The sequence below is a fragment of the Hubeiibacter jixunmingi genome (assembly GCF_041928215.1).
Lineage (GTDB): Bacteria > Pseudomonadota > Gammaproteobacteria > Pseudomonadales > Moraxellaceae > Acinetobacter.
This window is the reverse complement of record NZ_JBHFHK010000009.1, coordinates 1-51,356: the sequence shown is the minus strand read 5'-3', so window position 1 is coordinate 51,356 and position 51,356 is coordinate 1. Positions and strand designations below refer to the sequence as shown.

The 51,356-nt window shown below is 39.3% G+C and carries 46 protein-coding genes, 1 other RNA gene and 1 pseudogene; 26 read left to right on the top strand and 22 right to left on the bottom strand.

The genetic code is table 11. The features are described from left to right. The first annotated feature begins 150 nt into the window (after positions 1-150). Positions 151-567, top strand: coding sequence for a hypothetical protein (locus ACEYX7_RS02655; RefSeq protein WP_374802218.1), 417 nt, complete (start codon positions 151-153; stop codon positions 565-567). Positions 568-690: 123 nt separating this feature from the next. On the opposite strand, the gene ACEYX7_RS02650 is transcribed toward ACEYX7_RS02655, so the two are convergent. Together ACEYX7_RS02650 and ACEYX7_RS02645 are read right to left on the bottom strand one after the other, a co-directional pair. Beyond that, entirely contained in the window at positions 691-1,218 is a 528-nt protein-coding gene (locus tag ACEYX7_RS02650) for a YecA/YgfB family protein (protein WP_374802216.1), read from the bottom strand. Positions 1,219-1,309: 91 nt separating this feature from the next. Beyond that, a complete protein-coding gene (locus tag ACEYX7_RS02645; RefSeq protein ID WP_374802215.1) occupies positions 1,310-1,519 on the bottom strand; it encodes a PA3496 family putative envelope integrity protein in 210 nt (69 codons plus the stop codon). Between the two features lie 344 nt (positions 1,520-1,863). Here ACEYX7_RS02645 and rpoD point away from each other — a divergent pair, with 344 nt between their 5' ends. The 7 genes from rpoD to glnG all read left to right on the top strand — a co-directional run bounded on the left by rpoD (position 1,864) and on the right by glnG (position 9,779). Then, positions 1,864-3,747, top strand: coding sequence for an RNA polymerase sigma factor RpoD (gene rpoD / locus ACEYX7_RS02640; protein WP_374802214.1), 1,884 nt, complete (start codon positions 1,864-1,866; stop codon positions 3,745-3,747). Positions 3,748-3,861: 114 nt separating this feature from the next. After that, positions 3,862-4,149: a YbeD family protein gene (locus ACEYX7_RS02635; RefSeq protein ID WP_374802260.1), complete on the top strand. Its 288-nt coding sequence runs from the start codon at positions 3,862-3,864 to the stop codon at positions 4,147-4,149. An 88-nt stretch (positions 4,150-4,237) separates the two neighbouring features. Beyond that, entirely contained in the window at positions 4,238-4,915 is a 678-nt protein-coding gene (lipB, locus tag ACEYX7_RS02630) for a lipoyl(octanoyl) transferase LipB (protein WP_374802213.1), read from the top strand. A 204-nt stretch (positions 4,916-5,119) separates the two neighbouring features. Then, entirely contained in the window at positions 5,120-5,668 is a 549-nt protein-coding gene (locus tag ACEYX7_RS02625) for a hypothetical protein (RefSeq protein ID WP_374802211.1), read from the top strand. A gap of 19 nt (positions 5,669-5,687) precedes the next feature. Continuing rightward, positions 5,688-6,872, top strand: a complete 1,185-nt coding sequence (locus tag ACEYX7_RS02620) for an iron-containing alcohol dehydrogenase (protein ID WP_374900183.1) — start codon at positions 5,688-5,690, stop codon at positions 6,870-6,872. A gap of 217 nt (positions 6,873-7,089) precedes the next feature. Next, positions 7,090-8,205, top strand: a complete 1,116-nt coding sequence (gene glnL / locus ACEYX7_RS02615; protein ID WP_374802207.1) for a nitrogen regulation protein NR(II) — start codon at positions 7,090-7,092, stop codon at positions 8,203-8,205. Beyond that, positions 8,205-9,779 (top strand): nitrogen regulation protein NR(I), encoded by a 1,575-nt coding sequence (gene glnG, locus ACEYX7_RS02610; RefSeq protein ID WP_374802258.1) that lies wholly within the window; start codon positions 8,205-8,207, stop codon positions 9,777-9,779. Before glnL ends, glnG begins: the two co-directional genes overlap by 1 nt. A 106-nt stretch (positions 9,780-9,885) precedes the next feature. Here the strand turns inward: glnG and csrA are convergent, their stop codons facing one another. From csrA to alaS, 4 genes are all read right to left on the bottom strand, one after another. Beyond that, on the bottom strand, positions 9,886-10,131 hold the full coding sequence (gene csrA, locus ACEYX7_RS02605; protein WP_374802205.1) for a carbon storage regulator CsrA: 246 nt from the start codon (positions 10,129-10,131) through the stop codon (positions 9,886-9,888). 194 nt (positions 10,132-10,325) lie between these two features. Further along, positions 10,326-11,606, bottom strand: a complete 1,281-nt coding sequence (locus tag ACEYX7_RS02600; RefSeq protein ID WP_374802203.1) for an aspartate kinase — start codon at positions 11,604-11,606, stop codon at positions 10,326-10,328. Positions 11,607-11,668: 62 nt separating this feature from the next. After that, complete coding sequence (locus ACEYX7_RS02595; RefSeq protein WP_374900181.1) at positions 11,669-12,055, bottom strand: hypothetical protein; 387 nt, start codon at positions 12,053-12,055, stop codon at positions 11,669-11,671. Positions 12,056-12,315: 260 nt separating this feature from the next. Further along, positions 12,316-14,970 carry an alanine--tRNA ligase gene (alaS, locus tag ACEYX7_RS02590; protein ID WP_374806524.1) on the bottom strand — a complete coding sequence of 885 codons (2,655 nt, stop codon included), beginning with the start codon at positions 14,968-14,970 and terminating at the stop codon, positions 12,316-12,318. A 260-nt stretch (positions 14,971-15,230) separates the two neighbouring features. Here alaS and ACEYX7_RS02585 point away from each other — a divergent pair, with 260 nt between their 5' ends. The 3 genes from ACEYX7_RS02585 to ACEYX7_RS02575 are packed head-to-tail and all read left to right on the top strand — an operon-like array spanning position 15,231 to position 21,401. Beyond that, complete coding sequence (locus ACEYX7_RS02585; protein WP_374802197.1) at positions 15,231-16,340, top strand: type I glyceraldehyde-3-phosphate dehydrogenase; 1,110 nt, start codon at positions 15,231-15,233, stop codon at positions 16,338-16,340. Between the two features lie 10 nt (positions 16,341-16,350). Further along, a complete protein-coding gene (locus tag ACEYX7_RS02580) occupies positions 16,351-17,667 on the top strand; it encodes an exonuclease SbcCD subunit D (RefSeq protein ID WP_374802195.1) in 1,317 nt (438 codons plus the stop codon). A 17-nt stretch (positions 17,668-17,684) separates the two neighbouring features. Further along, entirely contained in the window at positions 17,685-21,401 is a 3,717-nt protein-coding gene (locus ACEYX7_RS02575) for an AAA family ATPase (protein WP_374900180.1), read from the top strand. On the opposite strand, the gene ACEYX7_RS02570 is transcribed toward ACEYX7_RS02575, so the two are convergent. Then, positions 21,402-22,091: a YggS family pyridoxal phosphate-dependent enzyme gene (locus tag ACEYX7_RS02570; RefSeq protein ID WP_374802191.1), complete on the bottom strand. Its 690-nt coding sequence runs from the start codon at positions 22,089-22,091 to the stop codon at positions 21,402-21,404. Positions 22,092-22,283: 192 nt separating this feature from the next. On the opposite strand from ACEYX7_RS02570, the gene ACEYX7_RS02565 reads away from it, so the two are divergent. From ACEYX7_RS02565 to ACEYX7_RS02555, 3 genes are all read left to right on the top strand, one after another. Next, positions 22,284-23,321, top strand: a complete 1,038-nt coding sequence (locus ACEYX7_RS02565) for a type IV pilus twitching motility protein PilT (protein ID WP_374900179.1) — start codon at positions 22,284-22,286, stop codon at positions 23,319-23,321. Positions 23,322-23,436: 115 nt separating this feature from the next. Next, entirely contained in the window at positions 23,437-24,555 is a 1,119-nt protein-coding gene (locus ACEYX7_RS02560; RefSeq protein ID WP_374806527.1) for a PilT/PilU family type 4a pilus ATPase, read from the top strand. Between the two features lie 107 nt (positions 24,556-24,662). Next, positions 24,663-24,836 (top strand): hypothetical protein, encoded by a 174-nt coding sequence (locus tag ACEYX7_RS02555; RefSeq protein ID WP_374802185.1) that lies wholly within the window; start codon positions 24,663-24,665, stop codon positions 24,834-24,836. Between the two features lie 78 nt (positions 24,837-24,914). Here ACEYX7_RS02555 and ACEYX7_RS02550 read toward each other — a convergent pair whose 3' ends face one another. Next, entirely contained in the window at positions 24,915-25,700 is a 786-nt protein-coding gene (locus ACEYX7_RS02550; protein ID WP_374900177.1) for a histidine phosphatase family protein, read from the bottom strand. A 236-nt stretch (positions 25,701-25,936) separates the two neighbouring features. Here ACEYX7_RS02550 and ACEYX7_RS02545 point away from each other — a divergent pair, with 236 nt between their 5' ends. Genes ACEYX7_RS02545 through ACEYX7_RS02515 form a run of 7 tightly spaced genes read left to right on the top strand, consistent with a single transcriptional unit; the run spans position 25,937 to position 33,385 of the window. Then, a complete protein-coding gene (locus tag ACEYX7_RS02545) occupies positions 25,937-26,929 on the top strand; it encodes a 3-oxoacyl-[acyl-carrier-protein] synthase III C-terminal domain-containing protein (RefSeq protein WP_374900176.1) in 993 nt (330 codons plus the stop codon). Next, entirely contained in the window at positions 26,917-27,924 is a 1,008-nt protein-coding gene (locus ACEYX7_RS02540) for an NAD-dependent epimerase/dehydratase family protein (RefSeq protein ID WP_374802179.1), read from the top strand. The genes ACEYX7_RS02545 and ACEYX7_RS02540 overlap by 13 nt, the downstream gene beginning before the upstream one ends. Before the next feature lie 16 nt (positions 27,925-27,940). After that, on the top strand, positions 27,941-28,810 hold the full coding sequence (locus ACEYX7_RS02535) for an MBL fold metallo-hydrolase (protein ID WP_374802177.1): 870 nt from the start codon (positions 27,941-27,943) through the stop codon (positions 28,808-28,810). Next, a complete protein-coding gene (locus ACEYX7_RS02530; protein WP_374802175.1) occupies positions 28,807-30,075 on the top strand; it encodes a F390 synthetase-related protein in 1,269 nt (422 codons plus the stop codon). Before ACEYX7_RS02535 ends, ACEYX7_RS02530 begins: the two co-directional genes overlap by 4 nt. After that, a complete protein-coding gene (locus ACEYX7_RS02525; RefSeq protein ID WP_374806528.1) occupies positions 30,072-31,265 on the top strand; it encodes an ATP-grasp domain-containing protein in 1,194 nt (397 codons plus the stop codon). The genes ACEYX7_RS02530 and ACEYX7_RS02525 overlap by 4 nt, the downstream gene beginning before the upstream one ends. Beyond that, positions 31,246-32,382 carry a hypothetical protein gene (locus ACEYX7_RS02520; protein WP_374802171.1) on the top strand — a complete coding sequence of 379 codons (1,137 nt, stop codon included), beginning with the start codon at positions 31,246-31,248 and terminating at the stop codon, positions 32,380-32,382. The genes ACEYX7_RS02525 and ACEYX7_RS02520 overlap by 20 nt, the downstream gene beginning before the upstream one ends. Before the next feature lie 22 nt (positions 32,383-32,404). Beyond that, positions 32,405-33,385: a Rieske 2Fe-2S domain-containing protein gene (locus ACEYX7_RS02515; protein WP_374802169.1), complete on the top strand. Its 981-nt coding sequence runs from the start codon at positions 32,405-32,407 to the stop codon at positions 33,383-33,385. 42 nt (positions 33,386-33,427) lie between these two features. Here ACEYX7_RS02515 and ACEYX7_RS02510 read toward each other — a convergent pair whose 3' ends face one another. Beyond that, positions 33,428-34,309 (bottom strand): 3'(2'),5'-bisphosphate nucleotidase CysQ family protein, encoded by an 882-nt coding sequence (locus tag ACEYX7_RS02510; protein ID WP_374802167.1) that lies wholly within the window; start codon positions 34,307-34,309, stop codon positions 33,428-33,430. A 65-nt stretch (positions 34,310-34,374) separates the two neighbouring features. Here ACEYX7_RS02510 and ACEYX7_RS02505 point away from each other — a divergent pair, with 65 nt between their 5' ends. The 4 genes from ACEYX7_RS02505 (at position 34,375) to ACEYX7_RS02490 (ending at position 37,435) form a co-directional block, all read left to right on the top strand. Beyond that, entirely contained in the window at positions 34,375-35,085 is a 711-nt protein-coding gene (locus tag ACEYX7_RS02505; protein ID WP_374802165.1) for an NIF family HAD-type phosphatase, read from the top strand. A gap of 60 nt (positions 35,086-35,145) precedes the next feature. Then, positions 35,146-35,577, top strand: a complete 432-nt coding sequence (locus tag ACEYX7_RS02500) for an RNA-binding S4 domain-containing protein (protein WP_374802163.1) — start codon at positions 35,146-35,148, stop codon at positions 35,575-35,577. 173 nt (positions 35,578-35,750) lie between these two features. Continuing rightward, complete coding sequence (recA, locus tag ACEYX7_RS02495) at positions 35,751-36,821, top strand: recombinase RecA (protein ID WP_374802161.1); 1,071 nt, start codon at positions 35,751-35,753, stop codon at positions 36,819-36,821. 101 nt (positions 36,822-36,922) lie between these two features. Then, positions 36,923-37,435, top strand: coding sequence for a regulatory protein RecX (locus tag ACEYX7_RS02490; protein ID WP_374802159.1), 513 nt, complete (start codon positions 36,923-36,925; stop codon positions 37,433-37,435). A gap of 34 nt (positions 37,436-37,469) precedes the next feature. Here the strand turns inward: ACEYX7_RS02490 and ACEYX7_RS02485 are convergent, their stop codons facing one another. Further along, positions 37,470-38,525, bottom strand: coding sequence for an SMI1/KNR4 family protein (locus ACEYX7_RS02485; protein WP_374802157.1), 1,056 nt, complete (start codon positions 38,523-38,525; stop codon positions 37,470-37,472). Positions 38,526-38,645: 120 nt separating this feature from the next. After that, positions 38,646-38,742: signal recognition particle sRNA small type (gene ffs / locus ACEYX7_RS02480), an RNA gene on the bottom strand. Between the two features lie 207 nt (positions 38,743-38,949). Between ffs and ACEYX7_RS02475 the strand changes: the two genes are divergently transcribed. Next, entirely contained in the window at positions 38,950-39,939 is a 990-nt protein-coding gene (locus ACEYX7_RS02475; protein ID WP_374802155.1) for a tetratricopeptide repeat protein, read from the top strand. Positions 39,940-40,005: 66 nt separating this feature from the next. On the opposite strand, the gene lpxA is transcribed toward ACEYX7_RS02475, so the two are convergent. The 11 genes and pseudogenes from lpxA to pyrH all read right to left on the bottom strand — a co-directional run bounded on the left by lpxA (position 40,006) and on the right by pyrH (position 51,192). Beyond that, entirely contained in the window at positions 40,006-40,791 is a 786-nt protein-coding gene (lpxA, locus tag ACEYX7_RS02470) for an acyl-ACP--UDP-N-acetylglucosamine O-acyltransferase (RefSeq protein WP_374802153.1), read from the bottom strand. A gap of 12 nt (positions 40,792-40,803) precedes the next feature. Continuing rightward, on the bottom strand, positions 40,804-41,274 hold the full coding sequence (fabZ, locus tag ACEYX7_RS02465; RefSeq protein WP_374802256.1) for a 3-hydroxyacyl-ACP dehydratase FabZ: 471 nt from the start codon (positions 41,272-41,274) through the stop codon (positions 40,804-40,806). 49 nt (positions 41,275-41,323) lie between these two features. Further along, a complete protein-coding gene (gene lpxD, locus ACEYX7_RS02460) occupies positions 41,324-42,370 on the bottom strand; it encodes a UDP-3-O-(3-hydroxymyristoyl)glucosamine N-acyltransferase (protein ID WP_374802151.1) in 1,047 nt (348 codons plus the stop codon). 16 nt (positions 42,371-42,386) lie between these two features. Further along, a complete protein-coding gene (locus ACEYX7_RS02455; protein ID WP_374806531.1) occupies positions 42,387-42,893 on the bottom strand; it encodes an OmpH/Skp family outer membrane protein in 507 nt (168 codons plus the stop codon). Between the two features lie 64 nt (positions 42,894-42,957). Continuing rightward, positions 42,958-45,441, bottom strand: a complete 2,484-nt coding sequence (gene bamA, locus ACEYX7_RS02450; protein ID WP_374806532.1) for an outer membrane protein assembly factor BamA — start codon at positions 45,439-45,441, stop codon at positions 42,958-42,960. 29 nt (positions 45,442-45,470) lie between these two features. Continuing rightward, entirely contained in the window at positions 45,471-46,814 is a 1,344-nt protein-coding gene (gene rseP / locus ACEYX7_RS02445; RefSeq protein ID WP_374802145.1) for an RIP metalloprotease RseP, read from the bottom strand. A 21-nt stretch (positions 46,815-46,835) separates the two neighbouring features. Beyond that, entirely contained in the window at positions 46,836-48,032 is a 1,197-nt protein-coding gene (gene ispC, locus ACEYX7_RS02440) for a 1-deoxy-D-xylulose-5-phosphate reductoisomerase (RefSeq protein ID WP_374802143.1), read from the bottom strand. Beyond that, positions 48,032-48,931, bottom strand: a complete 900-nt coding sequence (locus ACEYX7_RS02435; protein WP_374802141.1) for a phosphatidate cytidylyltransferase — start codon at positions 48,929-48,931, stop codon at positions 48,032-48,034. Before ACEYX7_RS02435 ends, ispC begins: the two co-directional genes overlap by 1 nt. Before the next feature lie 99 nt (positions 48,932-49,030). After that, a pseudogene (uppS, locus tag ACEYX7_RS02430) lies at positions 49,031-49,780 on the bottom strand (polyprenyl diphosphate synthase); the annotation flags it as partial. A 43-nt stretch (positions 49,781-49,823) separates the two neighbouring features. After that, positions 49,824-50,378, bottom strand: a complete 555-nt coding sequence (gene frr, locus ACEYX7_RS02425) for a ribosome recycling factor (RefSeq protein ID WP_374802139.1) — start codon at positions 50,376-50,378, stop codon at positions 49,824-49,826. 88 nt (positions 50,379-50,466) lie between these two features. Next, on the bottom strand, positions 50,467-51,192 hold the full coding sequence (gene pyrH / locus ACEYX7_RS02420; protein ID WP_374802254.1) for a UMP kinase: 726 nt from the start codon (positions 51,190-51,192) through the stop codon (positions 50,467-50,469). Positions 51,193-51,356: the final 164 nt, after the last annotated feature.

Here is a 51,356-nt window from a genome sequence, read left to right as displayed (position 1 = left end):
CCATTGGGCATCAGTAAGTGTTAGTCTATTCATATAATCAGAATAACTGATTTTCTTTGTATGTCAACACACCCTATTATACAAAAAATAATTTGTGGTCGTACAGCTTCAGATTTAAAATTCTGTTCATCTTTATAGTGTGATCCAATCATGAAAAATTTATTGTTAAATGTTGATGTAAAAAAAGCTGTGTTGCTGGCGATACTGACTAGTGCCGCATTGGTAGGTTGTCAAGCTTTGCCCAAGAATAACTCAGCGATGGCTGATGCACAAAAAGACATTCATGATTGTGTCTCGAATCATGGCGAAACATGGTCTGTAGTTAAAAATCAATGTGTACAACTTTCTCGTGTTGCCGATATCCGTGTTCAAAAGCCTAACGATGCCAGTTCAACAGTTTATGCCATTTTATCTGACGACAAACAACAAGCTGAAATCTTTGGTGCAAATCTGCCCGAAGGTACGATGTTTGACGCTGTAAAAGGTGGCTATATGTCTAAAGATGGACAACTGCGTTTGATGAATACCCCAAGTGGTTGGAAATTATTGTCTTTGTATCGTCCTTAATTTTTAAATAACCTGAGTTTGTTTATGTAAATTATCCTGATTTATTTCAGACATTTAGTTAGCTCGTAAGAAAAAGCCATGACATCAATCATGGCTTTTTTTGCATAAATATTAAAGCAGGCTTTATTCAGCAGGTGCATGATAAAGCAAATAAATTTCCGTCAAGTTATCAGGAATTTCTTCTGCTAATTCATCCATCAATTGCCCATTACGACGGAAGCTTTCCATTTGTGGATCTTCTTCATCAATACCACTAAACACCATAATCGGCAAAGTCAGCTCAACCAAAGGCTCTTCCAATTCAGGCAAAAACCAAGCTTCTTCATTTAAGAACATCGCATCAACAAAGCCAACGCTCCAATCACCTAAGCTTGAATCAACATCCGCCTCTTCAATTTCAAAAGGAAATTCGATTAACTCTTCGTTCGCAAGTGTAGAGCGAATGTCTTCCAGCCATAATTTAACTTGGCTGACAATCTCACTCGGAATGGCTTTAACTTGCCCATCAAACAAATCATTCAACCAATTGTCTTGTTGCGGCCCGACTGCAATCGCACACAAAAAACCGTGTGTCGCTGCAAAATCTAAGCCATGTTGGTTGTTATCACCATCAAGATAGTCACTAAGCTGGTCTAAATTTAACATTGTCATATATTCCAAGTATATACATCGACCCATGTATCAATGGTTGTCAATGCTTTTAAAATAAGAAAGTTTACTACTAAAAAAAGGATTTAATCAATTAGTCGTCGCTATCATCATCAAAATCATCATCAAAATCGTAGTCCAGCTCTTTCAGTTCACGCTGTAAACGACGTTCTGCCAATAGATCATCAATAATACGGCGTTTTTCTAGAGATTCTCTGGCACTAATTTTACTGGCATTTTCATCAAATGGCACGTCGTCATCGACATAACTATCATCTAATTCAAAATCTGGTGAGTTACTCATGGCATACTCTTCATTGAATAAGGTTAAAAATTACAACAATGCTTTTTCAACATCGTCATTGGCTATTTATACAATAAATCAAAATATGTCAAGCTTTTAAGCGTAAATAATCATCTTATGTATTTTTTTTACTCAAAAACTAAATTCAAATATGCCATTGAAATGATTTTTATCAATATTAATTTTATGAACCACGCTTGATTTTTGACAATAAGCACCAAAAATATACAAAATTATATCCACAAAAGTTGGCTTTTTCTACGCCCCTACTGACGTGTAAAATGCTTTTGTGTTATAATGTAAAATTGAATTTAAGTACACCATTGATAACAGAGTGAGTAACCATGAGCGATATCGATTCCCCAACATCACAAATTGCCGTATTAATTGGTCGCGGCAAGGAACAAGGCTATCTCACCTATGCTGAAATCAATGACCACTTACCTGATTCGGTAACTGAAAGCGAACAAATCGAAGACATCATTCAGATGTTGAATGACGTTGGTATTCCAGTGCATGAACAAGCACCAGAAGCCGATGACATGATGATGGAAGATGCACCTGATGCAGGTGACGATGTGGCAGTAGAAGAAGCTGCTGCGGCTTTGGCATCTGTAGAAAGTGAGCCTGGTCGTACTACTGACCCTGTGCGTATGTATATGCGTGAAATGGGTACAGTAGATTTGCTTACGCGTGAAGGCGAAATCGGTATCGCAAAACGTATTGAAGAAGGCACACGCGATGTATTGCATGCGATTGCTTACTGGCCAAATACAGTAGAATTGGTACTCAGTGAATATCAAGAAACTTTGGTAGAAGACCCACAACGTCGTTTAGCAGATATTTTATCGGGCTATTTAGATCCTGAGTCGGAAGACGACATCCCAGAATTATTAGATGATGAAACACTTTTAGACAAAGAAGACAGCGAAAGCAATGTCGATGTCAAACTTGATGACGACGATGACGAAGAAAGCAGTGACAGCAGCGATGATAGCGATGCAGACTCTGGTCCTGATCCTGAATTGGCAAAAATTCGTTTTGCTGAATTAGCACAGATTTGGGAAGAAACCAAAGCAATCGTACAAAAGCATGGTCGTCACAGCGACAAAGGTAAAGAACAACTTGAAGCAATGGCATCTATCTTTATGATGTTCAAGCTTACACCACGTTTGTTTGATTTGGTTGCAGAGATGATTCGTGGTACACACGAACAAATCCGTAATAATGAAAAAGAAATTATGCGTTACAGTGTACGCCGTGGTCGTTTGAGTCGTGATGTATTCCGTACGACTTTCCCAAGCAATGAATCAAATATGTCTTGGATCGAACAACGTATCGCTGAAGCGGATAGTCAAATCAAGCCACACTTAGAAAAAGTGCGTGATGACGTATTGCTATATCAACAACGTATCGCTGATATTGAAAACGAACTTGGTCTGTCTGTTCGTGAAATCAAAGAAATTGCTAAACGTATGGCAGTTGGTGAAGCCAAGACTCGCCGTGCGAAAAAAGAGATGGTTGAGGCAAACTTGCGTTTGGTGATTTCGATTGCGAAAAAATATACCAACCGTGGTTTACAATTCCTTGATTTAATTCAAGAAGGTAATATCGGTTTGATGAAAGCGGTAGATAAGTTTGAATATCGCCGTGGTTATAAATTCTCGACCTATGCAACGTGGTGGATTCGCCAAGCGATTACTCGTTCGATTGCCGACCAAGCACGTACCATTCGTATTCCTGTACATATGATTGAAACCATCAACAAAATCAATCGTGTACAGCGTCAATTATTGCAAGAAATGGGACGTGAACCAACACCTGAAGAATTGGGCGAACGTTTGGATATGGACGAAGTCAAAATCCGTAAAGTGCTAAAAATCGCCAAAGAGCCAATCTCAATGGAAACCCCAATCGGTGATGATGAAGATTCGCATTTGGGGGATTTCATCGAAGACACTAACATCACTTCACCTGTAGATGCTGCCACTGCGGAAGGTTTGCGTGAAGCGACACGTGAAGTGTTGGAAAACTTGACTGAACGTGAAGCCAAAGTATTGAAAATGCGTTTCGGTATTGATATGGCGACCGACCATACTTTGGAAGAAGTTGGTAAGCAATTCGATGTAACACGTGAGCGTATCCGTCAGATTGAAGCGAAAGCATTGCGTAAATTACGCCACCCTTCTCGCTCTGAACATTTACGTTCATTCTTGGAAAATGACTAAGGCGAAAATATTTTTTCCAATTTTCCAATGAATAAGTGATGGATTGTAGGGCATTGAATTTTGATTTGATGCCCTTATTTATATAAAGATTTTGAAATTATGGTAATGAAAATGATGACTGATCGCATGCCTTCTCGTGAATTGCAAGAACACCTGTGGGTTTTCCCGATGGATTATCCAATTAAACTGATTGGCTTAGCTGGTGATGAACTGCGACAAGCTGTAATTGCAATCTTAAAAAAACATTTTGCTGATTTTGATGAAAAGACTTTGACTGTCCGTGCATCAAGCTCGGGTAAATATGACTCGATCACTGCAAAGTTATATTTTACTGAGCTTGAGCAAGTCCATGCCTTATATGCGGACTTAGCGGCTTGTCCTTTGATTAAGACTGCACTCTAATCTGATTAATTAGCCTTAAAAAAGATTTTTAGGGCTTTTTATTATCCACTATTTGTTTCCATCGTCTCTACCTTTTTAACATATCACCATGACTCAAGATCGTAATACTCGCAGCTCGACTCTACCAAATCTCAGCATAAAAAACTTCACAACTACTCAAGACTATGCCGATACTTTTGAGCAAATGAAAAATTTTACGCTCAATCGAGATGGCGACACACAAGATGAGATTTGGATTTTGCAGCATAATGATGTTTTGACACAAGGTATTGCGGGCAAGGCTGAACATATTTTGATGCCAATGAGTGACTTGCCTGTGGTGCAAACTGATCGTGGTGGACAAGTTACATGGCATGGTCGTGGACAGTTGGTAGTATATTTTTTATTGGATTTAAACCGCCTAAAATGGCATGTGCGTGATCTAGTCGATTTTGCTGAAAATATGATGATTTGGTTGTGTCAGCAATATGGCATCGACAGCTATGCCAAAAAAGATGCGCCTGGTATCTATGTCGGTGAACGTAAAATTGGTTCTCTCGGTTTTAAAATCCGTCGTGGTCGCAGTTATCACGGCTTTGCATTGAATGTAAATTGTGAATTAACAGGCTTTCAGACCATTAACCCTTGTGGTTATGCAGGGTTGGAAATGGTACGTCTGTGTGATTTGAATAATGAAAACTTGTCTTTCCAAACACTTGCCGAACAGTGCCAGCAATACATTGCTTCACAAAATATCTATCAACAAGTGCAATTTGAAACCATTTAAATGTCGTTTGTTGTAATTGTATTTAGAATAATCATTTGATTTTATTTAAAATTTAATTTTAGATACACTCGAGAGCAAAATACGCAGTGTTTTTGCTCTCGAACCAATATTTTTTTAAAAAAGCATAAAACACTTACCTAATATTTCGTCGTAAAAATGCTAAGACATCACACTATACAAATCACATGATTGTGTTACAATCCGATGAGTGTTGCCAATCAAGGAAAATTTGTGAATTTTAGCCAATTAAAACCGACTATAGAACGTCAATACGTCACCTTGATGATGGACGTCATCGCACGTGGTTTGGTCACTGCTAGTCAAGTCGATGAAGAAATTCAACAAGAACTAAAAGGCTTTCCCGTAGGCATGGTATTTTGTATGCAGGTCTATCCTTCAACACCAAAATTTATGCTTAAGGTTCTACCAAACCAAAAATTAATTAAATTAAACAATACAGATGTTACAGCAGATTTAACCATCACATTCAAACACTTACAGCATGCATTTTTGGTATTTTCTTTTCAGGAAAGTACAGCCCAAGCCTTCGCCAATGACCGTATGATCGCTGATGGTGATCTCAGCTACGCTATCCGCTGGGTACGTTGTCTAAACAAAATGGAAGCACTGATTTTACCAAAAATGTTGGCAAATCTTGCCATTAAATCTTATCCAACCCAATTAACTTTAAAAGATAAATTGAAGAAATCTTCAAGTATTTATCTAAAAATGGTTCAATCCTATTTCAAATAATTCAGCTTGAGTGTGCATGATGAATAAACCTTATTATGAATTTTTTTGTCCTGTCAAAATTATTGCAGGTGAAGCTGCTCTTGAGCATATTCCTTTTGAATATCAAGCACTCGGAGCTAAGCGTATCTTAATCATTACTGATAAAGGTGTACGCCAAAATCAGCTACTAAAACCTATCGAGCAAGCATTTGCTCAGACTGATGTGGTGGTAGCGGATATTTTTGATGATGTGCCAGCAGACAGTAGTTTAGATACGGTCAAACACGTTGCACAGCGTTATCGTGACGGCAATTGCGATGCGATTTTGGCAGTTGGTGGTGGCTCGGTGATTGACACGGCTAAAGCCAGTAATATTCTCGTTTCAGAAGGTGGTGATGACCTAATGAAATTTGCGGGAGCACATCGCCTATCTCGTGCTTTAAAACCATTATTTGTCGTGCCGACCACGTCAGGTACAGGCTCAGAAGCGACTATGGTTGCGGTGGTGACGGATCGTGAACGTCAAGTAAAGTTGGCTTTTGCATCTTACTTCCTTTTACCTAATGCCGCAATTTTAGATGCACGCATGACGCAAACCTTGCCAAGTCACCTTACTGCTATGACCGCAATGGATGCACTCACGCATGCTATCGAAGCCTATACATGTATGGCAGCCAACCCAATGAGCGATGCCTATGCCACAGCAGCCATCAAAATGGTGAGCGAACATATTTTCTTGGCAATAGAACAACCACAACATCAGCAAGCACGCTTAGCACTGGCTCAAGCAGCGACGATGGCTGGTGCTGCATTTTCCAATTCGATGGTAGGGCTAGTGCATGCATTAGGACACGCATTAGGTGCTGTTGCTCACCTACCACATGGCTTATGTATGAACCTATTCTTGCCATATGTGCTTGATTATAATAAAGATGTCAATGGTGACAAAATTGGTGAATTACTATTGCCTTTAGCAGGTGCTGAAATCTATATGCAAACACCAATGGATAAACGTGCTGAGCGTGTCATTCGCTATATTGAAGAAATGCGTGATCGTTTATATAGCCAATGTCAATTGCCACGAACCTTACAAGAAACAGGAAAAGTAAGCCGTGAGCAGTTTACCGCTATTGTAGAAAGGGCAATTGATGATGGTTCAATTATCTTCAATCCTAAAGAAACTACACGTCAAGATTTAATGCAATTGTTAGAAAAAGCGTGGTAATTTGCCTCGCTTTTCTTAAAATATAGTTTTAAATTTTTGACTGTGGCAAAGCATATTTAAATGTATTTAATATTTATGATACTGATTTATGTCGCTTTGTATTTGCTGATTTTTAATATTAAAATCAAACAAATATATGCTGTACATATTCTACATATACCTTAATGATGTAATACGCTTTGCCTTCTTTATTTACTGATTAAATATTTTTTGTTATATGCCCACGATAAATCAATCCCAAAGTCACTTACTCGATTATTTAAGCACTGCCATTGTGCTACTAGATACTGAATATCACATTGTGGACATGAATGCGTCGAGTGAGTTGTTATTTGAAACTAATTTAGGTCATGTACAAGGGCAACATGTACAGCAGTTAATTCGTTTGCAAGGTAGCGATACGCCACAACATTATTTAAAATTTGAAAAAATCCTTCAAAAAGTTTTACTGACAGGACAAGCTTTTACCCATCGTGAAGCGATTTTAAGTATTGGTTTAAAAGATTGTTATGTAGATTATACAGTCAATTTTATTGAAGATCATGCCAATCAACAGCAATTCTTTTTGATTGAATTGCAACCGATTGACCGCCTAATGAAAATTTCTAAAGAAGAATTACAAGAACAACAACATCAAATCGCACGCCAGTTGGTACGCAGTGTCGCCCACGAAGTTAAAAATCCATTGGCAGGCATTCGTGGGGCAACACAACTGCTGGCACGGCAGGATAATATCGAAAAAATTCAAAAATTTAGTGAGATTATCTTAAGTGAAGTCGATCGCCTGACTTTACTCACCGACACCATGCTCGGCTCAAGACAATTGCCTAATTATAGCCAAATTAATATTCACCAAGCTTTGGAACGTGTGATTGACTTACTGCATAGCCAAAATCCGACCTTGCAGATTAAACGTGATTATGATTTGTCGCTACCTGAAGTGTATGCTGATTTAGACCAACTTATTCAAGTGCTATTAAATATCAGTATGAATGCGGTGCAAGCCTTTCAAGAGCATCAAGATTTTTTTATTCAGCAACAGCAAATGCCATGTCTGACTTTACGCACACGTGTACAACGCTTGGTCACGTTGCAAGGCGTAGGACATCGTAGCGTTTTAAAAATTGAAATCGAAGATAATGGCATTGGGATTCCAAGTCATTTGATTTCTTCTATTTTTTATCCGATGGTGACAGGACGTGCTCAAGGCACAGGCTTGGGATTAAGCATTGCCGAACAAATTATCCGCCAACACGGGGGCATTATTGAGTGCCAGTCTAGTGCAGGTTGTACCTTATTTTCGATTTTTTTACCTTGGGAGCACGTCGCATGATGCAAGATGTTCAGCACAGTAATGCACAAATTTGGGTGATTGATGACGACCGTACCATGCGTTGGGTTTTAGAACAAACATTAAGCGATGCAGGCTATCAGGTCAGCAGTTTTGAAAATGCCCTATTGGCTTGGCAACAGCTGGAACACTTGTTCGCACAGCCAGAAAATAGCCATGACAACAATCATAAAAACAATCATGAACATCAAATCCCTAGGGCAATCATTAGCGATATTCGTATGCCCGAGCTTGATGGTTTAAGCTTTTTAGCCAAATTACAAGCGGAAAAAATTGATATTCCGGTCATTATCATGACTGCTCATTCCGATTTAGATTCTGCTGTATCCAGTTATCAAACTGGTGCATTTGATTATTTGCCAAAACCGTTTGATATTGATGAAGCCTTGAGTTTGGTACAACGTGCCATTTTGTCAAAACAACTGTCAAAGCAACAGTCCCAACCGAATGACACGCCCACCGCCACACAAGCTAAGAAAAATCAAAAAGATAAAGCAACTGATTTACTTCAACATAGTAATATCATTGGCGAATCGCCTGCTATGCAAGATTTGTTTCGTGCGATTGGACGATTATCGCAGTCACATATTACGGTACTGATTAACGGCGAATCAGGAACAGGTAAAGAGCTGGTTGCACAAGCGTTGCATCACCATTCACCACGCAAGAATAATGCTTTTATCGCCCTAAATATGGCAGCGATTCCCAAAGATTTGATTGAAAGTGAACTATTTGGGCATGAAAAAGGAGCATTCACGGGGGCAAATACACAGCGTCAAGGGCGTTTTGAACAGGCTCATGGTGGCACATTATTTTTGGATGAAATCGGCGATATGCCTTTTGAAGCACAGACACGTCTGTTGCGTGTTTTGGCGGCAGGTGAATTTTATCGTGTCGGTGGACATACGCCTGTCAAAGCTAATGTGCGAATTATTGCTGCCACACATCAGGATTTGGAAAAATTAGTTAAAGAAGGCAAATTCCGTGAAGACCTTTATCATCGTCTCAATGTAATACGTCTAGTGATTCCACGTTTGGCTGAGCGTAGCGAAGATATTGCTCAACTGGCACAGTATTTTTTATATCAAGCTGCCAAAGAAATGAATGTTGATGTCAAAATCCTACAGCCTGAAACCATTGCTCATTTACAAACTTTACCTTGGCAAGGCAATGTCAGACAGTTGGAAAATACTTGCCGTTGGCTAACCGTGATGGTGACTGGGCAAGAAATTTATATGCATGATTTACCAGCAGAATTACAGCATGTAGCAATAGCCACTAGCAAGCATGATGCGATAAATCCACCATCTATGCCGATAAAATCAGCAGATTGGCAAACCCAATTACAGACTTGGGCAGTACAACAATTGGCACAAGGCGAACAAGATATTCTCACCACCGCAAGTATTGAGATGGAAAAAGTCTTACTCAATGCAGCGTTGAATCACACGCAAGGGCGTAAGCAACATGCGGCACAACTGTTAGGCTGGGGACGTAACACCTTGGCAAGAAAATTAAAAGAATTGGGGTTGGAGAATGACAATAGTAATGAGTGATTCACGATCGGTAACATTCAAATAAAAAAAGAAAGCACTTTCATGCTTTCTTTCTTGTACAACAAATAAGCTGTACAGATGCTTACTGATGGTTTTTCAATCACAATTAACGGTTAAAGTCGCCGTAATCATCATTGAAATTAGGCATAAAATCGCCATCCATATGTTGTAAATGCTCATGCATCGCACGTTCATGCTGAATGCGTTGATAAATCTCTTCACGATGGACAGAAACTTCTTTAGGTGCATTGACACCAATACGGACTTGATTGCCTTTAACACCAAGTACAGTCACGCTGACTTGATCACCAATCATTAAGGTTTCACCGACACGACGAGTCAAAATTAGCATATTTAGGCCTCCTTGCTAAGATAACTACGCAATAACCAAAAACCTGAGATAACCGACTTGCACAACTGCGATTATCACTGCTTTTGAATCTACTTAATTTGATTATAATACAAGCAACACGTTTCGCAACGTTTTTTTATGTATTACAATCAAATGTTATCGCCATAGCATACACTATTTTTTTGGTCTTGTCTTTATGCTCTCGCACTACTTTCGCCGTGTTCACGGTCTAAGCCAAATGCAGTGTGCAAAGAACGTACAGCAAGCTCTAAATATTTTTCTTCAATCAACACTGAAATTTTGATTTCAGAAGTTGAAATAAGAATGATATTGATGCCTTCATCTGCCAAAGCACGGAACATACGGCTTGCTACGCCTGCATGTGAACGCATACCCACACCAACAATAGAGACTTTGACGATATTATCATTGCTCAAAATATCACGTGCACGGATTTCTTCAGCATTACTTTTAAGGATTTTCTTGGCTTTGCTTAAGTCATTGCGATTGACGGTAAAAGTAAAGTCTGTCGTGCCATCTTCTTCGATATTTTGAATAATCATATCGACTTCGATATTGGCATCACTGATTGGGGTCAAAATTTTTGATGCGACACCTGGTTCATCTGGTACGCCCAAAATAGTCAATTTCGCTTCATCACGTGTAAATGCAATACCTGAGATAATTGGCTGTTCCATACTTTCCTCTTCTTCAATCGTGATTAATGTGCCCACATTTTGTTTAAATTCATCGTCAAATGCACCATCGTTGTCATTGTCAAAACTTGATAATACACGTAAAGGCACTTGATATTTACCCGCAAATTCTACTGAGCGAATTTGCAATACTTTTGAACCCAATGATGCCAATTCCAGCATTTCTTCAAAAGAAATACAGTCGATTTTACGGGCTTTTGGGGCAACACGTGGGTCGGTGGTATATACGCCATCAACATCGGTATAAATTTGACATTCATCGGCTTTGAGTGCCGCCGCCAATGCCACGCCTGTGGTATCCGAGCCACCACGACCCAAAGTTGTAGTATTGCCTTCGCTATCTACACCTTGGAAACCTGCTACCACAATCACACGACCTGCGTTCAAATCGGCACGCATACGGTCGGTATCAATCGCTTCAATACGGGCTTTGGTAAATGCACTATCAGTCTGAATCGCCACTTGACGACCTGTATAAGACTTGGCATCCAAACCAATTGAATCCAATGCCATCGCCAACATGGCAATGGTCACTTGCTCACCTGTCGATACCATTTGATCGAGTTCGCGTGGATTTGGCGTATCGGTAATTGATTTTGCCAAAGCCAACAAACGATTGGTTTCACCACTCATGGCAGAAACCACCACCACCACTTGATGACCATGATCATGCCAACGCTTTACACGACGAGCGACATTCAGAATCCGCTCGGGTGTACCCATTGAAGTACCACCGTACTTTTGAACGATTAGTGCCATTGGTATTCCTTAGCAATAAAAACGACTTAAACGATATTCAACACCTTTTTGAAATTCATCGTTTAAGGTTGAGTTTTGTTTGTATTCAACGTTTGAACACAAACCCGTAAACCTGTGGTCGGTGATGTCAGTTCACCACCTAAAATATAAAATTGTCCTGCGGGCAAGGGCTTAAGCAGATATTGATATTGCCGTGCGGATAACTTATTCGCTGCAATCTCTCGGTGATTGGCAGTAATTTTCATCCCTGTCACAGGGCGAAATATCCGCCAACCCGATTGGCTAAACGTCAATTGCACGGGCTTTTCAACGATAATCCTAACACTTGGATCGGCACGCACCTTATCATCGACAAAATCAAAAGGCATATGACGGCAATAATCATCCGCTTTTTCAGGCACATTTAGAATATAAAATGCCCTGCCTGACTGGTAGTGATAGATGAGCATATTGCCAACATCATGATAAACAACGCAATAAGTCGCTTATTATTTAACATCAGCATACTCCAAGCAAGCCTTTAAGCATAAAATAAAATTATTATAATTTCAATATTTAATAACTTTATTTTTCAAAAAAATTGCACCACAAGTTTAAATTTTAAACTTATGATGCAATCATCATACAACAGTTTTGGCGATAGAATAATGACAGCTTACTGTCTTCTTACAAATGCTTTTACAAGCCTTTTCGCCATGCTTTTGAGAAATTATACTTTGTCAGCCAACCATGCTGTTAAAGCGTCCATATGTTGTGGCAAATCAGCACTATAGCTTGCACCACCTTGGGCTAAATCTGGCTTACCGCCACCTTTACCACCCATCAAGCCTGCAAGATGTTTGATAATATCACCTGCTTTGACCTTGTCATGATGTGCTTTAGCAACCGATGCAATCAAGCTCACTTTATCATCGGCAACACCTGCCAAAACAATCACCGCATCATCAAGTTTTGATTTAACGCTGTCATGCAAATGACGTACACTGTTGGCATCCATATTGTCCACCACAGCAATTAAGGTTTTACGTCCTGCAATCTCTTGTACACTGCTTAACAATTCAGCGGCTTGAACATGTGCCAATTTCTGATTGAGCTGTTCGATTTGTTTTTGTAAAGCCGTCACTTGACTAACATTGGCTTTGACTTTATCCAAAGTTTGGTCTTTTTGGGCTTTCAATAAGTCATTGATATGACGAATGGTTTGCTCTTGTTGCTGTACTAATTGCACCGCACGCATACCTGTCACAGCTTCGACACGACGCACGCCAGCAGCTACACCACCTTCTGAAATAAACTTAAATAAACCAATTGCACCCGTATTTGCCACATGGATACCACCACATAGCTCTACTGAAAATGGGCGTTCGTCTTTGACTGTACCCATGGTCAATACACGGACTTTTTCGCCATATTTCTCACCAAAAAGCATCATCGCACCGCGTGTTTTTGCAGTTTCAATATCAAGCACTTCAGTGGTGACTGCGGTATTGGCAATGATTTCAGCATTCACCAAACGCTCAATTTCATCCAATTGTTCCAAAGTCACGGCTTGGTCATGCGAGAAGTCAAAACGTAACAAATCACTTGCCACTAATGAGCCTTTTTGTTGTACATGTGTACCCAAAATTTGACGCAATGCTGCATGCAATAAATGCGTTGCCGAGTGGTTACGCATGATCGCACTGCGTAACTGTTCTTGTACTTGTGCATCGACATTTTGCTTGGTGCTGACTTTACCGACTGTCACCACGCATTGATGAACAAAAGCTGCACCTGATTTTTGTGTATCGTGTACTTCTAAAATGCCTGTTTCGCTTTTTAAAGTACCTGTATCACCCACCTGACCGCCACTTTCTGCATAGAAAGGTGTTTGATCGAGAATCACTAAGACTTCATCGCCTTCAAAAGCTTCTTCTACTGACTCACCATCACGATACATGGCAACGATATTGCCCTGACGATGCGTAGCACTGTAGCCATTAAAGAACGTGATTTCATCGGTTTTGATGATGCTATTATAATCAACGCTAAATTTACCTGCTTCTCTGGCACGCTGACGCTGAGCATTCATTTCACGCTCAAAGCCCGCTTCATCAATGGTTAATTCACGCTCACGCGCAATATCCGCAGTCAAGTCCGCAGGGAAACCGTAAGTGTCATATAATTTAAACACCACTTCACCAGGGATTTCTTTGCCTTTTAGGTTTGCCAATTCCGCTTCAAGCAACTTCAAACCTTGTTCCAAAGTCTTGGCAAATTGTTCTTCTTCTTTAATCAAAGCTGCTTCGATACGGGCTTTTTGTTCTGCCAATTCTGGATAAGCCTCGCCCATCACTTCAATCAATGGCTGCAACATTTTATAGAAGAAAGTATCATTTGCACCCAATTTGTAGCCATGACGTACCGCACGGCGAATGATACGACGCAACACATAGCCACGTCCTTCATTAGATGGATTCACCCCATCGGCAATCAAGAAACAGCATGAACGAGCATGATCCGCCACCACACGTAAAGACGGTTGGTCAAGGTTATCTGTACCAACAATCTTGGCAGCGGCTTGAATTAAATGTTGAAATAAATCAATTTCATAATTTGAATGAACGTGTTGCAATACTGCAGAGATACGCTCTAAGCCCATGCCTGTATCGACACTCGGTGCAGGCAATGGATGCATTTCACCGTCTGCTGTACGGTTGAATTGCATAAAGACGTTATTCCAAATCTCAATAAAACGGTCACCATCTTCTTCCGGCGTCCCCGGTAAACCACCCCAAATATGCTCACCGTGGTCATAGAAAATCTCGGTACATGGACCGCAAGGACCCGTATCACCCATCGCCCAGAAGTTGTCTGATGCGTATTTTTCGCCTTTATTGTCACCGATACGGATAATACGATCGGCAGGAATGCCTACACCATTATGCCAAATATCAAAGGCTTCATCATCAGTGTGATAAATGGTCACATATAAGCGGTCTTGTGGTAGGTTCAACCAATGTGGTGAAGTCAAAAATTCCCACGCATAATGAATCGCATCAGTTTTGAAATAATCACCAAAAGAAAAGTTACCCAACATTTCAAAGAAAGTATGGTGGCGAGCAGTATAGCCGACATTGTCTAAGTCGTTGTGTTTACCGCCTGCACGCACGCATTTTTGTGATGTGGTAGCACGAGTATAAGCACGTTTGTCCAAGCCCAAAAAGCAGTCTTTAAACTGGTTCATGCCTGCATTGGTAAATAGCAAAGTCGGGTCGTTATTTGGCACTAACGAGCTAGACTCAACACGGGTATGTCCTTTACTTTCAAAAAATTGTAAGTATGCTTCACGAATTTCGGCAGATGTTTTTACAGCAGTAGTCATCTTTAGGTTTAACCTTTGGGCTTGTTAATTTAAATGACAATTAGTATAACGAAAATTTTATCTTGCACCAAGTTTTATTATGTTTTCGTCTTTATTGCTTTGCAAATTAGCGATACATTCTCATCAGGCATAATAATTTATCAAGCCATCTGATTTTTAAAGAAATCTCGTCCTTAAATTTTTACTGAAACAATATAACTGTCCACCAAGTTCCGCTATACTATGCTTTTGTTTTTTATGTGGACTTGTGGGAAATCGTTATGCAACGTATCGCAATCAATGGCTTTGGACGTATCGGACGCAATGTTTTACGGGCATGGATTGAGCGCGTGTGGTTCGAGCAAGGCTATGCTTTGGAAGATGTACAGATTGTGGCGATTAATGATATTGCCGATGCAGAAACCTTGGCACATTTATTACGGTTTGACAGTACGCATGGACGCTTTCCTGCTGATGTGCAAGTGGTCTATCCCGACAATTCTAAACCACACGCAGATGATAAAAATCATACTGCCGTAGCTCAATTTCATATCTATAAAAATCATCAAAAAAATCCAAATAGCGAACCCTTAATTATTGATATTTATCAACAAAAAAATCCAGAACAATTGCCATGGCATAGCTTAAATATTGATTTGGCTTTGGAATGTACAGGCTTTTTCCGCTCTCGCCAAGATGCCAGCCGTCACCTACAAGCAGGGGCAAAACGGGTCATTATCGGCGCGGCACCGTTTGATAGTGTAGATATTGCGATTGTCTATGGGGTCAATCAGCAAGACCTACGCCCAGAACATCAGATTATTTCTAGCGTATCTTGTACCACGCAAGCCTTAGTGCCATTGGTCAAAATTTTGGATGATGCTTTTGCTATCGAAAGTGCCTTGATGACTGAAGTGCATGCGGTAACTACCGATCAAGCAGTACTCGACCATGCACACCGTGACCTGCGTCGTGCTAGAAGTGCGGGCTATAATATTATTCCGACCACATCGAGTGCCTTAGCAGCATTAAAACAAGTATTACCACATATGCAAGACCGCATTGATGGTTATTCGATTCGTGTGCCGACCATTAATGTGGCAATGATTGATTTAAGTGTAATTTTTAACCAATCCGTCACCGCAGAACAAATTAATCAAGTGTTAAATCAAGCCGCTCGCCAAGATTATGCCGAGATTATGCAAGTCACTGATCAGCCTTTGGTATCCAGTGATTTTAATCATTCGCCTTATTCTTTGATTGTCGATAGTTTACAAACCATGTCTTTGGGTAAGCATGCCAAAGTGCTGGCGTGGTATGATAACGAATGGGGCTATGCAAATCGCTTATTGGATTTAAGCTGTTGTTTTAACTCAATTATAGTAGAATAAGGGCAAAAGCATGGCAGTTCATTTTTTTCATACCTCTGATTGGCATTTGGGTCAGTTATTTTTTCATTATCCGCGAGATTTTGAACACCAGCAATTTTTAAATTGGCTGATTGCACAGCTTGCCGAGCAACAACCTGATGCTCTACTGATTGCAGGCGATATTTACGATACGGTCAATCCATCTGCCCACGCCCAAAAACAGCTGTATGAATTTATTGCCAAGGCTCATGCCATTGCTCCGCATTTACAAATTTTGATGATTGCCGGTAATCACGATTCGGGTTATCGCATTGAACAAGTCGCCCCGTTATTAAGCAAATATCAAACGCAAGCGATTGGCACGATTGAATGGCAAACCTCGCAACAAGAGAAAACAAATGATAAAGAGAACCATCAAAATACCCAAAACAAAACTGAAAAAATTTTAAATACCGAAAAATTAATCGTGCCAATTTATAACCGAGAGCAACAAATTGTCGCTTGGGTGGTGGCACTGCCCTATTTACGTTCGGCAGAAATCACGGGGTTTAATCGTCAGACCGAACAGCATGATAGTGCGATTGCTTACATTCACAGCCAACTAATTGCTACTGCTAGAAATCTTTGTCAGCCACATCAAGCCTTGATTGTGATGTCACACGCCCATTTACAAGGTGGTGAAGTGTCAGAATCAGAACGCCCGATTGTAATTGGCAATGAAGATGCTTTATCAATTCAACTATTTGGCGATGGTGTGGATTATGTGGCGTTAGGGCATTTACATAAACCGCAAAAAGTCAAATATCCGCATATTCGTTATAGTGGTTCGCCAATTCCTTTGTCTTTAAGTGAAAAAAAATATCAACATCAAGTGCTTAGTGTTAAAATCGACCCAACTCAAGATACTGAACATCGTATCGAAATGAATGCCCTACATATTCCACGTTCGGTCGAAATTCTGCATATTCGTGGTGAAATTGATGACATTTTACAACAACTAAGCGAGCTACCATCCCAACCACGCCCACTACAACAGCGAGATTATGTCTATGTGGAATATCAATGCGAAGGTCCTACGCCATTGGATTTACGCCATAAAATCGAAAATAACCTTGTCCCAGATAGCTATCGCTTATTAAAAATCCAGCGTACATCGAAACAAATTAAACAAACTGAATCACCGCAACATACCGATATTGATATGGTTGCCCCGACACCGCAACAATTGTTCCGCACCATTTGGGAAAAAAATTATTCAGCAGATCAACAGGTTTACCAAGATTTTGACAGTTTGGTTGAACCTGCTACGCATGCTTTACAAGAGCAACAAGGCAATAAAAAAGTTTAGTCTATTTGGAGAATAAAATGAAAATTTTAAGATTAAGAATCAATAATTTGGCATCATTAGCAGGTGAGCAAGCTGAGATTAACTTTGAACAAGCCCCTTTGGCAAATAGTAGCTTGATTGCCATTGTTGGGCGTACTGGTGCAGGAAAATCGACCATTTTAGATGCAATTTGTTTGGCGTTATTTAATGAAATCCCACGCCTACAATCTGTAGGCAGAAATACCAAAGTACAAGATAGTTCTGGCGAATTATTGACCTTAGAAAGTCCACTCAATATCTTACGTCGTGGCTGTGTCAGTGGCTATGCCGAGCTGGATTTTGTGGGTTTGGATCAAAAAGCCTATACCGCACGTTGGTCGGTCACGCGTGCCCATAAAAAAATCAATGGTAAAATCAAACTTGAACGCAATTTGATCAGTATTGAAGATAAAAAACTACTTGCCCATAAAAAAACCGATTTTGAACATCAAATCCATCAATTAATTGGTATGGATTTTAAACAATTTACTCGCGCAGTATTATTGGCTCAATCTGAAGTAGTGGCTTTTTTAAAAGCCAATGATGAAGAGCGTGCCAATGTTTTGGAATATCTCACCAATTCAGAAATCTATGCTGAAATTGGTAAAACTGCCCATCTAAAGCATAAAAGCTATACTGATCAATTAAACAGTTTAAAACAAGCTTTGGGTTTTATTGAATTATTATCTGATGAAGAGATGAATATTTTAAAACAACAAAAAAATGATATTGAACAGCAACTCAAAGATAATCAACTACAGCACGAGCAATATAAACAGCAACAGGCTTGGTATATTCAACTGAATAATCTAAGTACCCAACTGCAACAAGCCGAATATACCTTACAACAACAGCAAAACCAACAAGCAGAGATGGATCAATTGCGTTTGCAAATTCAACGTTTACAACAAGTACAGCAAATTCAGCCGACTTTACAGCAAATTTCTTCAACTAATCAACAACTTAAAAAATCACAACAGCAACAAGCTCAATTACAACAAGCTATACAGCATAGTCAAACACAAGCCGAACATCAGCAACAGCTTTTTACACAAGCCAGCGAGCAATTTAATTTATTTAAACAAAAACAACAACAATTACAGCCGATTTTTCAACAAGCGATTAAACTTGATGTATCTTTAGAAAATATGCGTCAAGAATATAAAAATATCCAAAACCAACATAAACTACAAAAAGAAAAATTTGATACAGTATTGCAACAGCATCAGCAATACAATACTGATTTACAGCAAAAACAACAGAAAAAATCTGATTATCAACAGCAATTACAAAAGTTTATTTATTTAAAAGAGTTATTAAATGAACCAAAATCAAGCTTAATTCAGGTTAATCAACTTAAACAGGCTTATCAACATTATCAAGATTTAATTCATGAATTAAATCATCATTTATCACAAGTAAATGTTCATCAATTACAGCAACAATTGACAGAAAAAATTTATCAAATGGGTTTGGATCTAAATATTACTTCGGATACTATTTTAGATAATCATAATCAAGATATTTTAAAAGATATACAGTCTTTAAATACGCAAATTTTTGAGAAAATCAATATACAAAAAAATGATTTAGAGTATATTGAGCAATCTTTTGTACAGCAAGAATCTATGATTAAAACCTTGCAACAAGCAGAACAAAAATTAAAAACGCTACAAGATATGCAAGCATTAATTTCTGCATATCAACAACAATATCACGACGATTTAAAACTAAAGCAAACCGCTGAATCTGAATATCAATCCGCACGGCAAGAGTTTGCCAGTATTCAAAAAGTCTTAGCACAGCAAAAATTATTACGCACGGATTATGTGGTGCAATTGCGTGAGCAGTTACAACCAAATGAAGCTTGTCCAGTTTGTGGTAGTCAAAATCATCCTTTTATTGAGCATGAACAGCTGATTAACGATGCCTTACAGCAATTAGAATCGCAACAATTACAGCAAGCCGAGCAACAGCAAAACCTAGCTTTAGAAAAGTTAGAACAGGCGAAATATCAATATGTTGCCAGTGAAACCAAATTACAACAGCAACAACAACAGTTACAACTTGCCGAAACCGATTGGCAAGATTTTAGTCATGATATTTTGGTAAATTTTAAAGCTGAAACAGATGATTTAAAGCAAAAATTAATTATATTTATTGAAAATAAAAACCTTGCTGAAATTCAATCTTTGCTAGTACATTATCAACAAGATTTACAAAATACAGTAAATCATAAAAAGCAATTGCAATCGCAGTTAAATCAATATGCAGTCTATCAACAGCAATTACAACAAATGCAAAATGATTATCAGCATTATCAAAATATTATTCTTGCCGAGCAGGATTATCAAAAATTATATCAACATATTCTCTCGCAATTGGAAAACCATGATTTACAACAAATGAATATTCATGATTTTTGCAAAAAAATCACTCAAGATATTCAAGTCCATAGCAATATACAACAGCAATTATTAACGATTGAAAAACATATTCATGACCTGCAAACGCAATGTAATCAATTGCAATTTGAGCAACAGCATTTACAAGCACATGTTCAGCAACAGCAACAGCAGTTGGATCAAATGACGCAAAGCGGTCAGCAACAACGCCAACAGCTGACTGAATTAATGCAAAATTACCCGACAGCACAAGTATTTAGCCAAGCCAGTGCATGGCAACAGCAGTTTGATCAAGATTATCAAGATGTAGAAGGCAAATATCAATCCGCTCAAAATAGCTTGCAAAATGCCCAACAGCAACTGCACAAACAGCATACCGAACAGCAATTGATGGATGAAAATCTATCGCACCTACAGCAACAAATTCAGAAATTACAGCAAGTTAAACAACAATGGTTGGCGAAGCATAATGATTTTGATGATGCGTTATTGCAACAAATGTTGGCATTGAGCGAACAACATCCTATTGAGCAATTGCAACAGACTTTGTCAGATTATCAACAAAAAATCATCAGCTTAACCGCACAATGCGATACCTTGAAACAGCAATTGCAACAGCATCAAGCCTTGCAACATGTTGAGCCATTGGCTCTGGCTGAAATTGAACAGCAATTACAAGCATTGCAAGCACAGCAACAACACTTACAACAGCAGTTACAGCAATATCAAGCACAGCTATTACAGCAAGAACAAGCCGTGCAAAAACAACAACAACAGCAGAAACAAATTGAGCTATTACAGCAAGAACAACAGCGTTGGTATAAAATTCATAGCTTGATTGGTAGTTCGGACGGTAAAATCTTCCGTGCCTATGCTCAGCAATATTATTTGGATATGTTATTGCAATATGCCAATCTACAGCTTGAGCCACTCGCCCCACGTTATCAATTAGAGCGTATTGAAAATAGTCTAAGTTTGGCAGTAATCGACCATGATATGAATGGTGAAAAACGTGCTGTGGCGTCACTTTCGGGCGGTGAAAGCTTTATTGTAGCACTGGCTTTGGCATTGGCACTGGCGAATTTTGCATCGGGTTCATTAAAATTAGAATCGTTATTTATTGATGAAGGTTTTGGTACTTTAGACCCGAATTCTTTGCATTTGGTGATGGATGCGTTGGATAAATTACAAAGTCAAGGGCGTAAAGTAGTGGTGATTTCCCATATCGAAGCCATGCACGAACGCATCCCTGTACAAATTCAGGTCAATAGCATTGGTGCAGGCGAAAGTAAAATTGAGATTGTCGGCTGATTAGGTGTTTTTGCCGTAATCTCTTGCCCCAAACAAAGCCGTTCCCACTCTGACCATGGTTGAGCCAGCTTGTATCGCATCCGCCATATCGCTCGACATACCCATGCTCAATGTATCCCAGTGTTCAGGCTGTTGATGATGTGCTTTGACGTGTTGAAATAAAACTTGTGCATCAGCAAAGGCTTGGACATTATTCGGTGCAGGAATAACCATCAAGCCACGCAGTTTTAAATTTTCTAAAGCACTGATTTCACGCACTAAATCTGCTACTTCTTGCGGTGAACAGCCATCTTTTGTATCTTGTCCATCAATATTGACTTGCAAACAAATATTTAAAGCCGGCATATCACTGGGACGTTGTTGTGATAAACGCTGGGCAATGATTAAACGATCCACACCATGTACCCAAGCAAAATTTTCCGCCAAAGGCTTGGTTTTATTGCGTTGCACATGCCCAATAAAATGCCATTCAATATCTAGATCTTTTAATTGTTGAATTTTATCCAAGCTTTCTTGTAAATAATTTTCCCCAAAAGCACGCTGTCCCAAATCGTACAATGCACGAATGCGATCACTTGGGTGTGTTTTCGATACTGCTAAGAGTTGTACATTTTCAATTTCACACCCTGCCTGCTGACAAGCATCTGCAATCTGTTGGCATACTGTTTGATATTGTTTGGACAAAGGCATAATGACTCCAAATAGAAAATTATATTTCAAAAAATAATGAAATAACTAGTACAGATGACTTTCATAACGCTTAGTTTAGCAAAAAATAAGGATTTTAGATAAATTAATCACAAAAACACTTGGTTTAATGCCCTGAAAAACGTATCATTTACAGCAAGAATTTTACATCATTTTTGTATCGAAGGATTACAAATGGATATTACCGAACTACTCGCCTTCTCGGTGAAAAACAACGCATCAGACTTACACTTGTCAGCAGGTCTGCCACCAATGATTCGTGTCGATGGTGAAGTAAAACGTATCAACCTCCCTGCAATGGAACATAAACAAGTTCACCAATTGATTTATGATATCATGAACGACAAACAACGTCGTGATTATGAAGAATTATTAGAAACTGACTTTTCATTTGAAGTACCAGGTTTGGCTCGTTTCCGTGTGAACGCCTTTAACCAAAACCGCGGTGCAGGTGCAGTATTCCGTACCATTCCATCTAAAGTACTTACGATGGAACAATTAGGCTTGACTCAAATTTTTAAAGATATTTGTGAATATCCACGTGGTATCGTCTTGGTAACAGGCCCTACAGGTTCGGGTAAATCAACCACTTTGGCAGCGATGCTTGATTATATCAACGATAATCGTTATGATCACATTCTGACCATCGAAGACCCAATCGAATTTGTACACCAATCCAAAAAATGCTTGATCAACCAACGTGAAGTACACCGTGATACACATGGCTTTACTGAAGCATTGCGTTCAGCACTGCGTGAAGACCCTGATATTATCTTGGTCGGTGAGATGCGTGATTTAGAAACCATTCGTTTGGCATTAACTGCTGCGGAAACAGGTCACTTGGTATTTGGTACACTGCATACTACCTCTGCGGCAAAAACCATTGACCGTGTGATTGACGTGTTCCCTGCTGAAGAAAAAGATATGGTACGTGCCATGTTATCAGAGTCATTACAAGCAGTAATCTCACAAGCACTATTGAAGAAAAATGGCGGTGGTCGTACTGCAGTACATGAAATCATGATTGGTACACCTGCGATTCGTAACTTGATCCGTGAAAACAAAGTTGCACAAATGTATTCTGCAATCCAAACAGGTGCTGCTCAAGGTATGATTACCCTAGATCAAAGCTTGAAACAATTGGTTGCCAAAGGATTTATCAACAACGCTGCGGCACGTAACTTGGCGAAAAGTCCAGAATCGTTTATGTAATTGCTATCTATATTTTCAAATGATGTTAGCCCTTCCTTGATCAAGCTTGATAAAAGGATATATTCAAGCGGATTAAGGCAAAATAAACTACGAATATGATTAGGTATTTTAAGCTATGGATTTTAACGATTTATTGACGATGATGGTCAAGCAAAATGCATCGGACTTGTTTATTTCCGTTGATGTCGAGCCATCAATGAAAATTAATGGTCAAATTGTTCCCGTCACCAAAACTAAACTGAACTCAGAAGTTGTAGCACATTTGTTGCACAGCATTATGAGTGAAAAACAGCGTAAAGAATTTGCTGAAACACGCGAATGTAACTTTGCCATCACAGACCGTGACAAGACCTCTCGTTTCCGTGTTAGTGCATTTCAACAACGTGATGTACCAGGTATGGTTTTACGTAAAATTGAGACCACCATTCCAACACCAGAGCAATTACGCTTACCGCCGATTCTAAAAGAACTTGCCATGACCAAACGTGGTATTATCCTTTTTGTGGGTGCGACAGGTACAGGTAAATCTACATCTTTGGCATCATTGATTGGCTATCGTAATCAAAACTCACGTGGTCACATTATTACCATCGAAGACCCGATCGAGTATGTGCATCAGCATGCTGGCTGTATTATTACGCAACGTGAAGTCGGTATCGATACTGATTCATTTGAAGTGGCACTTAAAAATACACTACGTCAAGCACCTGACGTCATCCTGATTGGTGAGGTACGTTCTCGTGAAACCATGGACTATGCGGTTGCCTTTGCGGAAACAGGTCACTTGGTATTTGCTACCCTCCACGCCAACAACGCCAACCAAGCACTAGACCGTATTATTCACTTCTTTGAAGCAGATCGTCATAGTCAGCTTTATATGGACTTGTCTTTGAACTTACGTGCGATCGTTGCACAGCAATTGGTACCTACGCGTGACGGTAAGAGCCGACGTGCAGCAATTGAGATCATGATCAACTCGCCATTGATGCAGGATTATATTCGTAAAGGTGAAATTCATGAGTTAAAAGAGCTGATGAAACGTTCACGCGAGTTAGGTATGCAAACCTTTGACCAAGCTTTATTCGACTTGTATAAAGCGGGTGAAATCACTTATGAAAATGCACTGAAACACTCAGACTCTCCAAACGATTTGCGTCTACAAATCAAATTAGCAGAGAGCAACGGTCAAAGCTTGGTATCACAAACAGGCAAAGGTTTGTACTTAGAAGACTAAAGCCATCTTGCACATCTAAAGTAGCAATTTCTTAACAAATTAACACACTACATCTTTGTCAGTCATGTTAATTTGTGGATCTAGGTTATTTTTTATCGGAGACAGAAATGAGCAATCCAAATGATGTGCAAGAACAAATCGATGAGTTGAATCACTTGGAAGAAGTCATGCTCGATGCCAAACAATTTCATACACTCGAAGAAAAATTAGAGGATTTGAAAAAACGTGGTATCGACCCAAGTGAAAATGCTGAAAAATGGGATGAAGAAGATCAAGAATGACTTTCTTTTTCACATACCTTATCAAAAAGCTGTAGATAATACGTTGTCTACAGCTTTTTTAATTGAGATATACGAGATTTAATATTGCTTAGATTTGATTAGCTGTGATATAGCCATTCTATGTTGTTGCCCACGCCACAGCCAAAATAATTCGCTTCTGGCGAAATCATCATGCGGCTCAAACCACAATAAAATCCCTTCCATCATTTCAGGCCAACGCACGGTGTCCATGCTAAATTGTTGCGAAATTACCGCCAAAATTGCAGATAAAATCGTATCATGGCTGACCATAACTTTGAGATTTTGTCGTGGCTGACTGTCACACATTTCGCCATAAACTTGGAATAAATATTGCAAAATATCTAGCACGCCTTCTACAGGATGTTTCATACCTTGCAATTGATTTTTAACAAAAGCATCAATAAAATTCACCGCACCCAAAGATTTAAAATAAGGCGATGCAACCGCATGGTCTAGCACAAAACTACCTGGCTCAACCAATAAATGATGACGTGTGGTTTGGTCTGATAATTGCTCAAACTGTTGGCATTGCTCTTCAAAACTTGGATAGGCATTTTGCATAGCCCCCCAATGCATCAACACCGCTGTATCTAAACAACGTTGAATTGGACTACTGACCGATAAACCCATATCTCTTCGGGTGTTTTCGTTTAGATATTTGCCCCAATGATAAGCCAGCAATCGTCCTTGCTCGGTTAATTGCAACTCATTGCTCGCTAAGCCCAAACCTTTGCCCAACTCACGCACAGAATGACGCGTTAACAAAATGACAGGCGTGTCGGGACTCGGTAGCAACGCAAACGATGCATACATACTTGCAGGCAATAAGCTTAATTCTGACATTTTGCGTACTCACAATGAGATAAAAGTAAAATAACGCTGAGGCTAGCCTAACATATTCAATTTAGTTTGCTCAAGTAATGATAGTGAGTATCACAAAACTTTATCGTTCAATATGGTATAATCACGTTTCAAAGCTACTTAATCGATTTAAAACAAGCCAATTTAAATTTGATTTGGATAGCGAAAGCAACAAATATTTATTTTAAAATGTATTGGATGTATTTAAGGGAAAAAATATGCAAAAATCTTCACTTTCCATCGTCGCCACTGGTAAAGGTTTACCAAATAAATGCGTTAGCTCTGAACAAATCGATGAGAAATTAGCGGTTAAATCAGGATTAACCGAACGCATGAGTGGTCTAAGTCAGCGTTATTTTTTGGATAAAAATGAATCAGCCGACAATATGCAATTACAAGCGATCAACATGGCCTTACAACAGGCAAACTTAGCCATTACTGACATTGATTGCGTCATTAATGCATCGGCAACGATGCGACAAGCCATTCCCTTTAATGCAGCCCATACCTTGCGTTTGCTCGACAGCCCGCGTGCGATCGCAGGTTTTGATGTAAACATGACTTGTTTATCGGCTTTGCGTGCTTTGGATTTGGCAAGCCTTTTATTAGCACGTTACAAAACCATTTTGATTGTCAGTTGTGATGTGGCTTCAGTCGGTTTAGATTGGCAAGATTTTCATAGTTCCACAATTTTTGGTGACGGTGCAGCAGCGATGATTGTGCGTAGTCACTATGAAGATGGTTCACACAGTCAGTTGCTTACCAGTCATTTTGCAGTTTATCCGCAAGGTTATGAATATTGTACGATTCCTGCTGGGGGTTATCATTATCATCCTGCCTATCATGCTGATTATGTCAAACATGCTTATTTTCATATGCAAGGTATGCAATTGTATAAATTGGTCGCAGATACTTTGCCCGATTTTTTACAACAGACTTTGTCACAAGCTGATTTGACTTTAAATGATATTGATTGGGTCGTACCACATCAAGCCAGTCGTGGTGCATTAAATCATATGATTTCTCGTTTAAATTTGGATAAAAATAAAGTCATAGATATTTTCTCTACACACGGTAATCAGGTCGCGGTGTCAATTCCCACTGCCCTACACCATCTATTACAAGAATATCCTGTCAAAAAAGGCGATAAAGTCTTGCTATGTGGTACATCGGCAGGCGTCAGTTTGGGAGCAATGTTATGGCAAATTTAAAAACCGCTATCGTTACAGGGGCAACAGGTGGCTTAGGACGGAATTTAACCGAAAAGCTGTTACAAGACGGCTGGCGTGTTATCGCTTGTGGGCGTAATCAAACCATCGGAAAACAGTTAAATACCACTTTTCATGCCTTTGATTTGGCAGATAAACATAGTGTATTACAACATTTTAGCTCAGCTGATGTGGTATTTCATTGTGCGGCATTATCTTCACCTTGGGGGCATTTCGATGATTTTTATCAAGCTAATGTGCTGGCGACAGAAAATGTCATTCATGCGGTCAGAAAATATAATATTGGTAAATTAATACATGTCTCGACACCAAGTATTTATTTTGATTTCCATGACCATTTACAGGTCAAAGAAGATTTCGTTGCCAAAAATTTTGCCAATGATTATGCATATAGTAAATTCTTAGCCGAACAAGTCGTGCAAAATGCCTACGATATTGACAGCGTCATCATTCGTCCACGTGGTATTTTTGGGGCTTATGATACGGCGGTTTTACCACGTTTACTGAAACTTGCAGAAAAAGGATTTTTACCTTTAATTCAACGTCATGGCAGACAAGCGGGTGATGCTTTGGTAGATGTGACTTATGTGGAAAATGTCGTTTATGCTCTGTTGCTGGCAACTGAACATGATGTACCACGTGCGATGAAATTCAATATTAGCAATGATGAACCTTATACCGTCAAGCAGTTGTATGAAAAAATTTGCCAAACTTTATCATTAAATGTCAAATTTAAAAATTTGCCTTATACAGTGATTGATCAAGTTGCAAAAGCGATGGAATTTCAAGCCAAATTATTCAATCAAGGTAAAAAAGAACCACTGATAACACGATACAGTGCAGGAACGATTGCCTTTGACCAGACTTTAGATATTCAACGAGCTAGGCAATATTTAGGCTATCAGCCATTATTTAATATCAACACTGGTTTGCAACGCTATGCCGAATGGTTGGCTGAAAATAAAATAAAGTATTGAATATATAGGAAATATGATGCAGATTGATTTTTATCATACAGGTTATTGTACCCATCCCGAGTGTATGGTACAGCGTGGGGCAAGTCTAGCGAATGCACAATTCCCTGCTATGGTGGCACGCATTCGCCATCAGATTGATGCACAACATCAGTCCACTTTGTTATTTGATACAGGCTATGCACAGCGTTTTTTTCACGCTTGCCAAAAATTTCCAGAAAAATTATATGCACTCACCACACCTGTTACGCTGAGCCGTCCATCGATTGCCGAGCAATTGGGTGATGAACGGCATGAGATTGATACGGTATTTTTGTCGCATTTACATGCTGATCATGTGGCAGGTTTAAGGGATTTTCCAAATGCTAAAATTTTAGTTTCGAAAAAGGCTTATGACTTTTCTATTACAAAAACCAATATGTTTATAGGAAAGTTTGCTACTGCACAGGCATTAGCACAGCGTTTACGCTATGTTAAACAAGGTGTTTTGACTGAATTATTGCCTGATGATTGGACGGATAATACACAAGGACGTATTCAATTTATCGAAGATTTACCGCCAGTACAGCTTTCGGCAGATTTTTATCCTTTTGAAAAAGGTTATCGCATCAGTCAAGATTTAATCGCAATAGAGCTGGCAGGACATGCGGTAGGGCATTATGGTTTGCTTGCAGGGGAGTTTTTTCTCGTGGCTGATGCAGTATGGCGATTTGCCAGTATTGCAGAGAATAAACGTGCCAATCCATTAACTTCTTTCATCGTGCATAATCAAAAACAGACCACACAGAGCATTGACCAATTGCAATTATTACATCGTCATAACCCAAAACTTTGGCTGATTCCAAGCCATTGTAGTCAGACGCTCGCACATTTGGGATTACAATTATGAAAGCATCAAAATGGGCAATCATCAAATCATTTTTTGCGGTCAAAGATTACCAAGATCGAGAACAATTACAACAACATCAGCAACGCGCCTTGCAGCATCGTTTGGCTACACATAATAGTCAATTTTACCCACACAGTAGCGATCTAGCTGCCTACCCTATCATCAATAAAAAAATCTTTATGGCGAATTTTGCCGACATTAACCGCTATCAATTAAGCGAACATGACGCATTATCGGTGGCATTGCAAGCTGAACAAAGTCGTGATTTTTCTCCTGTCATTGATACGCCATACGGCTCGGTCAGTGTTGGTTTATCTTCGGGTACGAGTGGTAGTCGGGGAATTTTTTTGGTATCAAAAGATGAGTCAGCACTTTGGGCAGGCTATATGCTGAGAAGGATGTTACCACGCCCTTATTTGGCTCGGCATAGTGTGGCATTTTTTCTGCGAGCCAATAGCAATTTGTATGATAGCGTAAAGAGTATATTATTACGCTTTGAATTTTATGACTTATTTTCAGGTTTGAATGCACATATACAGCGACTTAATCAACAACAACCCAGTATTTTGATTGCCCCTGCTCAAGTATTGCAACAGTTGGCACAGCATCCCGATGTACATATTCAACCCCAAAAAATTATTTCGGTTGCTGAAGTGTTAGAACCACAAGTCAAAGCCGAAATTGAACACCGTTTTGGTGTGATGGTGCATCAGATTTATCAATGTACAGAAGGTTTTTTGGCACATACTTGCGAGCATGGCAATTTACATCTTAATGAAGATATGTTGTATCTTGAAAAAGATTGGATAGACCAAGCCAGTGGGCGTTTTAGTCCAATTATCACTGACTTCCATCGCAGTAGTCAGCCGATAATTCGTTATCGACTTGACGATGTGCTGATTTTGGATGAGCGTCCATGTCCTTGCGGTAGTGCTTTTACTCGATTAGCAGGCATTGAAGGGCGTTGTGATGATATTTTGATAGGGAAATCATTGCATGATGACAAAGATGTGCCGATATATGCCGACTTTATCCGTCGGGCAATCATCGCTTGTGATGATGTCCAAGAATATTATGTTGCACAACAAGGCAATCGCTTAGATATTCAATTACTTCCCGACTCTATTGAAAATCAGCAAGCCGTTGACATGGCACTTAATCAACTTTGGCAAAGTCTAGATATTCAGCCATTACAACACCATTTCCAAGCTTATCAAAGCCAAGCCTTACATCAAAAACGTCGTCGCGTAGTACATCTATCATGAAAATTTTAATTACTTCACCCCGTGCACCAGTAGCTTTAGAATGGGCAAACTTTGCGTTGGCAGGCGGACATCAAGTGCTATTTTGTGATGGCTTACAATTTCCGATTAGTATTTTTGCCAAAATCCCGAATAAGCACAAAAAAATAAGTTATCACAAAATCCCATCGCCACGACTAGATTTTGCAGGCTATCAACGGCAAATGATGGTACTGATTGATGCTGTAGATATATTAGTTCCAACCTGTGAAGATATTTTTTATTTGGCAAAATTACCGCTGAGTCCATATCAACAGCAAAAATGCTTTATGCCGAACAAAGCATTATTATTAGGCTTACATGATAAGTTTGGCTTCTTTGACTTAATGCCCAAAGATAGTGCCATACAATTTCCAGAAACACGCTATATTAATGATAAAGAAAAGATTATTCTTGATAATACCGAACAAAAAAGCATTTTAAAGCCCGTGTATTCTCGATTTGGGCGTTCGGTGGTGCGGGGTGTCAGTATAGAAAAAATACAGTCTCTAGATATTTCAGCCAAAAAAGCATGGGTACAACAGCAATTTATCACAGGCGATGGCTTATGTAACTATGCCATCTGTGAACATGGCAAAATCTTAGCACATGCTATTTATCGTCCACGTTATTTACTCAATGATGCCGCTTCTACTTATTTTGAACCTGTACAAGATGCTCGATTGGATGATTTTGTGGCTAAATTTGCACAATTACATCAATTTCATGGTCAAGTAGCATTTGATTTTATTGATGATGGTCAACAATTATGGTTGTTAGAATGCAATCCACGTGCGACTAGTGGCTTACATTTGTTACGTCATCAATTGGCTTTTGATGGTCAAGGGCAACTACAAAGCAAAAAGCAACAACAGGAAAATCCAAACGTAGAAAATCCAAACGTAGAAAATCCAAGCCTAGAAAAAAACCACGATAGCAAACCAATGCGTGTCGGGGCAAGCCTACCTGCATTATTCGGCATACAAGCCATCAAAAATGGTACTTGGCAACAGCTTTGGCAAGATTATCAAAGAGCGGAAGATGTGATTGCGGATTTGCCAATTTATGCACAATGGCTATCTTTGGGTGAGATGTTTTATCGACGTGTTCGCTATAAACACCCCTTAACCAATGCCAGTACCTTTGATATTGAGTATGATGGCGATGACAATTAAACCGCAAACTAGCCACGAAACTGTGAAAAATAGCGACAATGTTGCCAATAAATTTCAGCAATTATTTCAGCAATATCCATTGTCGCAACTGTTTGCCAATATGCAGGCAAAAGCAGAATACTTGCATATTGCACAGCAAAATATATCTTGTACCGTAATTGATGATGTCACAGCCAATTGTTTTACCGCATCGCCTTATGCCATGATGATTGATTATGGCAAAGACGAACTGGATAAATTGCCTACATTACAACAATATTCTGCCAAAATACTGATTGCTTTTTGCTCTCATTTACTCAAGTTAGGGAAAATTGACCGTGTGGTCAGTATCAATAATTATTGCCTATCGACCAATACCTTAGACCAGTATTTTTTGCAATTGGATATGATACATCTGACCGAGCAAGCTACGCAACAATGGACAACGCATGCATTAATGATTCGCTCTATCAACGATAATCATTATCCTAATCTTAGACAACGCTTAAAACAAGCAGGTTGGTGCTTTGTGGTATCTCGTCAAGTCTATTTGATAAATAATTGGCAATATGCCATGCAAAAAATCAACAGCAAACGTGATCAAAAACTTTTACAAGATGGCAAATATTATTTTCAACAATTGCATGCCGATAGCCCTAATGAAGATTTTGTACAAGCAAGGCATTGGTATAATCTATTGTATTTGCAAAAATATTCCACACAAAATGTACAGTTTAGTCAGTTATTTTTGCAACAGGCAGTACAAGCACAGCTATTAGATTTGTACTTATTGCGTGATAGCAGTACGCATAACAGTGTCGCTGTGGTTGGTATTGTGATTGATGGTGATCTCGCAACTGTACCAATTATTGGCTACGACCAAACACTGCCAAAAAGTGCTGGCTTATATCGACGTTGTATGATACATGCCATGTCCATTTGTCAGCAGCAAAAAGTCCGTTTAAATTTTAGCTCGGGTGCATCAGATTTTAAAAAAGTACGCGGTGCAAATGCTGAAATCGAATATATCGCAGTTTATGTAAATCATCTACCATGGTATCGTCAGGTATTGTGGCGAGTTTTAAGCATGTTAAGTATCAAGTATTATGCAAAATTATTGCAAAAATATCAGCTGTAATCAGTGAAAAAGGGGTATAGAAATGAATATCAATAAATTAAAGCAAGCCTGGTATCCATTACTTGCCAGTCATCAGCTAAAAGATAAACCTATTGCAAGTAAATTGCTTGGGCAAGCTTTGGTATTGGCTCGTTTGAATGGGCAAGCCGTGTGTTTTGATGATTGCTGTCCGCATCGACATTATCCATTAAGCTTGGGTAAAATTGTCAATCAACGTTTGCAATGTGGTTATCATGGTTGGCAATTTGATGCTACAGGTGCGGTCTGTCAAATTTCAGGCGGTATGTGCCAAAAAGCTGATGGTGGTGTGCAGGCTTTTGCTTGTCATGAGTTTGATGGCTGGATATGGGTATGTTTAACGCAAAATATTCCTTTTCAAGCCTATGCTGAATTTTGCACACCCACTGGTTTTGAGCATGTCGAAACCACTAAAAGCTTAACAGGGGATTTTATTCATGCTATTGAAAACATTCTCGACCCAACGCATACCGCCTATATTCATCGCTTATTATTACGCAATCAAAGCGCACAAGCCATGGATATAGAACAAACTCATGATCAACACAGTTTCTGTACTTATTATCGTTTGGTACAACAACAAAATGGCTTAATCAATCGTCTGTTTGATAAAGGTATTCATCTTAATGAAGCACGTTTTCGCTTTCCTGCGTTAGTGAGCATTGATTATTTCACCCCCAAAAGCCATGAATATCGGGTATCGGTGTTTTTTATTCCCAAAGATAAGGGCGAAATTGGTTTGAGCATTCGTATTCATTTACCCAAAAATCGGATTCCGCTTACTGCCAAAATCATGCTATTGCGTCCATTTTTAGAAATGGTGCTTTATCAAGATAAAGTTGCCATCGCCAAACAATATCATACCAGTCGCTATCCAAAACAAGCTTACCAAAGTACTGTCAATGATTTGGTGATTGATCATTTATTATATTTGCTTGCTGATGCACCCGAAGGTCAAGACAAAACAGGACGGATGACGCTGTAAAAGTATAGATAATTGATTTCATATATCTTTTGACATAACGCCTCACTGGTACAGCTCCGCCAAAACTTCCCATAACACCACGTGTCGCACCGCAATAAAATGCCCATTTAACAAGCGATGGCGTTGATTATACATAAATGGACGATGCACTAAATCAAACACTTCACCGCCAATACTTTGTAGTAAGCCCTGCCCTGCTGCGGTATCCCATTCACAAGTCGGATGCAAACGTGGATAAACATCAATCTGATGCTCTAACATCATACAAAATTTATAGGCACTGCCTGCAAAGCATAGTTCATATTCAATATTTTTTTCTTCCAATAAATCTATAATTTGTTGATAAGATTGGGCTTGATCATCATACTTTTTGTAGCTACGGCTCAAAGCCAATTTTAATGGACGATCGATGGGTAAATTATTGGTATCGTTTTCAGCATGATATTGGCTTAGTGAAATCTGATGATCATTTGTCCATTGCCATTTATAAGGCAATTGCCCTTTTCGGCTGATATAAATACAATGATGTAATGGCACAGCCAAAGCCGAAATCACTGAATGACCATTTTCAATCAGACTTAAATTAATGGTAAATTCACCCGTTTTTTTGATAAATTCTTTGGTACCATCCAAAGGGTCAATCAACCAAAAACGTTGCCAAGTCTGTCTTGCTACGTCGCTATCTTCTTCGGATAAAATCGGAATATTCCTATCTTTTTCTCTTAGTTTTTCCACAAGAAAATCATGTACAAGCAAATCTGCTTGCGTTACTGGTGACGTATCATCTTTAGATTGAATATCAAAACTTTCACCATCACAGTATTGCTGATATTGTTGTTGTAAAATCGCACTTGCGGTTTGTAAAATTTGACAAAGTTGCGTTAATTCAGCGTCAATTTGATTTAAATTTACAGGTGAAAACATCAGTACATTTTTTCCTTTATTAATGCTAAGATGAGTCAATACACAAATTGACATGCGAGCATAAAATGAGCAAAAACTTATCTAATAACAAGCCAGTAAATCACTATCTTCCGAACAATAGACCACTGAAAGATATCCGCTATGCCCTATTTGATATGGATGGCACTTTGTTGGATTTGGCATTTGACCAATATATTTGGCTGACATTATTGCCAAAGCTTTGGGCGGAACGCCATCAAGAAAGCTTAGAAGATGCCAGTATCGAGTTGCGTGCCTTTTATTTACAGCATCATGCCACACTCAATTGGTATTCTACTGCCTTTTGGGCGGAAAAACTAGACATCGACCCTTATCAATTACAGTATGAAAATCAACAACGTATCACAGCTCGCCCGCATTGTTTTGAGCTTTTACAGGGTTTACAACAACGTGGCATTGAATGTTGGTTGGTGACCAATGCTGACGAAAAGAGTTTAGTTTTAAAGCTTGAAAATATCCCATTACGCCCTTATTTCAAACATATTGTCAGCAGTCAAACGCTCGGTTTTGCCAAAGAACAACAAGGTTTTTGGCAAAAACTCCAAGCTTTGCATAATTTTGATCCAAGCCAAAGCGTATTAATTGATGACAATTATGGCGTATTAAACAGCAGTAAACAGTTTGGCATTGCGCATCAAATCAGCATTCTACAGCCTGATTCCAGTGATAACAGTGCTAGGCAAACCGACGATTTTATTCATTTAGATCGTTTGGATGATTTACTGAAATTATTTTAATCATTGTTTGTAATGATTTAAGAAGATTACTTTATTTCAACATATTAGGTAAAAGTAAATATGGCAAAATCAGCCCAATCATCGCATGAACATCAAGACGTAGTACGTATTGATAAGTGGCTATGGGCAGCACGTTTTTTTAAGACTCGTTCAATTGCCAAAGCTGCGATTGAAGGCGGCAAAGTACATTTTGATGGTGAGCGAGTGAAAGTCTCCAAAGAAGTGCGTATCGGTATGGAATTGACCATTCAACAAGGTTTTGAGAAAAAAACTGTAGTGGTTAAAGCCCTATCGCAAGTGCGTGGTGGTGCACCGCAAGCCCGATTACTTTATGATGAAACACCTGTCAGTATCGCACGCCGTGAGCTGTTGGCAGCACAACGCAAAATGCATAATCTTGCTCGCCCCGACCATCGTCCAAGCAAACGTGATCGCCGTCAAATTCACAAATTTCAACATAGTCACGATGATGCAGTATGGCAGGATGAGTGAAAACAACTTGTTACGCCGTGCAAGTATCACTTAATTTAACCACAACACTAAGCACGACAGATTATGTCGCCAAGATTATCGTTAGCTATCGCTTTATGCCGATTTTTCTGCCATGATAGGCTTCATCGTGATAGCAAAACAATCTATCTTCATTTTACATAGAGGTTCATCCAATGGACGAAAACAAATCAAAAGCACTCTCTGCAGCACTTGGTCAAATTGAAAAACAGTTTGGTAAAAATACCGTAATGCGTTTGGGTGAAAACACAGTACAAGCAGTTGATGTGGTCTCTACTGGTTCTTTGACTGTGGACATCGCACTCGGTATCGGTGGTTTGCCAAAAGGTCGTATCGTTGAAATTTACGGCCCTGAAAGTTCGGGGAAAACTACCATGACGCTACAAGTCATCGCCGAATGTCAAAAGAAAGGCGGAACTTGTGCATTTATCGATGCGGAACACGCCTTGGACCCTGAATATGCTAGAAAATTAGGCGTAGATATCGATAACCTATTGGTTTCACAACCTGATAATGGTGAACAAGCCTTAGAAATTACCGATATGTTGGTGCGTTCGGGTGCAGTGGATTTGATCGTTGTCGACTCAGTTGCCGCTTTGACGCCAAAAGCTGAAATCGAAGGTGAAATGGGCGATTCACATATGGGCTTACAAGCACGTTTGATGAGCCAAGCCTTGCGTAAAATCACTGGTAATGCCAAACGTTCGAACTGTATGGTGATTTTCATTAACCAATTGCGTATGAAAATTGGTGTCATGTTCGGTAGCCCTGAAACCACTACTGGCGGTAATGCATTGAAATTCTATGCTTCTGTACGTATGGATATTCGTCGTGTGGGTTCAGTGAAAGAAGGTGATGAAATCATTGGTAATGAAACCAAAGTCAAAGTGGTGAAAAACAAAATGGCACCGCCATTTAAAGAAGCCTTATTCCAAATTCTATATGGACAAGGCTCGAACCGCCTAGGCGAAGTGATTGATTTGGCTGTTACGCATGAAATTGTGAAAAAAGCAGGTGCATGGTACTCTTATAATGGCGAAAAAATTGGTCAAGGTAAAAACAATACCATTCGCTACTTAGAAGAAAATCCAGCGATTGCGGAAGAATTGGAAAAAATTATCCGTGAACGTACACAGGCAAAAACTGTTCCACACAATGAGCAACACGGACAAGACGATGCTGAAGAAGATTTTGATTTAATTATCAATAGTCCAGATCCTGAATAATCTTCGTTATTATGTTCTGAATATCGCCTTTAATGTTTAAATTAAAGGCGATTTGCTTTTTGTAAAATGCTTTTTTTGATTTTATTTGAGGTCAAACCAATATGTATGATGACGATATTGCCAAGCCAAAACCAAGTTTAAAAGGACAAAAATTGCGTTCCACTGCCTTTGCTTTGTTGGCAAAGCGAGAATATTCTAAACAAGATTTATTTAAAAAATTACTCAGTTTTGGGGCAGATGCCGATGAACTCACGCTATTGATTGATGAGTTAGCCGAACAAAATTATCAAAGTGATGAGCGTATGGCGGGCATGTTGGTACGCAGTCAAATCCAACAAGGACGTGGCTTGGCACGCATTCAACAAAATTTAAAAAAGCACGCTATCAATCCTGAGCTTGCCGAAGACGCTTTAGAAGAAATAGATTGGCTTAAACAAGCTTATCAATTAAAAGTGCGTAAATTTGGCAGTGATGTTACAAAAGACCCCAAGCTGAAAGCAAAACAAATTCGCTTTTTGCAATATCGTGGCTTTAGCTTAGATATTGTTTTTAAAGCAGTACAGTTAAGTACTGAAGAGGCAGAAGAACGTTGGCAAGATGAGTTTTTTGAATAATCAATCCAATTCTCAACTTAATTTAGTCTGGCTCTTAACTCGGTAAAATCGTTGTTGTATCCATAAAGTGATCATTAAATTGTTCTTCTTGTGTGTCTTGAAAATACTGCAAACTGAGTAAAACATCGTGTAAACAGTCCTGAATTGAGGCACATTGATAAAATACGCCACAATCTTGCAAATCTTCTGCAATTGAGACATGGATGATTTGTCCATAATCTTCACTATAAATCGGGTCTAAATCTACACAAATATAGCCAAAATCATTAACTAAAATCGGCAACCATTTTGGATTAAACAATTGTGCCTTAACCCATTCATGGCTTGGACATTGTTGCTCGGTCAAAGTGATTTTTTCCCAATTTTCACCAAAAAAATCACGCAATTGCTGTTGCCATTGTTGCTGCAAAATTTCAATCTGCTCTAATGGCACAAAATAGTTAAAATGGCCGTATTTTGCCAAAACATCTTGTTGCTTTTGCCCATTAAAGCTTTCATATAATTGCACAAAACCGTTTGGTAAATCCACATTATGATTTTTTGCAAAAGACTGAATGGTAGCTAAATCCAAAGCAGGCTGTAAGCTTTGATAGACATCAGGGCAATACTGTATGAAATGGTCTCTTAGGTCTTTTAACAAATAATGCGTATGCCCTACACTCGCTTCAACCGCACTGATCTGATGACGTTGCATCCAATCAATTTGTCTAAGTAAATCACCACTATGCACAATATCCTCCACTTGATTGAGATGATATTGAGCTTGTGTTAAATCTTCCAAAAAGTAATAAGCATAACCAATATGATAATGCCAAGCTGATGCATGCTCTTCATCATCTTGTAAATAAGCAATGCTATGCAAAATATCTACGGCTTGTTGTAAATAATGCAGATTTTCAGGGATTTTATTTTGCCAATATAGATTATTATAGGCTCTAGCTAACTCATTAAGAATTAATGGAAATTGGTGATAATTTTCAATATTTAAAACATAATTAACGAGTTCAGCGAATTGATTATTTTTATCTAACTGTTCAATATGGTCTAGATGATGTTGCTGTAATGTTTGATGAATTTGATCGTCATGCATTTTGAGAATGAGCACCTTTGAAGATAATATTCATATATTGGCAAGTTTATCTAACGAGATACTTGGCTAACACTTTGGGAAAAATTGAAAGTATAAATATTGTTCTTAAAATGGCGATGACCCTACTAGCAATATCTCGGCACATCATATTTCTACTACCGTTGCTACCTTCCGGTCCTGGCGGGGTTTGTAGAGTACAATTGCGAGACCACCAGCAGGGTCATCATAACGTGAAGTATTATATGAGAATCTTAGCTCATTGTAAAGCTGTTTAATAAAATTTTATTGGTTTTTATTAAATTTCAAATTTTAACCATTTACTCATCTTAAGTTTTAAGTTATTCTACTGACACATTTCAAATCGTAGTCTTTAAGTAATTTTTTAATACTCTTCGTAATTTATGTTTTTTTGGGTAAACAAATGATGAACCAATTTAACTTGCTAGTACTTAGCATAGCTTTGAGTACTATAGTTACTGCAGCACCAGTAGAACAATACATTCTTTCAGATGCAACGTCATCACCAGTAAATGTCATGCCATCAACAAATGTGAATGCTGCTTCACTCAACGCATTGCAATTAGAGGTGGAAAAACTGCGTGAAACAGTGCAAAAGCAAGATACTAAAATCAATCAGATGATGCAGAAAAACAATGCTGCAACGACGAATACGACAACAGCGGGTCCAGCTGCAACACGTCGTACATCGACCACTACAACAACCAATACAGCAGCACCTACCACAACCAATAGGACAAATACTGCAACCACCAGTGGTAATAGAACCAGTAATACTGCGTCAACTACTACAACATCAACCAACACAACGAGAAATAACTCAGCTACAAGTACAACAGCACGCAACTCATCTGCTGCAACAAGCAACACCTCGAGTAGCAGAAGTGGCACAGGTACTATAGCCAATCAAAATGATGCTAATACAGCAACAAATAAGACTGCTAATGCTACCACAACAACCAATCGTTCGCCTTCAACAGCGACGACAACCACAAAAACGGCAGTGACGACAAACAATCTGTCTGATAAAGATGCATATCAAGCCGCATCGTTAGTTTATGAGCATGAAGGTGTTGCCAAAGCAATCCAGCCAATGCAAGATTTTATCAAAAAATATCCAAACAGTAGCCTTATTCCTAATGCTCACTTTTGGTTAGGTGAATTCAATTTGGGCTTAACACCGCCTCGTGCTTTGAGTGCTAAAACGAATTTTAAAATTGTAGTCGATAAATATCCAAAATCTAACCTTGCACCGCTAGCACTATCACGTCTTGCAGAAATCAGTCAAAACTTGGATCGTGATACGAATCAAGCTAACGCATATTACAAGCAATTGCTAGAAAAATATCCTGCGTCTAAAGAAGCAATCCGTGATAAAAATCTAATCAAACCCTAAAATCAAGTAAACAAAAAAGCGAGATTTATTAATCTCGCTTTTTTTGTAATGCATATACATCAGAATTTATCTAACGATACCACGTGGTGAATTTGCCACCGAATCAATTAATAATTGTACTTCTGGTAATTGCGGCAATAATTCTACACGCATCTTGTCAATCGCCTGTGCTGCGGTCAAGTTTGAACGATATAAAATTTTATATGCTTGTTTTAGACCATTAATCGTTTCAGCCGACCATCCACGACGACGCATACCCTCGACATTCATACCGTGAGGTTTCGCTGGATTACCTGATGCCATAACATAAGCAGGTACATCTTTAACAATCAATGCAGCCGCACCGACCATACTGTAAGAATTGATGTGACAAAACTGATGAATACCTGAGTTCCCACCCAAAATCACATAATCACCAACATGTACGTGCCCTGCAACACCGACATTATTGGCAAAAATATTATGATTACCAACTACACAGTCATGTGCGATATGCGTATTGACCATAAACAGATTATGATTACCAATGATGGTCGTGCCTTTATCTTGTACTGTGCCACGATGTAAAGTGCAATGTTCACGAATGACATTATCGTGACCAATTTCTAAATAAACTTTTTCACCTTTGTACTTTAAATCTTGGCAGTCTTCACCAACGCTAGCAAATTGAAAAATCTGATTCCGCTCACCGATTTTGGTATCTTTGACAATGGTCACATGCGAATGGATGACCGTCCCAGCACCAATCTGTACATTTTCACCAATGATTGTATATGCGCCGACTTGAACATCATCGGCAAGTACAGCACTTGGATGAATAATGGCAGTGGGATGAATCAATTGTTCGCTCATAATTCCTACACTTTACACGCTTAAGGTTTGGCGTGCCAAAATAATATCTGCTTGTGAGGCAATCTTACCATCTACAGAGGCACTACATTTAAATTTAAAAATACCACGTTTACTCATGATCAATTCGGCATCAAGCTGCAACTGATCTCCTGGTACGACTTGGCGTTTGAAACGCACATTTTCCATACCTGCAAACAAAAATGTCTCGCCTTGCGTGTCTTCATTTTGCAAAATGACCACACCCAAAATGCCTGACAATTGTGCCAAGGCTTCCATCATCAATACACCTGGCATGAGTGGATATTGAGGGAAATGTCCTTGGAAAAACTCTTCATTAATAGTAAGGTTTTTATAGCCACGGATGCGTTTAGCACCTTCGATTTCAGTGACACGATCTACCAACAAAAACGGATAATGATGTGGCAAGCACTGACGAATAGCTTGCGTGTACATTGGCAATTCAGGAATTTTAAACTCAGTCATCGCTAAATTCTCAGCGGTGTCGTTGGTACTTGTTTGGCTCATGACAATTTCACTTATTGTGTTCAAGCATATCAATACGTTGCTTTAACTGATTGAGTTGCTTAACAATCTGTTGAATAGGTGTCTGCGAAAGCTGTCTGAAACCAACCACCGCTTTACGCCATGCTTGATTTTCTAACTGACTTGTACCTGATGAATAAGTGCCTGATTGTGAGATGGACTTGGTAATCATTGCCATACCGGTCAAATTGACTTGGTCTGCAATGGTTAAATGTCCAGCAATCGCACATGCACCACCGATCACACAGTTTGCCCCAATGTGGGTACTTCCTGCTATCACGGTACTGGCAGCTATCGCAGTGTTTTTTCCGATATGCACGTTATGTGCAACCTGTATTAGATTATCAAGAATTACACCATCGTCAATGACCGTATCATCCAAAGCACCACGGTCTATACTGACGTTAGAACCAATACGAACGTCGTTACCAATCACCACTTTACCCAGTTGAGCAATACGATACCATTGTCCTTGATAAGGTGCAAAGCCAAAGCCTTCCGAGCCTATACAAGTGTTCGCATGAATACGAACTCGCTTGCCAAGTTGTGTACCCTGCATAATTGACACATTGGCATGAATCATTGCTGATTGACCAATCATGACATCTGCATCAATAAATGTATGCGGATAGATCACACAATCATCATCAATCGTGACGTTCTTACCTATCACTACATAATCGCCAATGGTGACATTTTGCCCAATTTTTGCACTTTTATCAATTTGTGCGGTTGGACTAACACCGTTAAATGCGACAGTTTTTTCGAACCAATGGGTCAGCATTGCAAATGCGACATAGGGCGATGCAACTTCAAGTACAGTGAATTGCTGCTTGAGCGTATCTACCAAGTTTGCTGGGGCAATCAATACCCCCGCCTGAGATGCCAAGGCTTGACTTAAGTATTTGTCACCATTAACAAAAGCAATATCATTTTGCGTCGCCTGTTCTAGACTTTTTAGGTCGTACACTTCAGTGACGCTACCATGAATTTTTGCACCGATAAATTGTGCAATTTTGCTGACATCAATTGACATTACTTTTGCCTTCTTATTACTTCAATACCGCATTTACTTTTTGTGTCACTTGTGAAGTCACGTCAGCTTTTGGATCGATACTTAATACCGCTTTGCTGTCCAAAATCATATCATACTTACCTTGTACGCGTATTTCATTGGTCGCTTGCTCAATGCGTGGGGCGAGATTTTGGTTGATTGTTGCCATAGTTTGCTGTGCACGCTGCTGCATACTTGCAGCATTTTGATTAAATTCTTCTAATTTTGATGCAAACTCTTGCTCTAGTTTTTCGATATCTGCTTGTTTAAGCTGACCTGCACTCTGCTGACCTTTTTGCTGCAAGTTTCTTAATTCAACAGTCAAAGCATCTTGCTTTTGTTGTTGTGGCTTAAGCTGTGCTTCGAGGTTTGCCATTTGTGTTTTCATATAGTTGGTATCTAGTGCTGCTTTTTGTAGATCAACTATTGCATAGTTTGCAAAACTTAAACCAGAAAATAACAAACAGCTTGCTACAGCCAAGCTTTTTATAGCGAAAGATTTCATATTTAATACTCCAAGATTGGTGACAAAGCACCAATCTTTTTTGAGGTTATTGATTAAAATTAGATTAGAAAACACGTCCAATTTCGAACTGGAAGTTTTTGGTGTCATCACCCGGTTTTTTGTTCAGTGGGAAAGAATAGCTAATTGACAATGGTCCAATCATGGTAATCCATGTCATACCTACACCAGCACTGTAACGCATGTTCTTGGCACTGAAGCTAAAATTATCTTTACAGTATTGTTTAGCGTCTGTGTTTTTACCATTGACAAAGATGTTACCGGTTGAGTTTTTGCAATCAGTATCAAATACTTGTGCACCTTCAACAAAGATCACTGGACGCATTTGTCTTGCCCAGTCACTCTTACTTGGCATCGGCAATACGATTTCCAAACCACCTTGTACAAGGGCATTACCACCTACTGTTTCTAATTTAGGATCTTCTACACCGCGCGCATTATAATGAATTGCTGGATATTTTGGACCTAAGCTATTGATTTCGTAGCCACGCAATGAGCCACCACCACCAGCAAAGAAGTTTTTATAGAATGGTAGTTTGTTACCATAACCTAACTTACCGTATCCACGTAATACAAAGTCTTTCCATAATGGGAAGTATGCTTGTGCATCATAGCTGAGCTTTTGATATTGCACATCGCTACCAGGTAGAGCCGCTTCTAGACCTACACGATGTGAAGTACCGCTGGTCGGGAATACTGGGCGATTTAAAGTATTATAAGCCCATGCAAGGTTAAGATTATAAGTACGGAAGTCACCATCAAAAGATGAATCATAAGTTTTCAATTTATTCTGTGGACAATCACGTGGTGAACGACCACTTATAGTACACACTTGAGATTGTGAAAGTGCTTTACCTTTGTTGGCAAGCAAATAATCACGGACATATGTAGAAACATAAGAACCTGTAGTCACTTTAGTCTGATCTACATTCAGTGTTGCACTGACGCTTTGATTTTCATCAATTGGATAGCCATAAGTCAGTGAACCACCGACAGAGTCCGTCACATAGTTGCTGACGTTATGTTTTTCACTGAGTTTGGTCTTACGGTAATAGCCATTAAAGCCACGGCTCACACCATCAACCGTATAGTATGGATCTAAAACATTGATATTATAGTTATCCAAGCTGTCTGAACGTGACAAATCAATCGCTACACTATTACCTGTACCCAAGAAGTTGGCTTGGCTTAGACCTAAGCTATAGGTTACACCAGCACCTTGTGAGTAACCTACTGCAATTGAGCTTGTGCCTGATGCTTGCTCTTCCACTTTAACATCAATATCAATTAAGTCAGGTGCGTTAGGTACACGTGTAGTACGCATATCTACAGATTTAAAATGACCTGTACGTTCCAAACGAATTTTTGAAAGTTCGATCTTCTCTACGCTAGCAGGTGCATTTTCCATTTGACGCATTTCACGACGTAATACATGATCTGCAGTCTTGGTATTACCAGTAAAGTTAATACGTCTTACATTAATTTTTTGTCCTGGATTGACATAGTATGCCAAATCAACAGTTTGCCTTTCTTCATTGATTTGAGGAACAATGTTCACTTCAGCAAAATAGTAACCGATGTTGCCATATTTACGTATTATTTGCTGGCGTAAGCTATCAACTTGTGCTTGTGAGTAAGTTTGACCCGATTTAAAACCTTGTAAACTTGCTAACTCTTCAGATTTAAATAATGTATCGCCCAAAAATTGAGTTTGACCGTATTTAAACTGTTTGCCTTCATCAATGCTGACTTCTACAAAAATACGTTGTTTATCTTCACTCAAATCAAGCTTTGAATGGTTGATATTAAAATTAACATAACCATCGTTAAGATACATCGCACGTAAGTTTTCAAGGCTGGCTGCCATCTTCTCACGAGCATAACGGTCATTACGTGTAACAATCGATGTCCAGTTACTTTCTTTTAATGCAAAAGCACGTTGAATATCAGCAGGTTTAAATACAGTATTGCCAATCACGTTAATATCTACAACACGTGCAGGCTTACCTTCAATAAATTTTACTTTGATATCAACACGGTTACCCGCACGAGCAATTGTTTCAACGCTCACTTTAGCATTGTAACGACCTTGCTGGATATATTGCTGCTCTAGTTCATTTTGTAAATTTTGTAAAACAGCTGGATTGACCACTGCACCACTAGATATGCCCATTTTTTTCAAGCCATCTAGCAATGCTTCTTTTGGAATCATTTTATTGCCATCAAGCTCAATATTACCGATGATTGGACGCTCAACAACGTCAAACATCAAACTATTATTGACCTGTTGTACTTTGATGTCATCAAATTGACCTGTGGCATGCAATGCACGTACAGCTTCTGCAACTTTATCCGCATCCACGTTGTCACCAGTAGCAATCGGCAACATATTGTACACGCTTACAGGTGTGAGTCTTACCAAACCATTGACACGAATATCGCTGACTGTGAAACTTTCAGCATGGGCAGTTTGAGCCACTGCCATTGCACTCACCAAAGCCAAAGGCATAAATAAAGAATTGTACCGCATAGTTACTTCCAAGATTGCTGCTGATTGTATTACAATCGCATAAAGTCATTAAACAAAGCCACAAGCATCATTGTGCCCAACAATGCTATACCAATTTTTAAACCAAAAATCTGAATCTGCTCTGAAACAGGGCGTCCACGTACTGCTTCTACCAAATAATATAGCAGGTGTCCACCATCAAGCATAGGAATAGGCAGTAAATTTAACACACCTAAGCTCACACTCATCAACGCCATGAATCCAAAAAAGGTCTGCCAACCCATCGCAGCACTTTCGCCAGCGACTTTCGCCACGGTGATCGGACCTGATAAATTATCAATACCAATCAATCCTTGAATCATTTTATAGATGCTACCTAAGATCATGGTGGATAAATTCCACGTCTTTTGTACAGCAACACCCATCGCTTCAAGGGGACTATACTGTACTGTCATCTTATATTCGTTTGGAATATTGTAATTGACACGTTCTACACCAGCACCAATAAAGCCTGTCTGTTGCCCCATACTGTCTTTGCGACCCTGAGGCATAACCGCCAATTGCATAGCTTGATCATTGCGTAAGATACTTATTTGTAATAATTTTTCTGGTGACGCTTGAATAATTTCTACTGCATCCGACCATTCTTTAATCGGCTTACCATCAATTGCAGTAATCTTATCGCCTTTTTGCAGACCTTGTCTTTTTGCCGCACCATCGTCGCTAATTTGTCCAATCACTGCTGGAATAGTAGGTTGATATGGCATCAAACCCAATGTACGCATTGGTGACTTAGACTGATCACGAACGAAGTTTTCAATCGGTAAATTTGCATTTAGGCTTTGTCCGTTACGCTCAAACTGTACATTAACCTGTCCAGTCTCACCGATACGATCAAGTAAAGCATAACTAAGCTTGTCTAATGTTGGCGTTGGCTTACCGTCTATTGCGGTAATTTTGTCACCTACACGCAAATCAGCCATTGCCGCAGGTGTATTTTCGATCACCTTACCAATACGCGTATTAAGCTGCTCACTGGCAGGCAGACTCAATAAGAAAAAGATAAACACAGCTAAAATAAGATTAATCAGCGGGCCTGCTGCCACAATAGCGATTCTTTTCCACACATTTTGTCGGTTGAATGCCATATGTTGTTGTTCTTTTGGCACATCGCCTTCTCGCTCGTCTAGCATTCTGACATAGCCACCTAATGGTAGTGCCGCCAAGCGATAATTGACACCTGATTTTTTTGAAGTCCAATCAATCAAGGTCGGACCAAAACCTATGGAATACGTTAATACTTTCACCCCACACAACCGTGCAACCCAAAAATGTCCCCATTCATGAATTGCAATCAGTGGTACTAATAATAAGATGAAATAAATTAAATTCATAGGCTAAAATTATCCTATTACTTAGGCAAAAATTTGACTCGCCAATCGCTTGGCATCATGTCGTGCTTGGTTGTCGGCATGTAGTATAACATCTAAATCATGTGCTGTAGTAAATTGACTTTGTTGTAATACTTTATCTACCAATTGACTAATTTGTAAAAAACCTAAACGTCCCTGTAGGAATTCACTCACTGCAATTTCATTGGTAGCATTTAAAATTGCAGGGGCTGTGCCACCTTGACGCATTGCTTGTCTTGCCAAATTTAAAGCAGGAAATTTATCGTGATCAGGTGCAAAAAAGTCTAACTTTGCAACTTCAAACAAATCTAAGTTTTTGACGTCTGTAACAATTCGTTCTGGATATGCCAATGCATGTGCAATCGGTGTACACATGTCAGGCGAGCCCATTTGTGCCAAGGTTGAGCCATCTACATATTGAACCATTGAGTGAATAATACTCTGTGGATGAATCACTACCTGAACAAATCGTTCATCTAAAGAGAATAAATGACAAGCTTCGATCAGTTCTAAGCCTTTGTTCATCAATGTTGCTGAGTCCACTGAAATCTTTTGACCCATCGACCAGTTTGGATGTTTACATGCTTGTGCTGGTGTTACTTTTGCCAAGGTATCAATATCATGATTGAGAAAAGGACCACCTGACGCAGTCAATAATAATTGTTGTACGCCTTGTTTAGGTTTTTTATCCACTGATAAATCAGAAGTATAATGCTGAGGTAAACATTGAAAAATCGCATTATGCTCAGAATCAACTGGTAATAATGTAGCACCCGATTGCTTGGCGGTTTGCATCATAATATCGCCAGACATCACCAGTGCTTCTTTGTTAGCAAGCAGTACTTTTTTTGCAGCTTTAAGTGCTGCCAAAGTCGGCAACAGACCCGCCGCACCAACAATAGCAGACATAACAATATCCACATCACTATGTTGTGCAATATCGATTAGACCTTGATCGTCAATCACGATTTGTGGTGATTTTAACTGTTGTTGTTGTAATAATTGTTGAAATTCAGATACTTTTGCTTCAGGGATAGCGACGATTTTTGGTGAAAACTTTTGGCAAATTTCTACCAAATCTTGCATTCTTTGCCAAGCAGACACCGCAAAAACTTGATATTTATCTGAGTGTTGTGCGATAACTCTTAAAGTGCTTTGTCCTATTGAGCCAGTAGCACCTAGAATGCTAACATTTAACATTATACGCTGTGCCCCATTAATTTAAGTACATATAGACCTGCTGCAAAAACTGGAGCCGCTGCCAATAAAGAATCAACACGATCTAAAACACCACCATGCCCAGGAAAAATACGTCCAGAATCTTTGACATCAGCACGGCGTTTGATCATCGATTCAACCAAATCACCCAATACTGACGCCAAAACGGTAATTAAAGACAATATCAAGAATGCAACAAAAGCAATGCCCTTGAGATCTAACCAAAAGATACTTGCCATAACAATGATCATGCTCGAAGTCACTAAACCACCGATTAAGCCTTCGATAGATTTGTTTGGACTCACTGATGGTGCTAACTTACGCATTCCAAACTTACGCCCTACAAAGTAAGCCCCACTATCAGCACCCCATACAAGCAAGAATGCATACATTAACCACCATGGTGATAAATGCCATAACGAGAAAATTGCAGTAATTGCCGCAACGATCAGTATCAAACCAATAATAGGCAAGAAGCCATTGTACCAACCATCATATTCTGGATAGCGTTTTACCCAATAAATACTGACCAACCAAACCATGATTGATGCAAACCAAAATAAAATCCACAGATCTTTTAGATAAGTGATACTTGCCCATGCAACCACAGCACAGCCTAGACCCATCGCCCATGCAATCGCTTTACTTGGAGCACGTTTTTTATTTTCGGCAGACTGACTCTGTGCGTTATCTTGAACGTCATCAGGTATCACATCATCACTCATTTCCGCTTTTTGCGGCATGAGTTTGTACCATTCATAGCCTGCACCCAAAGCAGCCAAAACCATCAACACAAGCATTGGATAAATAGATGTGGTTGCAAACATACAACTCAGTACGACTGCGACCAATACTATGGCGGTGATGATACGTTCTAACATAAATGGTTGCTCTATAAATAAAAACTAAGAAACATCGGTTACAGACTGCGAAGATTGATTATGATCTCCTGCATCTTTTGCTACAGATGAATCTTTTTGCTGTAATTGTTGTGCTTTAACTTGTTCTGTGGTCAAACCAAAACGACGCTCACGCTCAGCGAACTGCCACAAAATTTGATTTAGCTCAGCGATTTCAAAATCAGGCCATAGCGTAGGTGTAAAAAATAACTCTGCATAAGCGGCTTGCCATAGCAAAAAGTTAGAAATACGATAATCACCGCCAGTACGAATCAGCACATCAACCGCAGGTAAATCATGCAAACAAGTGTATTGATGAAAACATTTTTCATCGATTTCACTGACATCGCATTTGCCATTTTTGACATCTAATGCCAAACGCTGTGCTGCATTTGCAATATCCCATTGACCACCATAACTGATTGCAATAGTTAAGGTCATCGCTTGGAATTGCTGTGTCTGTGCTTCGGCATCAGCCATCAAATCTTGCAATTTTTGTGACAACTTAGAACGATCACCGATAAAACGTAAAGCAATCTGATGACGAATCATACGTGGGATTTGTTGATGAATGGCTTCTTCAAGCAAATGCATCAATAGTTCAACTTCAGCTTGTGGGCGTTGCCAATTTTCGCTAGAAAAAGCAAAAATAGTCAAAGCCCGCACGCCTATTGCTCGGCAATGTTCAACAATCGGATCTAAAGAGTCTTTACCCGCACGATGTCCTTCACCTGTTGCCATGTGATTTCGCTTACCATAACGATTATTGCCATCCATAATGATGGCAATATGTTGGGGTAAATGGTTTGGTACATCTTGTGCTTTAGACACAGATTGAATTGTCGATGATGATAAGGACACGAAAAATACTCGCTTATACTTGCATCAATTCTGCTTCTTTCGCAGTTAAACGCTTGTCTACTTCAGCAACATATTTGTCAGTCATCTTTTGGATCTCATCACCTGAACGACGCTCATCATCTTCTGAGATTTCTTTGTCTTTGGTTAAGTTTTTGATATCACCTAACACATCACGACGGATGTTACGAATCGCCACTTTGGCTTGCTCAGCTTCACCACGAGCGACTTTCTGCATATCACGGCGAGTTTCTTCAGTCAAAGCTGGTAAAGGCACACGGATTGCGTCAGCACTAATTGGGTTTAAACCCAAGTCACTTTCACGAATGGCTTTATCGATTGCAGATACCATATTACGTTCAAATGGTTGTACGACCAATGTGCGTGAGTCTTCCACACCAATGCTTGCGACTTGATTTAATGGTACGTCTGAGCCATAGTAAGACACCATTACACCATTCAAAATAGATGGGTTAGCACGACCTGTACGGACTTTTGCAAAACCTTGTTCTAATGACTCAAGGCTTTTTTGCATGCGTTGTTCCGCATCTTTTTTCAAATCATTTAACATGACGTATCTCTCTTTACATATCTAAATAAAATAAATGAAATCAATCTGCTTGAGCGAATTTGTATTCAATCAAGCATTCTAAAACTGATTAGTTGGTGACGCGTGTACCTTCTTTCTCACCCATCACAACAGATAATAATGAGCCAGATTTATTCATATCAAATACTTGTAATGGCACATTATGGTCACGGCACAAGCAGATCGCTGTCAAATCCATTACACCCAATTTTTCATCCAAAACTTGATCAAAAGTAAGGTGTTCATATTTGACTGCGTCATCAAATTTATTTGGATCTTTATCATATACGCCATCAACTTTAGTGGCTTTAAGAATTAATTTTGCTTCGATTTCGATACCACGCAAACATGCTGCAGTGTCTGTGGTAAAGAACGGATTACCTGTACCCGCAACAAATACACACACTTCACCATTATTTAAATGACGGATTGCATCACGGCTTGAGTATGGCTCAACTACTGTGCCAATTTCCAAAGCAGACATCAAACGTGTTTTGATGTTGCGACGCACCAAAGCATCACGCATTGCCAAGCCGTTCATGACGGTCGCCAACATACCCATTTGGTCGCCAGTCACGCGTCCAACCAAGCCATCTTTTTGCAGCTGACTACCACGGTATAAATTACCACCACCAACAACAATACCAACCTGTACACCCAGTCCGACCAAGTGTGCGATAGATAAAGACATTTGGTCTAATACTTGTGCATCGATACCCATTTCACGATTGCCCGACAAGGCTTCACCAGAAAGTTTAAGTAAAATGCGTGAATAATGCGGACTTTTTTCAGACATAATCATAGGGTTGGCTCGACAATAGTTAAATCTTCCGGATTTTAACATATTCTTTATCAGAATATAAGTCGTTACTACCAAGAATGGCTAGGGTGTGTTGACATACAAAGAAAATCAGTTATTCTGATTATATGAATAGACTAACACTTACTGATGCCCAATGG

What these genes read in the sequence shown, in the direction of transcription:
- ACEYX7_RS02655 (WP_374802218.1), top strand. Translation starts at nt 151, where the DNA reads ATGAAAAATTTATTGTTAAATGTTGATGTAAAAAAAGCTGTGTTGCTG.
- ACEYX7_RS02650 (WP_374802216.1), bottom strand. Translation starts at nt 1,218, where the DNA reads ATGACAATGTTAAATTTAGACCAGCTTAGTGACTATCTTGATGGTGAT.
- ACEYX7_RS02645 (WP_374802215.1), bottom strand. Translation starts at nt 1,519, where the DNA reads ATGAGTAACTCACCAGATTTTGAATTAGATGATAGTTATGTCGATGAC.
- rpoD (WP_374802214.1), top strand. Translation starts at nt 1,864, where the DNA reads ATGAGCGATATCGATTCCCCAACATCACAAATTGCCGTATTAATTGGT.
- ACEYX7_RS02635 (WP_374802260.1), top strand. Translation starts at nt 3,862, where the DNA reads ATGACTGATCGCATGCCTTCTCGTGAATTGCAAGAACACCTGTGGGTT.
- lipB (WP_374802213.1), top strand. Translation starts at nt 4,238, where the DNA reads ATGACTCAAGATCGTAATACTCGCAGCTCGACTCTACCAAATCTCAGC.
- ACEYX7_RS02625 (WP_374802211.1), top strand. Translation starts at nt 5,120, where the DNA reads ATGAGTGTTGCCAATCAAGGAAAATTTGTGAATTTTAGCCAATTAAAA.
- ACEYX7_RS02620 (WP_374900183.1), top strand. Translation starts at nt 5,688, where the DNA reads ATGAATAAACCTTATTATGAATTTTTTTGTCCTGTCAAAATTATTGCA.
- glnL (WP_374802207.1), top strand. Translation starts at nt 7,090, where the DNA reads ATGCCCACGATAAATCAATCCCAAAGTCACTTACTCGATTATTTAAGC.
- glnG (WP_374802258.1), top strand. Translation starts at nt 8,205, where the DNA reads ATGCAAGATGTTCAGCACAGTAATGCACAAATTTGGGTGATTGATGAC.
- csrA (WP_374802205.1), bottom strand. Translation starts at nt 10,131, where the DNA reads ATGCTAATTTTGACTCGTCGTGTCGGTGAAACCTTAATGATTGGTGAT.
- ACEYX7_RS02600 (WP_374802203.1), bottom strand. Translation starts at nt 11,606, where the DNA reads ATGGCACTAATCGTTCAAAAGTACGGTGGTACTTCAATGGGTACACCC.
- ACEYX7_RS02595 (WP_374900181.1), bottom strand. Translation starts at nt 12,055, where the DNA reads ATGCTCATCTATCACTACCAGTCAGGCAGGGCATTTTATATTCTAAAT.
- alaS (WP_374806524.1), bottom strand. Translation starts at nt 14,970, where the DNA reads ATGACTACTGCTGTAAAAACATCTGCCGAAATTCGTGAAGCATACTTA.
- ACEYX7_RS02585 (WP_374802197.1), top strand. Translation starts at nt 15,231, where the DNA reads ATGCAACGTATCGCAATCAATGGCTTTGGACGTATCGGACGCAATGTT.
- ACEYX7_RS02580 (WP_374802195.1), top strand. Translation starts at nt 16,351, where the DNA reads ATGGCAGTTCATTTTTTTCATACCTCTGATTGGCATTTGGGTCAGTTA.
- ACEYX7_RS02575 (WP_374900180.1), top strand. Translation starts at nt 17,685, where the DNA reads ATGAAAATTTTAAGATTAAGAATCAATAATTTGGCATCATTAGCAGGT.
- ACEYX7_RS02570 (WP_374802191.1), bottom strand. Translation starts at nt 22,091, where the DNA reads ATGCCTTTGTCCAAACAATATCAAACAGTATGCCAACAGATTGCAGAT.
- ACEYX7_RS02565 (WP_374900179.1), top strand. Translation starts at nt 22,284, where the DNA reads ATGGATATTACCGAACTACTCGCCTTCTCGGTGAAAAACAACGCATCA.
- ACEYX7_RS02560 (WP_374806527.1), top strand. Translation starts at nt 23,437, where the DNA reads ATGGATTTTAACGATTTATTGACGATGATGGTCAAGCAAAATGCATCG.
- ACEYX7_RS02555 (WP_374802185.1), top strand. Translation starts at nt 24,663, where the DNA reads ATGAGCAATCCAAATGATGTGCAAGAACAAATCGATGAGTTGAATCAC.
- ACEYX7_RS02550 (WP_374900177.1), bottom strand. Translation starts at nt 25,700, where the DNA reads ATGTCAGAATTAAGCTTATTGCCTGCAAGTATGTATGCATCGTTTGCG.
- ACEYX7_RS02545 (WP_374900176.1), top strand. Translation starts at nt 25,937, where the DNA reads ATGCAAAAATCTTCACTTTCCATCGTCGCCACTGGTAAAGGTTTACCA.
- ACEYX7_RS02540 (WP_374802179.1), top strand. Translation starts at nt 26,917, where the DNA reads ATGGCAAATTTAAAAACCGCTATCGTTACAGGGGCAACAGGTGGCTTA.
- ACEYX7_RS02535 (WP_374802177.1), top strand. Translation starts at nt 27,941, where the DNA reads ATGCAGATTGATTTTTATCATACAGGTTATTGTACCCATCCCGAGTGT.
- ACEYX7_RS02530 (WP_374802175.1), top strand. Translation starts at nt 28,807, where the DNA reads ATGAAAGCATCAAAATGGGCAATCATCAAATCATTTTTTGCGGTCAAA.
- ACEYX7_RS02525 (WP_374806528.1), top strand. Translation starts at nt 30,072, where the DNA reads ATGAAAATTTTAATTACTTCACCCCGTGCACCAGTAGCTTTAGAATGG.
- ACEYX7_RS02520 (WP_374802171.1), top strand. Translation starts at nt 31,246, where the DNA reads ATGATGGCGATGACAATTAAACCGCAAACTAGCCACGAAACTGTGAAA.
- ACEYX7_RS02515 (WP_374802169.1), top strand. Translation starts at nt 32,405, where the DNA reads ATGAATATCAATAAATTAAAGCAAGCCTGGTATCCATTACTTGCCAGT.
- ACEYX7_RS02510 (WP_374802167.1), bottom strand. Translation starts at nt 34,309, where the DNA reads ATGTTTTCACCTGTAAATTTAAATCAAATTGACGCTGAATTAACGCAA.
- ACEYX7_RS02505 (WP_374802165.1), top strand. Translation starts at nt 34,375, where the DNA reads ATGAGCAAAAACTTATCTAATAACAAGCCAGTAAATCACTATCTTCCG.
- ACEYX7_RS02500 (WP_374802163.1), top strand. Translation starts at nt 35,146, where the DNA reads ATGGCAAAATCAGCCCAATCATCGCATGAACATCAAGACGTAGTACGT.
- recA (WP_374802161.1), top strand. Translation starts at nt 35,751, where the DNA reads ATGGACGAAAACAAATCAAAAGCACTCTCTGCAGCACTTGGTCAAATT.
- ACEYX7_RS02490 (WP_374802159.1), top strand. Translation starts at nt 36,923, where the DNA reads ATGTATGATGACGATATTGCCAAGCCAAAACCAAGTTTAAAAGGACAA.
- ACEYX7_RS02485 (WP_374802157.1), bottom strand. Translation starts at nt 38,525, where the DNA reads ATGCATGACGATCAAATTCATCAAACATTACAGCAACATCATCTAGAC.
- ACEYX7_RS02475 (WP_374802155.1), top strand. Translation starts at nt 38,950, where the DNA reads ATGAACCAATTTAACTTGCTAGTACTTAGCATAGCTTTGAGTACTATA.
- lpxA (WP_374802153.1), bottom strand. Translation starts at nt 40,791, where the DNA reads ATGAGCGAACAATTGATTCATCCCACTGCCATTATTCATCCAAGTGCT.
- fabZ (WP_374802256.1), bottom strand. Translation starts at nt 41,274, where the DNA reads ATGACTGAGTTTAAAATTCCTGAATTGCCAATGTACACGCAAGCTATT.
- lpxD (WP_374802151.1), bottom strand. Translation starts at nt 42,370, where the DNA reads ATGTCAATTGATGTCAGCAAAATTGCACAATTTATCGGTGCAAAAATT.
- ACEYX7_RS02455 (WP_374806531.1), bottom strand. Translation starts at nt 42,893, where the DNA reads ATGAAATCTTTCGCTATAAAAAGCTTGGCTGTAGCAAGCTGTTTGTTA.
- bamA (WP_374806532.1), bottom strand. Translation starts at nt 45,441, where the DNA reads ATGCGGTACAATTCTTTATTTATGCCTTTGGCTTTGGTGAGTGCAATG.
- rseP (WP_374802145.1), bottom strand. Translation starts at nt 46,814, where the DNA reads ATGAATTTAATTTATTTCATCTTATTATTAGTACCACTGATTGCAATT.
- ispC (WP_374802143.1), bottom strand. Translation starts at nt 48,032, where the DNA reads ATGTTAAATGTTAGCATTCTAGGTGCTACTGGCTCAATAGGACAAAGC.
- ACEYX7_RS02435 (WP_374802141.1), bottom strand. Translation starts at nt 48,931, where the DNA reads ATGTTAGAACGTATCATCACCGCCATAGTATTGGTCGCAGTCGTACTG.
- frr (WP_374802139.1), bottom strand. Translation starts at nt 50,378, where the DNA reads ATGTTAAATGATTTGAAAAAAGATGCGGAACAACGCATGCAAAAAAGC.
- pyrH (WP_374802254.1), bottom strand. Translation starts at nt 51,192, where the DNA reads ATGTCTGAAAAAAGTCCGCATTATTCACGCATTTTACTTAAACTTTCT.